The sequence below is a fragment of the Prochlorococcus marinus str. MIT 9302 genome (assembly GCF_000759975.1).
In the GTDB taxonomy this organism is placed as follows: domain Bacteria; phylum Cyanobacteriota; class Cyanobacteriia; order PCC-6307; family Cyanobiaceae; genus Prochlorococcus_A; species Prochlorococcus_A marinus_M.
This window is the reverse complement of record NZ_JNAM01000007.1, coordinates 1-57,671: the sequence shown is the minus strand read 5'-3', so window position 1 is coordinate 57,671 and position 57,671 is coordinate 1. Positions and strand designations below refer to the sequence as shown.

The 57,671-nt window shown below is 31.2% G+C and carries 60 protein-coding genes and 1 pseudogene (1 of these 61 running past the window's edge); 26 read left to right on the top strand and 35 right to left on the bottom strand.

Going from position 1 to position 57,671, the window contains the following annotated elements; all coding sequences use genetic code 11:
- A protein-coding gene (gene trpB / locus EU96_RS05025; RefSeq protein WP_032526538.1) for a tryptophan synthase subunit beta crosses the window boundary here: on the bottom strand, positions 1-1,074 show its 5' portion. 171 nt of this gene lie to the left of the window's left edge; only the first 1,074 of its 1,245 coding nucleotides appear in the window; it begins with the start codon at positions 1,072-1,074; its stop codon lies off the left edge, out of view.
- A 48-nt stretch (positions 1,075-1,122) separates the two neighbouring features.
- On the opposite strand from trpB, the gene EU96_RS05030 reads away from it, so the two are divergent.
- Both EU96_RS05030 and cysC read left to right on the top strand, forming a co-directional pair.
- On the top strand, positions 1,123-1,434 hold the full coding sequence (locus EU96_RS05030) for a translation initiation factor SUI1 (RefSeq protein ID WP_032526537.1): 312 nt from the start codon (positions 1,123-1,125) through the stop codon (positions 1,432-1,434).
- 42 nt (positions 1,435-1,476) lie between these two features.
- Positions 1,477-2,100 (top strand): adenylyl-sulfate kinase, encoded by a 624-nt coding sequence (gene cysC / locus EU96_RS05035; RefSeq protein WP_032526573.1) that lies wholly within the window; start codon positions 1,477-1,479, stop codon positions 2,098-2,100.
- Between the two features lie 15 nt (positions 2,101-2,115).
- Here cysC and purE read toward each other — a convergent pair whose 3' ends face one another.
- Positions 2,116-2,652, bottom strand: a complete 537-nt coding sequence (gene purE, locus EU96_RS05040; RefSeq protein ID WP_032526535.1) for a 5-(carboxyamino)imidazole ribonucleotide mutase — start codon at positions 2,650-2,652, stop codon at positions 2,116-2,118.
- A gap of 89 nt (positions 2,653-2,741) precedes the next feature.
- Between purE and bchM the strand changes: the two genes are divergently transcribed.
- Positions 2,742-3,443: a magnesium protoporphyrin IX methyltransferase gene (gene bchM / locus EU96_RS05045; protein ID WP_032526533.1), complete on the top strand. Its 702-nt coding sequence runs from the start codon at positions 2,742-2,744 to the stop codon at positions 3,441-3,443.
- 1 nt (position 3,444) lies between these two features.
- On the opposite strand, the gene EU96_RS05050 is transcribed toward bchM, so the two are convergent.
- A complete protein-coding gene (locus EU96_RS05050; RefSeq protein ID WP_032526531.1) occupies positions 3,445-4,173 on the bottom strand; it encodes a response regulator transcription factor in 729 nt (242 codons plus the stop codon).
- Between the two features lie 59 nt (positions 4,174-4,232).
- Here EU96_RS05050 and EU96_RS05055 point away from each other — a divergent pair, with 59 nt between their 5' ends.
- The gene (locus tag EU96_RS05055; protein WP_032526530.1) at positions 4,233-5,378 is read left to right on the top strand and encodes a cysteine desulfurase family protein; all 1,146 of its coding nucleotides are present in this window, start codon (positions 4,233-4,235) and stop codon (positions 5,376-5,378) included.
- Positions 5,379-5,392: 14 nt separating this feature from the next.
- Here the strand turns inward: EU96_RS05055 and rsmH are convergent, their stop codons facing one another.
- Complete coding sequence (rsmH, locus tag EU96_RS05060; protein ID WP_032526529.1) at positions 5,393-6,295, bottom strand: 16S rRNA (cytosine(1402)-N(4))-methyltransferase RsmH; 903 nt, start codon at positions 6,293-6,295, stop codon at positions 5,393-5,395.
- Positions 6,296-6,332: 37 nt separating this feature from the next.
- On the opposite strand from rsmH, the gene EU96_RS05065 reads away from it, so the two are divergent.
- Complete coding sequence (locus EU96_RS05065; RefSeq protein WP_032526528.1) at positions 6,333-7,520, top strand: NAD(P)H-quinone oxidoreductase subunit H; 1,188 nt, start codon at positions 6,333-6,335, stop codon at positions 7,518-7,520.
- Between the two features lie 9 nt (positions 7,521-7,529).
- Positions 7,530-7,982, top strand: a complete 453-nt coding sequence (locus EU96_RS05070; protein ID WP_032526527.1) for an acyl-CoA thioesterase — start codon at positions 7,530-7,532, stop codon at positions 7,980-7,982.
- 3 nt (positions 7,983-7,985) lie between these two features.
- Here the strand turns inward: EU96_RS05070 and EU96_RS05075 are convergent, their stop codons facing one another.
- The 3 genes from EU96_RS05075 to menA are packed head-to-tail and all read right to left on the bottom strand — an operon-like array spanning position 7,986 to position 11,064.
- The gene (locus EU96_RS05075) at positions 7,986-9,188 is read right to left on the bottom strand and encodes an AMP-binding protein (RefSeq protein ID WP_032526572.1); all 1,203 of its coding nucleotides are present in this window, start codon (positions 9,186-9,188) and stop codon (positions 7,986-7,988) included.
- Complete coding sequence (locus EU96_RS05080; protein ID WP_032526526.1) at positions 9,185-10,150, bottom strand: o-succinylbenzoate synthase; 966 nt, start codon at positions 10,148-10,150, stop codon at positions 9,185-9,187. The genes EU96_RS05075 and EU96_RS05080 overlap by 4 nt, the downstream gene beginning before the upstream one ends.
- Positions 10,147-11,064, bottom strand: a complete 918-nt coding sequence (gene menA / locus EU96_RS05085) for a 2-carboxy-1,4-naphthoquinone phytyltransferase (protein ID WP_032526525.1) — start codon at positions 11,062-11,064, stop codon at positions 10,147-10,149. The genes EU96_RS05080 and menA overlap by 4 nt, the downstream gene beginning before the upstream one ends.
- Positions 11,065-11,165: 101 nt before the next feature.
- Between menA and EU96_RS05090 the strand changes: the two genes are divergently transcribed.
- Positions 11,166-12,578 (top strand): chorismate-binding protein, encoded by a 1,413-nt coding sequence (locus tag EU96_RS05090; RefSeq protein WP_032526524.1) that lies wholly within the window; start codon positions 11,166-11,168, stop codon positions 12,576-12,578.
- Here the strand turns inward: EU96_RS05090 and gshB are convergent.
- Entirely contained in the window at positions 12,571-13,494 is a 924-nt protein-coding gene (gene gshB, locus EU96_RS05095) for a glutathione synthase (protein ID WP_032526523.1), read from the bottom strand. The genes EU96_RS05090 and gshB overlap by 8 nt on opposite strands.
- Before the next feature lie 5 nt (positions 13,495-13,499).
- Positions 13,500-13,754, bottom strand: a complete 255-nt coding sequence (gene grxC / locus EU96_RS05100) for a glutaredoxin 3 (protein WP_032526522.1) — start codon at positions 13,752-13,754, stop codon at positions 13,500-13,502.
- A gap of 76 nt (positions 13,755-13,830) precedes the next feature.
- Here grxC and prfB point away from each other — a divergent pair.
- The 6 genes from prfB (at position 13,831) to EU96_RS05130 (ending at position 17,456) form a co-directional block, all read left to right on the top strand.
- Positions 13,831-14,953, top strand: a protein-coding gene (gene prfB / locus EU96_RS05105) for a peptide chain release factor 2 (protein WP_158465668.1) whose coding sequence is annotated in 2 segments (ribosomal slippage) — positions 13,831-13,905 and positions 13,907-14,953 — 1,122 coding nt in all. Because the reading frame shifts where the segments join, the coding sequence is not laid out codon by codon here.
- 3 nt (positions 14,954-14,956) lie between these two features.
- Positions 14,957-15,139: a DUF3285 domain-containing protein gene (locus EU96_RS05110; RefSeq protein WP_002807789.1), complete on the top strand. Its 183-nt coding sequence runs from the start codon at positions 14,957-14,959 to the stop codon at positions 15,137-15,139.
- Between the two features lie 6 nt (positions 15,140-15,145).
- Positions 15,146-15,685 (top strand): rRNA maturation RNase YbeY, encoded by a 540-nt coding sequence (gene ybeY / locus EU96_RS05115; RefSeq protein WP_032526520.1) that lies wholly within the window; start codon positions 15,146-15,148, stop codon positions 15,683-15,685.
- A 6-nt stretch (positions 15,686-15,691) separates the two neighbouring features.
- Positions 15,692-16,111, top strand: a complete 420-nt coding sequence (locus tag EU96_RS05120) for a diacylglycerol kinase family protein (protein ID WP_032526519.1) — start codon at positions 15,692-15,694, stop codon at positions 16,109-16,111.
- Between the two features lie 2 nt (positions 16,112-16,113).
- A complete protein-coding gene (locus EU96_RS05125; protein WP_032526517.1) occupies positions 16,114-16,710 on the top strand; it encodes an anthranilate synthase component II in 597 nt (198 codons plus the stop codon).
- A gap of 20 nt (positions 16,711-16,730) precedes the next feature.
- Positions 16,731-17,456: an MBL fold metallo-hydrolase gene (locus tag EU96_RS05130; RefSeq protein WP_032526516.1), complete on the top strand. Its 726-nt coding sequence runs from the start codon at positions 16,731-16,733 to the stop codon at positions 17,454-17,456.
- Here the strand turns inward: EU96_RS05130 and EU96_RS05135 are convergent.
- The 4 genes from EU96_RS05135 to mnmE all read right to left on the bottom strand — a co-directional run bounded on the left by EU96_RS05135 (position 17,453) and on the right by mnmE (position 22,735).
- Positions 17,453-18,562, bottom strand: coding sequence for a pyridoxal phosphate-dependent aminotransferase (locus EU96_RS05135; RefSeq protein WP_032526515.1), 1,110 nt, complete (start codon positions 18,560-18,562; stop codon positions 17,453-17,455). The two genes, EU96_RS05130 and EU96_RS05135, sit on opposite strands and share 4 nt — an antisense overlap.
- A complete protein-coding gene (gene argS, locus EU96_RS05140; protein ID WP_032526514.1) occupies positions 18,562-20,376 on the bottom strand; it encodes an arginine--tRNA ligase in 1,815 nt (604 codons plus the stop codon). The genes EU96_RS05135 and argS overlap by 1 nt, the downstream gene beginning before the upstream one ends.
- A gap of 27 nt (positions 20,377-20,403) precedes the next feature.
- The gene (gene nadC / locus EU96_RS05145) at positions 20,404-21,270 is read right to left on the bottom strand and encodes a carboxylating nicotinate-nucleotide diphosphorylase (RefSeq protein WP_032526513.1); all 867 of its coding nucleotides are present in this window, start codon (positions 21,268-21,270) and stop codon (positions 20,404-20,406) included.
- A gap of 82 nt (positions 21,271-21,352) precedes the next feature.
- The gene (gene mnmE, locus EU96_RS05150; protein ID WP_032526512.1) at positions 21,353-22,735 is read right to left on the bottom strand and encodes a tRNA uridine-5-carboxymethylaminomethyl(34) synthesis GTPase MnmE; all 1,383 of its coding nucleotides are present in this window, start codon (positions 22,733-22,735) and stop codon (positions 21,353-21,355) included.
- A 66-nt stretch (positions 22,736-22,801) separates the two neighbouring features.
- On the opposite strand from mnmE, the gene EU96_RS05155 reads away from it, so the two are divergent.
- Positions 22,802-23,245: a DUF2062 domain-containing protein gene (locus EU96_RS05155; protein ID WP_032526511.1), complete on the top strand. Its 444-nt coding sequence runs from the start codon at positions 22,802-22,804 to the stop codon at positions 23,243-23,245.
- A gap of 18 nt (positions 23,246-23,263) precedes the next feature.
- Here the strand turns inward: EU96_RS05155 and EU96_RS05160 are convergent, their stop codons facing one another.
- A complete protein-coding gene (locus EU96_RS05160; RefSeq protein ID WP_032526510.1) occupies positions 23,264-25,573 on the bottom strand; it encodes a RelA/SpoT family protein in 2,310 nt (769 codons plus the stop codon).
- A 55-nt stretch (positions 25,574-25,628) separates the two neighbouring features.
- Here EU96_RS05160 and EU96_RS05165 point away from each other — a divergent pair, with 55 nt between their 5' ends.
- Positions 25,629-27,227 (top strand): ABC transporter ATP-binding protein, encoded by a 1,599-nt coding sequence (locus tag EU96_RS05165; protein WP_032526509.1) that lies wholly within the window; start codon positions 25,629-25,631, stop codon positions 27,225-27,227.
- Here EU96_RS05165 and EU96_RS05170 read toward each other — a convergent pair.
- Together EU96_RS05170 and ylqF are read right to left on the bottom strand one after the other, a co-directional pair.
- Positions 27,220-28,179 carry an RluA family pseudouridine synthase gene (locus EU96_RS05170; RefSeq protein WP_032526508.1) on the bottom strand — a complete coding sequence of 320 codons (960 nt, stop codon included), beginning with the start codon at positions 28,177-28,179 and terminating at the stop codon, positions 27,220-27,222. The genes EU96_RS05165 and EU96_RS05170 overlap by 8 nt on opposite strands.
- Positions 28,170-29,042 carry a ribosome biogenesis GTPase YlqF gene (gene ylqF / locus EU96_RS05175; RefSeq protein ID WP_032526507.1) on the bottom strand — a complete coding sequence of 291 codons (873 nt, stop codon included), beginning with the start codon at positions 29,040-29,042 and terminating at the stop codon, positions 28,170-28,172. Before ylqF ends, EU96_RS05170 begins: the two co-directional genes overlap by 10 nt.
- Positions 29,043-29,255: 213 nt before the next feature.
- On the opposite strand from ylqF, the gene EU96_RS05180 reads away from it, so the two are divergent.
- The gene (locus tag EU96_RS05180) at positions 29,256-30,464 is read left to right on the top strand and encodes a phosphoglycerate kinase (protein ID WP_032526506.1); all 1,209 of its coding nucleotides are present in this window, start codon (positions 29,256-29,258) and stop codon (positions 30,462-30,464) included.
- A gap of 1 nt (position 30,465) precedes the next feature.
- On the opposite strand, the gene EU96_RS05185 is transcribed toward EU96_RS05180, so the two are convergent.
- A complete protein-coding gene (locus EU96_RS05185) occupies positions 30,466-31,191 on the bottom strand; it encodes a hypothetical protein (RefSeq protein ID WP_032526504.1) in 726 nt (241 codons plus the stop codon).
- 41 nt (positions 31,192-31,232) lie between these two features.
- On the opposite strand from EU96_RS05185, the gene EU96_RS05190 reads away from it, so the two are divergent.
- Positions 31,233-32,324 carry a UDP-N-acetylglucosamine--N-acetylmuramyl-(pentapeptide) pyrophosphoryl-undecaprenol N-acetylglucosamine transferase gene (locus EU96_RS05190; RefSeq protein ID WP_032526503.1) on the top strand — a complete coding sequence of 364 codons (1,092 nt, stop codon included), beginning with the start codon at positions 31,233-31,235 and terminating at the stop codon, positions 32,322-32,324.
- Here the strand turns inward: EU96_RS05190 and EU96_RS05195 are convergent.
- From EU96_RS05195 to EU96_RS05240, 10 genes are all read right to left on the bottom strand, one after another.
- Entirely contained in the window at positions 32,303-33,427 is a 1,125-nt protein-coding gene (locus tag EU96_RS05195) for a pyridoxal phosphate-dependent aminotransferase (protein ID WP_032526502.1), read from the bottom strand. The two genes, EU96_RS05190 and EU96_RS05195, sit on opposite strands and share 22 nt — an antisense overlap.
- A gap of 10 nt (positions 33,428-33,437) precedes the next feature.
- On the bottom strand, positions 33,438-34,607 hold the full coding sequence (locus EU96_RS05200) for a quinone-dependent dihydroorotate dehydrogenase (protein ID WP_032526501.1): 1,170 nt from the start codon (positions 34,605-34,607) through the stop codon (positions 33,438-33,440).
- A 6-nt stretch (positions 34,608-34,613) separates the two neighbouring features.
- Positions 34,614-35,333, bottom strand: a complete 720-nt coding sequence (locus EU96_RS05205) for a ribonuclease H family protein (RefSeq protein WP_032526500.1) — start codon at positions 35,331-35,333, stop codon at positions 34,614-34,616.
- A 47-nt stretch (positions 35,334-35,380) separates the two neighbouring features.
- On the bottom strand, positions 35,381-35,776 hold the full coding sequence (rplL, locus tag EU96_RS05210) for a 50S ribosomal protein L7/L12 (protein WP_032526499.1): 396 nt from the start codon (positions 35,774-35,776) through the stop codon (positions 35,381-35,383).
- A gap of 28 nt (positions 35,777-35,804) precedes the next feature.
- Positions 35,805-36,332 carry a 50S ribosomal protein L10 gene (gene rplJ, locus EU96_RS05215; RefSeq protein WP_032526498.1) on the bottom strand — a complete coding sequence of 176 codons (528 nt, stop codon included), beginning with the start codon at positions 36,330-36,332 and terminating at the stop codon, positions 35,805-35,807.
- A gap of 191 nt (positions 36,333-36,523) precedes the next feature.
- On the bottom strand, positions 36,524-37,231 hold the full coding sequence (rplA, locus tag EU96_RS05220; RefSeq protein WP_032526496.1) for a 50S ribosomal protein L1: 708 nt from the start codon (positions 37,229-37,231) through the stop codon (positions 36,524-36,526).
- Between the two features lie 66 nt (positions 37,232-37,297).
- Entirely contained in the window at positions 37,298-37,723 is a 426-nt protein-coding gene (rplK, locus tag EU96_RS05225) for a 50S ribosomal protein L11 (RefSeq protein ID WP_002805232.1), read from the bottom strand.
- 67 nt (positions 37,724-37,790) lie between these two features.
- Positions 37,791-38,402, bottom strand: a complete 612-nt coding sequence (nusG, locus tag EU96_RS05230; protein WP_032526495.1) for a transcription termination/antitermination protein NusG — start codon at positions 38,400-38,402, stop codon at positions 37,791-37,793.
- A 52-nt stretch (positions 38,403-38,454) separates the two neighbouring features.
- Positions 38,455-38,697, bottom strand: a complete 243-nt coding sequence (gene secE / locus EU96_RS05235) for a preprotein translocase subunit SecE (protein WP_032526493.1) — start codon at positions 38,695-38,697, stop codon at positions 38,455-38,457.
- Between the two features lie 61 nt (positions 38,698-38,758).
- Entirely contained in the window at positions 38,759-41,515 is a 2,757-nt protein-coding gene (locus EU96_RS05240) for an ATP-dependent Clp protease ATP-binding subunit (protein ID WP_032526492.1), read from the bottom strand.
- A gap of 261 nt (positions 41,516-41,776) precedes the next feature.
- On the opposite strand from EU96_RS05240, the gene eno reads away from it, so the two are divergent.
- Positions 41,777-43,069, top strand: coding sequence for a phosphopyruvate hydratase (gene eno / locus EU96_RS05245; RefSeq protein ID WP_032526491.1), 1,293 nt, complete (start codon positions 41,777-41,779; stop codon positions 43,067-43,069).
- A 6-nt stretch (positions 43,070-43,075) separates the two neighbouring features.
- Here eno and EU96_RS05250 read toward each other — a convergent pair whose 3' ends face one another.
- The gene (locus EU96_RS05250; protein ID WP_032526490.1) at positions 43,076-44,743 is read right to left on the bottom strand and encodes an ABC1 kinase family protein; all 1,668 of its coding nucleotides are present in this window, start codon (positions 44,741-44,743) and stop codon (positions 43,076-43,078) included.
- Positions 44,740-45,057, bottom strand: a complete 318-nt coding sequence (locus EU96_RS05255; RefSeq protein WP_032526489.1) for a hypothetical protein — start codon at positions 45,055-45,057, stop codon at positions 44,740-44,742. The genes EU96_RS05250 and EU96_RS05255 overlap by 4 nt, the downstream gene beginning before the upstream one ends.
- A 253-nt stretch (positions 45,058-45,310) precedes the next feature.
- Here EU96_RS05255 and EU96_RS05260 point away from each other — a divergent pair, with 253 nt between their 5' ends.
- A complete protein-coding gene (locus EU96_RS05260) occupies positions 45,311-46,267 on the top strand; it encodes an NAD(P)/FAD-dependent oxidoreductase (protein WP_032526488.1) in 957 nt (318 codons plus the stop codon).
- A 23-nt stretch (positions 46,268-46,290) separates the two neighbouring features.
- Here the strand turns inward: EU96_RS05260 and EU96_RS05265 are convergent, their stop codons facing one another.
- The 3 genes from EU96_RS05265 to EU96_RS05275 are packed head-to-tail and all read right to left on the bottom strand — an operon-like array spanning position 46,291 to position 49,229.
- On the bottom strand, positions 46,291-46,572 hold the full coding sequence (locus tag EU96_RS05265; protein ID WP_025906060.1) for a P-II family nitrogen regulator: 282 nt from the start codon (positions 46,570-46,572) through the stop codon (positions 46,291-46,293).
- Between the two features lie 2 nt (positions 46,573-46,574).
- Positions 46,575-47,573, bottom strand: coding sequence for a sodium-dependent bicarbonate transport family permease (locus EU96_RS05270; protein WP_032526486.1), 999 nt, complete (start codon positions 47,571-47,573; stop codon positions 46,575-46,577).
- A gap of 6 nt (positions 47,574-47,579) precedes the next feature.
- Positions 47,580-49,229 (bottom strand): SulP family inorganic anion transporter, encoded by a 1,650-nt coding sequence (locus tag EU96_RS05275; protein ID WP_032526485.1) that lies wholly within the window; start codon positions 49,227-49,229, stop codon positions 47,580-47,582.
- 224 nt (positions 49,230-49,453) lie between these two features.
- Between EU96_RS05275 and hemB the strand changes: the two genes are divergently transcribed.
- From hemB to EU96_RS05295, 5 genes are all read left to right on the top strand, one after another.
- Entirely contained in the window at positions 49,454-50,455 is a 1,002-nt protein-coding gene (gene hemB, locus EU96_RS05280; protein ID WP_032526484.1) for a porphobilinogen synthase, read from the top strand.
- Between the two features lie 62 nt (positions 50,456-50,517).
- Positions 50,518-50,904: a VOC family protein gene (locus tag EU96_RS0109100; RefSeq protein WP_032526483.1), complete on the top strand. Its 387-nt coding sequence runs from the start codon at positions 50,518-50,520 to the stop codon at positions 50,902-50,904.
- A 14-nt stretch (positions 50,905-50,918) separates the two neighbouring features.
- Positions 50,919-53,330, top strand: coding sequence for an endonuclease MutS2 (locus EU96_RS05285; RefSeq protein ID WP_032526571.1), 2,412 nt, complete (start codon positions 50,919-50,921; stop codon positions 53,328-53,330).
- 40 nt (positions 53,331-53,370) lie between these two features.
- A complete protein-coding gene (cgtA, locus tag EU96_RS05290) occupies positions 53,371-54,354 on the top strand; it encodes an Obg family GTPase CgtA (RefSeq protein ID WP_032526482.1) in 984 nt (327 codons plus the stop codon).
- Between the two features lie 86 nt (positions 54,355-54,440).
- Positions 54,441-54,623, top strand: a complete 183-nt coding sequence (locus EU96_RS05295) for a hypothetical protein (protein WP_011375787.1) — start codon at positions 54,441-54,443, stop codon at positions 54,621-54,623.
- Between the two features lie 71 nt (positions 54,624-54,694).
- On the opposite strand, the gene EU96_RS05300 is transcribed toward EU96_RS05295, so the two are convergent.
- Positions 54,695-54,913 carry a CP12 domain-containing protein gene (locus EU96_RS05300; RefSeq protein WP_032526481.1) on the bottom strand — a complete coding sequence of 73 codons (219 nt, stop codon included), beginning with the start codon at positions 54,911-54,913 and terminating at the stop codon, positions 54,695-54,697.
- A 127-nt stretch (positions 54,914-55,040) separates the two neighbouring features.
- Positions 55,041-55,985, bottom strand: a complete 945-nt coding sequence (locus EU96_RS05305) for a glutathione S-transferase family protein (protein WP_032526570.1) — start codon at positions 55,983-55,985, stop codon at positions 55,041-55,043.
- 21 nt (positions 55,986-56,006) lie between these two features.
- Here EU96_RS05305 and EU96_RS05310 point away from each other — a divergent pair, with 21 nt between their 5' ends.
- Positions 56,007-56,912 (top strand): aspartoacylase, encoded by a 906-nt coding sequence (locus tag EU96_RS05310; RefSeq protein WP_032526480.1) that lies wholly within the window; start codon positions 56,007-56,009, stop codon positions 56,910-56,912.
- Between the two features lie 116 nt (positions 56,913-57,028).
- On the opposite strand, the gene EU96_RS10630 is transcribed toward EU96_RS05310, so the two are convergent.
- Entirely contained in the window at positions 57,029-57,157 is a 129-nt protein-coding gene (locus EU96_RS10630; protein WP_275040760.1) for a hypothetical protein, read from the bottom strand.
- 187 nt (positions 57,158-57,344) lie between these two features.
- On the opposite strand from EU96_RS10630, the pseudogene EU96_RS05315 reads away from it, so the two are divergent.
- Positions 57,345-57,656 (top strand): annotated as a pseudogene (locus EU96_RS05315) (photosystem II q(b) protein); the annotation flags it as partial.
- Positions 57,657-57,671: the final 15 nt, after the last annotated feature.

Here is a 57,671-nt window from a genome sequence, read left to right as displayed (position 1 = left end):
CAAAGCATCTAAAGCTTCTTGGTCTGTTACTGCTCCATATTCTGCTCTACCTATATCTTTTAAATAGCTATGTTCAGGACCTACTCCAGGGTAATCTAACCCTGCACTTATTGAGTGGGCTTCTTGTACTTGACCATTATCATCTTGTAAAAGAAGACTCATGGATCCATGCAAAATTCCAACTGACCCTTTAGTGATAGTTGCAGCATGCTTGTCAGAATCAACTCCGCTTCCAGCGGCTTCAACTCCAATTAATCTTACAGATTTTTCTTTAACGAAAGGATGGAAAAGGCCCATTGCATTTGATCCTCCACCTACACAAGCAAGTAGAATATCTGGTAAAGATCCAAATAATTCCAGGCATTGTTTTTTAGTTTCTTCTCCTATAACTGCATGAAAATCTCGCACAATCTTTGGGAAAGGGTGTGGACCAGCAACAGATCCTAAAATGTAGTGTGTGGTTTCGACATTAGAAACCCAATCTCTAATAGCTTCACTAGTGGCATCCTTAAGTGTTGCAGTTCCAGAATTTACAACTTTAACTTCAGCTCCTAGCAATTTCATTCTAAAGACGTTGAGAGATTGCCTTTTTATATCCTCAGCACCCATATAGATAATGCATTTCAAGCCAAATCTCGCACAAACAGTAGCCGTAGCAACTCCATGCTGACCTGCTCCAGTTTCTGCAATTATCCTTTTTTTTCCCATTCTTATTGCTAATAAAGCTTGTCCAAGAGCATTATTGATTTTATGAGCACCAGTATGATTTAAATCTTCTCTTTTAAGCCATATTCTTGGAGTTGCTTGTTTCGTTTTGTAATGTTCAGTAAGTCTTTTGGCTTCATAAAGTGGTGTTTCTCTTCCTACATAAGTTTTAAGTAGATGATTTAATTCTTTTACAAAAAGTTTATCTTTCCATGCATTTTCTGCAGCTGTTTCAAGCTCAAAAAGAGCGGGCATTAGCGTTTCAGGAACATATTGACCACCATACTTTCCAAACCTTCCATCTTTGGAGGGTTGATTTAAATCGTCATTTTTATAATTTTGATCTTGGCGAGAAAATGTACTTACCACTTTTTCTATAGAATAAGTATTAACTAACTATAGATTATATTGAAAATAATGGGAAAAATGAATTGGATCGAATTTGATAATCAAGAAAAAAAATCTGAAGAAACAGCTAAGGTTGATACTTTTAATAAAAGATCAAAAATCAATATTTCAAAACAAAAAAAAGGTAAAAAGGGCAAGACGATCACTTTAATTAGAGGTTTAGGAACTGAGGATGAAATCTTATTAAAAGAATTGCTTAAAAAAATGAAAATTTTTTGTGGGACCGGAGGTACATTAATTGATAGTAATATCCAGTTACAGGGTGATATGGTATTGAAATCAATTGAGTTTCTTCGTAAAGAGGGATTTCATAATTTATGAAGCAAGAGTTAGGATAGGTTTTTAATTTTGATGATTCAAACAATGAAAGAACAAGATCAAACAAATTCAACCAATATAAAGTGGCACAATTTAACTATTGATAGACAAAAATTAGAGAAAATGAGAGGTCATAAAGGAATGGTTATATGGTTTACAGGTTTATCAGGCTCTGGTAAAAGTACTTTGGCCAACGCTTTAAATGAAGTTTTACACTTAGATGGTTTTTCAACTTACGTGTTGGATGGAGACAATATTAGACACGGTTTATGTAAAGATCTTGGGTTTTCGGATGAAGATAGAGAAGAAAATATAAGAAGAATTGGAGAAGTTGCGAATTTATTTATGAATGCTGGGATAATAACTATTACTGCATTCGTTTCACCGTTTATTAGCGATAGAGATAAGGTGAGAAAAATTATTGGATCTAAGGATTTTATTGAAGTTTATTGTGCTGCAGATATCAAGGTTTGCGAAAATAGGGATACCAAAGGTCTTTATAAGAAAGCGCGTTTGGGTGAAATTAAGGATTTTACAGGAATTTCTAGTCCATATGAAGCTCCTCATAATCCTGAAATTGTGGTTGATACAGGTTCTTTAGATTTAAATGATTCAGTTGAAACAGTTATTAACTACCTTAAAAAAGAAAACTTTCTCAAAAAGGGCTAATAGAAAAATATTATTTCATTTATTTTGAAGATAATTTTCAACTCCAATAGTTGATAACTTACTATTTTTAGTTCTTACCTGTTTATGAAGATTTTCTCTGTATTTTTTTAAATCTTCCTTCATAGATTCATCAAATAAACTGATCATCTCTATTGCTAATAATCCAGCATTTTGACCTCCATTAATTGCAACTGTTGCAACTGGTATCCCTGCGGGCATTTGAACAATTGATAAAAGAGAGTCAATCCCATTAAGTGTCTTACTCTCTACTGGTACTCCAATTACAGGAATGCAAGTTAGGGATGCCATCATACCTGGAAGATGAGCAGCACCACCAGCACCGGCAATTATTACTTTTATGTTTTCTGATTCTGCATTTTTTGCATATTCCATCATTTCAATAGGTGTTCGATGCGCAGAAAGTATAAAAACTTCAGTTTTTATTCCAAATTCTCTTAAAATATCTACAGCAGGTTTCAATGTTTTTAGATCTGAATCACTACCCATTACGACAGCGATTTTATAAATATCTTGAGGGCTCAATTCTGACAAAATAACAAATCAATTCTTTCCCATAATGGCGTGCAATTAATTTGGCGCCAGTTAGTTAATATAAAAAGAATAAATTTTCATAGAATATTATGACGTCAAATAAGATTATCGAAAAAAGTGAAGTTAGGGAGTATTTTAATGGTACTGGCTTTGAAAGATGGAATAAAATTTATAGCAAATCTGATGAAATTAATACAGTTCAGAAAAATATTAGAAAAGGACATCAAAAGACTGTAGATGATGTAGTCTCATACATCAAAAATTATCCTGACCTAACAAAAAAAAGTTTTTGTGATGCAGGATGTGGTGTTGGAAGTCTATCTATACCTTTACTAAGACTTGGGATAAAAGAATTACAGGTAAGCGATATTTCTTCTGAAATGATTAAAGAAACAAAGAAACGCATAAATGATTTAGGTTTGCACCAAGGGAAAATTAAATATCAAGTCTGTGATCTTGAGCAATTAAAAGGATTATTTGATGTTGTAGTTTGTTTGGATGTATTTATTCATTATCCTCAACCGGTCGCTGAAGAAATGGTCCAACATTTATGCGATTTAAGCAAAGAAAAACTAATAGTTAGCTTTGCTCCTTATACTCCAGTTCTTGCTGTTCTGAAAAATATAGGTAAATTATTTCCTGGGCCAAGTAAAACTACAAGAGCTTATACATTAAAAGAAAACGGAATTATTAAAGCTGCTAAAGAAAAAGGATTTAACGTGGTTAAAACTAAATTAAATCAAGCTCCTTTTTATTTTTCAAAACTAATTGAATTCGAAAAAATCAAATAATTTATTTTACTAAATGATTTTCAAGTGCATAACGAACTAATTCGGTTCGGCTAGATGTACCTGTCTTTATAAAAAGTCTACTTACATATTTTTCTACATTTCTAATAGATGTTTCTAGCCGTCTTGCAATTTCCTTATTCATCAGTCCTTCTGCTACAAGTTGAAGGACACTTGCTTCTCTTGGAGTAAAACTAGGAAGATTTTTTTTATTTTCTGAATTAGTGGGATTTTGGTCTGTGAGCATAGATTTTATTTCAGTAATTTGTTTCGCCATTTTGCTTACATCAATATCTGCGAATCGAGCTGCCTCTTTTAGTAAACGTTCTTGTCTGTTGATTACATTTTTAACTCTCGCAGCTAATTCATCGGGGTCGAAAGGTTTGGCAATATAATCATCAACTCCTGCAAGATAACCTTCTGTTCTGTCTAGGGTCATTCCTTTTGCAGTTAAAAAAATAACTGGAGTTCCTCCTAATTTTTCATCCTCTCTAATTTTTTCTAATAAATCATACCCGTTAGCTCGGGGCATCATAATATCGCTAATTATCAAATCGGGAAAAACTGTTTGAGCTTTTTCCCAGCCATCCTCACCATCAACTGCAATAAATATTTCAAAGCCTTCATCTTCTAGAAATGTTTTAACAGCTGTTCTTAAACCAGGCTCATCATCAACTAATAAAATTCTTGATTTTCTTCCTTGTTCATTATTTATTTGATTAATTTCATTCATTTTTTAAATTCTTAAATTTGATTTTCTAGTACTAAAGAGAATTTTATATACTAAATATAATGCTATCAACTCTTATACTACTAGATTATCAATCTTCGACGCCTTGCTCTAAAGATGTTGTTGATTCTATGAAACCCTTTTGGAGTGAGATATTTTCTAATCCTGCAAGCAAATCTAATTTGGCCGGTATTAACGCAAGCGCTATATTGGAAGCCTCAAGAGAAAAAATAGAAAAAAATTTATTTCTTAAGAATAAAAAACTTATTTTTACAAGTGGTGCAACAGAATCTAATAACTTAGCATTATTAGGTTTTGCTAGAAATTACTATAAAAAAACAGGAAATTATGGACATATTATTACCTTGAAAACGGAGCATAAAGCTGTTTTAGAGCCCCTCAACCAACTAAAAAAAGAAGGATTTATGGTTACAGAAATTAATCCTGATAACGATGGCTTAATTTCAGAAGAACAATTCAAAAAAAATATAAGAGAAGATACATTTATGGTAAGTGTCATGTTGGCAAATAACGAAATAGGCGTTATTCAGCCTATAGAGAATATTTCAAAGATATGTAAATCGAGAGGAATAACCTTTCACTCTGATTTCGCACAATGTTTAGGTTATATCGAGTTAGACAATCTTTTATCAGATGTAGATATGATTACGATAAGTTCTCACAAAATATATGGTCCTAAAGGAATCGGACTTCTTTTGATTGATGAAGAAATTAATCTTGAGCCTTTAATTGTTGGAGGAGGTCAGGAATATGGTTTCAGGTCTGGTACATTACCTCTTCCTTTAGTAGTTGGCTTCGCTAAAGCAATAGAGATAGCGGTTTTTAATCAAAAAAATAATGCTGAGAAATTGCTTTTGTATAGAAATAACCTTTTAGAGGGTTTGTTAGAAAATAATTCTGGTTTATTAATTAATGGCTCTATAGAAAAAAGATTACCTCATAATTTAAATTTGACTGTATTGGATGTAAACGGAGCAAAGTTTCATAAACTTTTAAAATCTAAAATAATTTGTTCTAGTGGATCTGCATGCAGTAATGGTGAACCATCTCATGTTTTACTAGCCTTAGGTAGATCCTTTAAAGAAGCAGAATCTTCAATAAGGTTAAGTATTGGATTAAGCACTAATTCAAAAGATATAAAACAAGCAATTCATATTCTTACAAATACGATTAAAACATTACGATAGAAATTATTGGCTCTTTAATTTAATTGAGCAATTCTTAATTTTCCACTTCTAGCTCTTTTATTTAATTCGACTTCTTGTTCGGAAGGGGTTATTGGCTTTTTTGTAAGGTTTTTTAGTCTTTGATCATACTTAAAAGAATTTTTAACTAACCTATCCTCCAGGGAATGAAAACTAATAATAGAAATAATACCGCCCGGCAAAAGCCATTCAGGGACAACTTGCAAAAATTTTTCTAGTACTTCAATTTCTTTATTAACGGCAATTCTTAGTGCTTGAAATGTTCTTGTCGCTGGGTGTATTTTTTTATATCTTTGTTTTGGTGGGAAGCAGCCCGCAATAGAATAAGCTAACTCTTTTGTCCCAGAATATTTCCCATTTTCCTTCAAATCCATTTTTATTTTCCTAGCAATCTTTCTTGATAATCTCTCATCTCCATATTTATAAATTAGGTTCGCTAGATCTTTTTCATTTAAATCCTCAATTAATTTTTCTGCATTAACCTCAAGAAAAGGATTCATGCGCATATCAAGTGGACCATCTTTTTGGAAACTAAATCCTCTTTTAGGGTTATCTATTTGGTTACTATTTACTCCAAGATCTGCAATCACAAAAGAAACTTTTTCTTTTGGTACAAAATCTGCAAAATTTGAAGCCTTTATATCAATCCTATTTTTAAATTCATCAAGTTTTTTTGATGCTGATTTTCTTGCAAATGGATCTTGATCAAGACCAATTATTTTTAAATCCGAATATTTTCTCAATAACTGATAAGAGTGCCCGCCTCCGCCTAAAGTTGCGTCTATCCCTTTAAGTTGGTTGTTTTGTATTAATGGGTAATGCTCTAATGAGGCTATCATTTCATTTGTCATAACTGATTGATGATTGAAAAAAGATGAATCAGATAGGTCAGTTTGCATAACTTTCGACTAAGATTTAATTAGAAGTAGATTTTTAATGGCTCAGCTAGAGACTAGAACAGAACCAATGGTGGTCAATTTCGGCCCTCATCATCCATCAATGCATGGGGTTTTAAGGTTAGTTGTAACCCTTGATGGTGAGAATGTTATTGATTGTGAGCCCGTAATTGGATATTTGCATAGAGGAATGGAAAAGATAGCTGAAAATAGGACAAATGTTATGTACGTCCCTTATGTAAGCAGAATGGATTATGCAGCAGGAATGTTTTATGAAGCTATTGTAGTAAATGCTCCTGAAAGATTAGCTAACATTAAAGTTCCTAAAAGAGCTAGTTACATCAGAGTTCTCATGTTGGAACTTAATCGTATTGCTAATCATCTTTTATGGCTTGGCCCCTTTTTAGCAGATGTAGGAGCCCAAACTCCATTTTTCTACATTTTTAGAGAAAGGGAAATGATTTATGATCTTTGGGAAGCTGCTACTGGACAAAGGCTAATAAATAATAATTTTTTTCGGATAGGCGGTGTTGCTTGTGATCTCCCTTATGGATGGTTAGAAAAATGTATAGACTTTTGCAATTGGTTCGGTCCTAAGATAGATGAATACGAAAAATTAATCACCAATAATCCTATCTTTAGAAAAAGAATTGAAGGTCTTGGAACAATACAAAGAGATCAGGCAATTAATTGGTCTTTGTCTGGCCCAATGCTTAGGGCTTCTGGAGTTTCATGGGATTTAAGGAAAGTCGATAGTTATGAATGTTATGAAGATTTTGATTGGCAGATTGCTTCAGAAAAAGAAGGAGATTGTTATGCGAGATATCGAGTAAGAGTTGAAGAGATGAGACAATCACTAAATATCATTCGCCAAGCCTGTGAAATGATTCCAGGAGGTCCAACAGAAAATTTAGAAGCTCAAAGAATGGCGACTGAAGATAAGAAGAGTGAAATATTTGGTATGGACTATCAATATGTAGCTAAGAAGGTTGCTCCAACTTTTAAAATTCCCAATGGCGAATTGTATACAAGATTAGAGTCTGGGAAAGGAGAAATAGGTGTATTTATTCAAGGAAATAATGAAGTTACCCCATGGAGATTTAAAATAAGAGCAGCTGATTTAAATAATCTTCAAATATTGCCCCATATTCTTAAAGGTGCCAAAATTGCGGATATTATGGCAATCCTTGGTTCAATAGATGTCATTATGGGATCTGTTGATAGATAAGTTCTTTAAATGAAACCCTCCGATTGGTTAATATTGAAGAAGAAAGTACGATTTGGTGATTGTGATTCTGCAGGTGTAATTCATTTTCATAACTTATTAAAATGGTCACATGAAGCTTGGGAAGAGAGTATTGAAATTTATGGCATTCCTTATCAAGATATTTTTCCAGATTTTTCTATACGTAAAAGTAAAATTATATTTCCCATAATCAATTGTGAAGCGAACTTTCTTGCGCCTATAAAAATTGGAGATTTCTTAAAAGTACAAATTGCTCCTCATAAAATTAATACTCATTTGTTCCAAGTAAATAGCTTTTTTATAAAAAATGAAAATAAAGTAGCAGAAGGGAAAATAATACATTGTTCTTTAGATGTTGATTCAAGAAATAAAATAGAACTTCCCGATCAGTTAGAAAGATGGATAGAGGCTTCAAATGTAAGTACAAATTTAAAAGAATGCTAATTATTATTTTTTAAATTTATAGTTTATTTTTTCTGCACAGGTATTTTTGTTTTTAACAATCCACTTTTCAGGTTTTTCATGTTTAGGCCAACTTTGAGAAAATTTTTTTAATAAATTTAATGAATTTTCAATATTTTTATTATTTGTAAGTTCTATAAATTCAACTATTATTTTAATTTTATTTCCCCATAATTTGTCAGGTATTTTTGAAATATTGAATTTATTAATTGGGATATTTTCTTTCATAATGAAATTATTTAATCGAGATTTAATTACCTCTGGGAAAACGATTTCTCCTCCTGAATTAAAAGCGTTATCACTTCTTCCAAGAAAGTTTAAATATAAAGAATTATTGATTTGATTAATTTCTCCTAAATCTCCTGTTTGCCACCACCCATTTTTATTTCTGAAATTTTCAGTTTTTAAAGAGTTTGTTATTTCGATTCCAATTCTAGCTGATTTTATTTCGATGAATCCTTGTTCATTAATTCTTATTTTTGTATCAGGTAGTATTTCTCCAACATTCTCAAAACCCATTAAGAATTCTTTTGGTTTTAAACTCGTTATCATTGCTGCTGTTTCAGTTGAGCCGTAACAAGGTGCTAATTTTATTTTTTCTTCTCTACATTGTTCTGCAGTTTCGCCTGAAATAGAAGCTCCACCTAACCAAATTAGATCAAAAATTTTTAGCCAACTAATACCATCTTTTTGAGCTAAAAGTCTTTGTAATTGGGTAGGTACTAAGGATGTAATCAGGTGTTTTTTGTTTTTTTTAGATTTAATTGTAAAAAGTAAAAGTTCTCGAGTTTTTTTTATTAAATTTGGAGAAATATTAATACAATCACATCCCCAAGTTTGACTTCTAAAAATTGGCATTAAGCCACTTATATGGTTCAGGGGTAAAGTATTTAAAATTAAGCAGTTTTGCAATTCAAAGCCTTGTTCTATTAGCCATTGTCCTGATGTAAATGCAGATAATTTAAGATTATCTAAATGGTGAAAACATTTTCTTGGTTTTCCAGAACTACCACTACTGTTTAATATAATTGCTGGCCCATTTTCAGTAATTGAATCTAATACATCTTCATCTTCATAAAATTTGTTTTTTACATAAATAATTTTATTCTCTCTAATTTTTTCAATAATTTTCTCTACAGATTGAGTTTCATTATTCTCAACTTCAATAGTATGAATTTTATTTTTCATAGTTGATCCCATATCTTTTTTGCTTCATTTAAAAAGAGAAACGAATTAGGGAATTTATTCATTGCTAAACCAGGAACTTTTGGAGTTGGTCCTTGTAATTGTAGAGACGATAAATGATAAAGCCATCTCTTCCCTATTCCAGTTTCAAATGAAGTACTTATAGATATTAAAGCTTTTTTATTTTCTAATTCTCTTAAAAGCTTAACTGGATTATTTTCTTGAGAAGGCCTTCGAATTTGCCAACCCTTCCACTCATCAATCAAAGTTGGAAATTTTAAAAGTGATTCGTCTAAGGCTATTGGGATTTTTTTGTTGAGTTCTTTCATTCCATCAATATCATCAACACAGAGAGGTTGTTCTAACCAATCTATATTTTTGTTATCTTTCAAAATATCAGCCCATCTATTAGCTATCTTTCTAACCCAAGAACCATTAGCATCTATTCTTAACTTAATATTATTACCTATTTGGCTTAAAATTTCTTCTAAATTTGCTTCTTCCACATGGTTATCTCTTAATGCTACTTTCCATTTTATGGTTACTGATTTTCCAATATTAGATTGTCTTTTTTTAATTTCATTTAGCTCTGAAATTACATGTTCAGAATTTAACAGTATGGCTGTTTTATCAATTTCATCAAAGGCATAGTTTTCTTTAAAAATTATTTTTCCATTTATCTCAGCTAATGCAGAATTTATTGCAGATTGAATGCATGGGTGAAAAATATTTATTTGCTCAGATAAATTAAATACTTCTACATTCTCAGGGATCATATTTAGTTGTTTTGCACATTTTTTTAAGTCTTCTTCTAGAAGTGGTGAAACTTCTCCAAATCCAATTTTTTTATCATTACTTGTTAATTTAATTATCCAACCCAGTTTTGTAATATAAGTGGTTTTAGAATTTTCTACTTTTGTGGATAACTTAAAGCTATAAGATTTTTTTTTAAATATTAAGTTCATTTATTAAGCAAGTAATTAAATATTAATCCTGTGATTAAGCCAACTCCATTAAGAGTTTGAAATTTTATTGCGACGAATTTGGAATTTTTTATTGCAGAAGGTTTTTTATAAGAAGATTTTAATAAATTTATAAGTCTTATTGCTTGAGGAAAACTAATCAAATAAAGGATACACAACACTGGAATAAATCCAGTAACTATAGTTAAAAGTTGAAAAATATATATTGTAAAAATTATCCAAGGCACAAATTGAGAACCTTTTTTTGCTCCTAGGCGAACTAAAGGTGAATTTTTCCCATGCTTTTTATCTTCTGAAATTTGATGAAAATGAGAACAAAATAATACAAGAGTTGTTGCTAATGAAGGTCCTGAACCAAGTAATAAAGAAACTTTCCAGGGAATATCTTCGAAGTAAATATTAGAAGGATTTAACGCAATTAAGACTGCAGAGTAGGCAAAAGGTCCAAATGCAAGCCAGCATAATGGTTCTCCTAAGCCTTGATAGCCAAATCTAAAAGGAGGTCCTTGATATAAATATCCCAAGAAGCAGCAAGATGCCACCAAAATCAAAATGTTTATACTTGTTGATACTGAAATAATTGAAATTATTAATAAACCAATAACTAAAGATGTATATGCAATAAATGAAATTATTTTTTTATTTTTTATAAGATTTACAATTGAATGGAATTTAAATTCATCGATTCCTGTTTCTGCGTCGAATAAATCATTAGTTAGGTTTTCCCAAAGTAATATAAAAATTGCAGCTAAAGTAAATGCAATCAAATTATAAATTTTTACCTTTTCATATTGATTGAGTATATAAGCCCCTGTTATTAAAACCGGAAGTATGGCAACAGAATAAAGAGGCCATTTTATCGCTTGTTTCCATAATTTTTTTTTATCTTCATCCATTTTTATTTAACTCACAAAATTCGATCATTATTAAATGTAGTTTATAAATTGAGTTACATTTTTTACTTTATTGCATGATTTTTAGTTATTTTCAATAAGTAATGAAAAATGATTTAAACTTAACAGATTTTTTAAAAGATGTATTTTCCTCTTTCGATAAGAAAGTTGAGAATTCTGGATTAGTAAGTATTTGTGTTGAGATTCCTTGTATTGATTTATTACAAGTATATGAATTGTTTATAAATAAATATTCGTTTTCTTCATTTTGGGAAGAATCTAATGGTATTTCATATATTGCTTTTGAGAAATGTAAATATGTTACTTTGGATGGTCCAAAAAGATTTGAAGTGGCAAAAGAGTTTAATTCTGAGAATTTTAAAAATTTAATTAACTTAACTAATGAATCACATAATTCTGCACTTTCAAAAATAATTTATTTATTTTCTTTTTCTGAAAACTTGAATAATAAGAATTTATCTTCTGATGTCCCTAGTTTGGAAGTTATCTTACCAAAAATATTAATTATTAAAAGTAATAAGAATTGCTGGTTAAGAATCAATGGTCATGTTGAAGGTAAATCATCATTAAGAACATTAATTGAAGAAATATGGACAATTAGAAATCAAGTTATTAATTCTGGCTCAGAATTAATAAAATCATCTGGTTTAAAAACTAGTTTTGATTTACCTATTATTGATGATTTCTTACACTCCTTAGAAACTTCTAATACAAGTTTGAAAAAAGTAGTAAATAGAGGAATTCAATTAGTAGAAAAAGGTATTCTGGAAAAGATAGTTTTAGCGAATAGGATTAAAATAAAATTTAGAAATAAATTAGATTTAGTAGAAATTTTAAAAAGATTAAAAAAGAATCATCCAAATACATGCAGATATGTTTGGAAAAGAAATAGTAAGGATATTTTGTTTGGAGCATCTCCAGAAAAATTATTTTCTTTTACTAAACCTAATTTAACTTTGGAGGCTCTTGCTGGAACTATCTCTACTAATTCAAATTACAAGAAACTCCTAAAAAGTACTAAAGACTTAAAGGAACATAATTACGTAACACAGTATTTGATTAAATGTTTAGAAGTTTCAAAAATAAAAAACTTTGAAAAAAGTGATATTAAGGTAAATTCATTTGGAGATATTTCTCATTTGCAAACACTCATTTTCTCTAAAGTTGAAAATATATGTCCTTTTGAATTGCTTAAAAACTTACATCCATCTCCGGCTGTTTGTGGTTACCCAAAAAATGCAGCATTGGATTGGATAAACACTCTTGAGTCTTTTCCTAGAGGAAATTATGCTTCTCCAATGGGTTGGGTTGATTCATCAGGAAATGCTTCATTTCTTTTAGCAATAAGAGGAGCTAGGTATATTGAAGAAAATATTGAATTTACTGCCGGTTCAGGTATAGTTTCAGGCTCCGTTTTAGAGAAAGAAATAGATGAGATTAAATTAAAATTTGAATCTATAGTAAAACAAATATTTTTCGCTAAAAATCCTAGATAATTTCCACTAATTTTTCAATAACTTCCTCTGAAACATTCTTATTGGATAAATTTTCTATTTCTCTTAAACCTGTTGGACTGGTTACATTAATCTCGCTAAGCATTCCATTTATTACATCAATACCTACAAAAAATAAACCTTCATCTTTGAAGTGTTGAGATAATTCTGAGCAGATACTTTTTTCTTTTTCTGTTAATAATGTTGGTTCAGCCTTTCCTCCCATTGCTAAATTACTCCTAAAATCACCTCCTTGAGGAATCCTATTTATTGATCCAATTGCTTCACCGTTTACGATAATTATTCTTTTATCACCCTCTATGACTTCAGGAATAAATTTTTGCATCATAACGGGTAATTCTTCTTGAGAAGTGATTAATTCAATGATTGATTTAATACCTGGAGAATTTTTATTTATTCTTATAACACCTTGACCCCCTTTTCCTCCAAGAGGTTTTATGACTACTTCATTATTTATATTTGCAAAATTAATAAGATCTTTTACCTTACTCGCAACTATTGTAGGTGCCATTAAGTGGCTGTATCTCAAAGCACCTAGCTTTTCATTCCATGCTCTTAACGATGAGGGTTTGTTGATTACTTTGACTCCTTTTCTTTCGGCAACTTCTAAAAGATGGGTTGCATATAAATAAGCCTCATTTACAGGAGGATCTTTTCTCATCCAAATGCAATTAAATTCGGCGAGAGGTATGCAATCATTATCTTTGAAAGAAATCCAAGGATTTACTTCAACTTTTACGGAAGATGCCCATACTTCATCACCTCTAGCTTCAAGGTCCTGAGGAGTACAACTCCATATTTCAATATTTTTTTTTGATGATGCTTGCATTAAAGCAGCAGTTGAATCTTTTAAGGGGTTTATATTTTTTATTGGATCTATCACGAATAGAAATTTCATAAGATCTAGTTTAATAATGCGTCTAATTGATTTTCATTTTCTAATTCGTAGAGATCATCGCAGCCTCCGATACCCTCATTATCTATAAATATTTGTGGTAATGTTCTTCTACCATCAGCTCTTTCAATCATCAATGCTCTGGCATCTTCGTCGCCATCTATTTTATATTCTGTAAAATTTATATTTTTTTTCTTGAGTAGTGATTTTGCTCGAATACAGAATGGGCAATATTGCCAAGTATAAATTTCAACTTTGGACATTTTTTTAAAATAATACTTAGTTTATACTATTAAACAAAAGTGCTTGTTAGATTATAAATAACGATTAAATTCTATTTTGATAGATATTACAGATTTCAAAAAAGATCTTTCGGAACTAACAGAGCGCCTGGGTAATGCTCAGGATTGTCTTTGACGTTCCAAGATTAAGAGCGAAAAGGAGAGAGTTAGAGCAAATTTCTGCTCAGCCTGAATTTTGGGAGAATCAAGAAGAAGCGAAAAAACAAATGTTAATCCTTGATGATGTTAAGGCACAACTTGAATTGTTGGATAAATGGAAAACTTTTATTTCTGATGCTAATGCCTCTCTTGAGCTTTATTCTTTAGAACCAGAAGAGGAAATGATTTTGGAATCCAAGCAGGGCTTAAAGAAATTAAGAGAGAATTTAGATAAATGGGAATTTGAAAGATTGTTATGTGGTGAATACGATAAGGAAGGAGCAGTAGTTTCTATTAACGCAGGTGCTGGTGGAACAGATGCTCAGGATTGGGTAGAGATCTTATTGAGAATGTATTCAAGATGGGCCGATAATAATCAAATGAGTTTAATTATCAATGAATTATCTCAAGGAGAAGAAGCAGGTATCAAAAGTGTAACTTTTGAAATTGAGGGAAAATATGCTTACGGATATTTACAACATGAAAAAGGAACTCATAGATTAGTCAGAATTTCTCCTTTCAATGCTAATGGTAAAAGACAAACCAGCTTCGCTGGGGTGGAGGTCATGCCAAAATTAGATGACAATATATCACTTGATATACCTGAAAAAGATTTGGAAATTACAACAAGTAGATCCGGTGGGGCTGGAGGACAAAATGTTAATAAAGTAGAAACAGCGGTGAGAATTGTTCATTTGCCTTCAGGGATTTCAGTAAGATGTACACAAGAAAGATCTCAATTACAAAATAAAGAAAAAGCTATGTTACTTCTTAAGTCTAAACTACTAGTGATTGCTAAAGAACAACGAGCTGCAGAAGTCGCTGATATTAAAGGTGATATTGTGGAAGCTGCATGGGGCAATCAAATAAGAAATTATGTTTTCCATCCCTATCAAATGGTAAAAGATCTCAGAACTATGCAGGAGACTAACGACTTAGATAGTGTTTTAGATGGTGGACTTGAACCATTTATTCATGAATTATTACGCATTAATATTTCTTCTAACGAATCTATTGAATAACTTATGAAAAATAAAAACGAAAATATAGAAAAAAAAGTTGCTCCCCCAAGCTTTATAAAGCTTGCTATGCGAAATATGGTAAGGAAGGGTTCAAAAAGTATTTCTCATTTTTCAATAACCTTTCTAGTTTTAATTGGGATATTAATACTTGTAGCCACAATAGGTAAGCCTAATATTCCTGTATAAGAATTTATGACAGAAAAAATTATTTCTGAAATAAATTTAGATTTGGTTTTTAAATGTAATCAATTTTCTCAAGTTTCAAATAAGTTAAAAGATTCTAAAAATAAGCTTATTTTTGAATCTAATTTTTGGGAGAAAGTTTTTTTATCTTGGATAAAAATAATATTAAATAAAGACGATTATAAATTGCCAAATTTCATTTTTGAAAAAAAATCTTTTTCATTAGGCTTACAGATAATATCTAATCAAGAAATTGCTTTTATGAACCAGAAGTGGATGCAAAAAAATGGCCCAACTGATGTTCTATCTTTCCCAATCATTTCTGATGAATCTCCAAATAATTTAGATAATATAGAGTTAGGAGATATATTTATATCATTAGAGATCGCACTTGAGCAATCTTATGAATGTAATCATTCAATCTATAAAGAAATGCTCTGGTTGGCTAGTCATGGATTTTTACATCTTTTGGGATGGGAACATAATAATGATCTTGATTTAGAAAATATGTTAAATTTTCAGGAATATTTAATTAAAAAATTAGATTAAGAATCTATGGATCAAAAAATAAACTCTCTAAAAAATAGAACAGAATCTTATAAAACTTCTAGTAATGTATTAAAAAGTTTTAAGTATGCTTTTAGTGGAATTAGTTACGTATTAAAAACTTCAAGAAATTTTAAAATTCAATTAATTTTTGCAGTTTCAATTTTAATGATTGGTTTTTTACTGCAAATTAGTCAGATTAATTATGTAATTTTGATTACCACAATTATGTCTGTTTTAATATTAGAAATATTAAACACATCTATTGAATCAATAGTTGATTTAGTAGTGAAAAAAGAATTTAGTAGTTTGGCTAAAATTTCAAAAGATACTTCTGCAGGAGCTGTTTTATTAGCTTCCATTAATTCTGTTATTATTGCTGTATATATTTTTGTTCCTAAAATTAAGTTTTTATTTGAATCTATATAAATATGTTTCTTGTTATTGATAATTACGATAGTTTTACATATAACCTTGTTCAATATTTAGGAGAACTTTCTGTTGAGCATGAAATAACTAGAGAATTAATAGTTAAAAGAAATGATCAAATTACTCTAGATGAAATTATCAAACTAAATCCTGGTGGCATCTTATTATCTCCAGGTCCTGGTAATCCAGATCAATCTGGAATTTGTCTACCAATACTAAAAAAATTATCTAAAAATATTCCTACATTAGGAGTTTGTTTAGGGCATCAAGCTTTGGCCCAAGCTTTTGGAGGTAAGGTTATAGTTGGGAAAGAACTTATGCATGGTAAGACATCCAAAATATTTCATAATCAAAAAGGTTTGTTTAAAGATATCGAGACTCCATTTGTGGCGACCAGATATCATAGTCTTATAGTTGATTCAAGTTCATTACCAAATTGTTTCGATATAACTGCGACTTTAGAAGACTCAACTATTATGGCTATTTCTCACAAAGAATATAAGCATTTGCATGGAGTACAGTTTCATCCTGAAAGTGTATTGACACAATTTGGTCATAAATTAATTAGTAATTTTCTAAAAATGGCTGAACAAAAGTAAAATATAAAAAAATTAATAATATGATTTCTCAAATTAAAAACATTTTCTTTTTTATATTATTTAGCTCTTTTTTACCTACCTCATTATTGGCAAGGGATTTAGTAATAAAAAGTCTGGGACATAGTAGTTTCTTAATTAATAGTGCTGAAAAATCGATTCTTATAAATCCCTTTAAAGCAATAGGTTGTGCAAGCAATTTAAAAGAGCCAAAAGAAGTCACCGCAGATTTTATTTTGGCTAGTTCTAGGCTTGCAGATGAAGGATATAATCCTAATAATCAATTAATGTTTGTTGATCCAGGAATCTACCAATTTGAGGATATTTTATTAAATGGAATTTCCGTACCACATGACAGAGTAGATGGAAGAAGATTTGGGATGGCAACTGTTTGGAGTTGGGAGCAGAATGATCTTAAAATTGTTCATATGGGAGGCGCTGCCGGTGATATTGATATCAATAGTCAAATTATTTTGTCTCGCCCAGATATCTTATTTATTTCAATTGGAGGAGGAATAAAATCTTATGATGGACAAGAGGCTTCAAGAATAGTTAAGCTTCTAAAACCTAATGTAGTTATTCCTGTTCACTTTGCTCGTGGCAAAAAAATTAACAAAGAATGTGATTTCTCAAATGCTGATTTGTTTATAGAAAATATGAAAAATTTTAAAGTAAAATATGTTGGAAAAGATTTTCAAATAAAACCTAAAAGAATCGATCAAAATACAATTTATATTTTTGGTAATTAATTTATTAAATCTAAGAACTTGTAATTTTCCCAGAAAAAAATCATTTGTTCTTTAGTTCCAATACTAACCCTTATTGACTTACCAATATCTTTTTTGTTTTCCATACTTCTGATAAGAATACCTTTTTCTCTCATCTGTTGTATTAAAATTTTCGTATCTTTTTTTGGCCAAATTAAGAAGTAATTACCACCACTAAAATGAGTTCTAATTTTTGTTGATTTAAATTTATTTAAAATCCATTCCCTTGCTTTTTTTACTTCTAAAACATAATTTTCAATATATGATTTGTCTTTAAGTGCTGCTAATGCTGCCGTTATAGCAAAGCTATTTACATCATATGGTCCTGTAACTTTATTAATGTAATTAATTAAATTTTTATTGCCAAAAGTAAAACCTATTCTTAAACCAGCTAAACCAGCTGTTTTTGAGAGAGATTGGATTATTAGTATATTGTTATTCTTTTCAAAATCTATCGATTCAAGAAGACTATCTCCATTAAATTTTTCATATAGTTCATCAACAATTATCAATGCATCTTTTTTGATATTTGCTAAGTTAATTATCTCTTTAGCACTTAAAACTGTCCCTGTCGGATTATTTGGATTACAAATAAATATTAACTTTGGATTATACTTTAAAATTTTTTCACTAAATTCTTTGGTGGGAAATAGAAAATTTTCTCCAATGTAAGAACAAGTTATTTTCTTCATTCCTCGCATTTCTGAACAAGGAGAATAGTAGCCAAAAGTTGGATTCGTGGTTAGAAATATTTGATCTTTTTCTCCAAAGGAATTGAAGATTGCATTTATTGCTGCATCTGCTCCATTGAAAATTCCTATTTCATCATTATCAAATTTTCTTGAATCAAGATATTTATCACATAAAAAATTTTTTAATAAATTATATTCTGGATAAATTGCAATCTCATTTAATTTTATCGCTTGTAATGCATCTAAAACCTTAGGACTTGGACCTAGAGTATTTTCATTAAAGTCTAAGCGGAGTAAATTTCTTCTATTTTCTAAAGGTGCAGAGTAAGACTGCATATTTATTATTTCTTCTCTTGGTCTTGGGAAAAGATTATTTAATTGATCAAAATCATTCATTACATTCTTTCTAAAGTTTCAATTCCTAGAAGCTCTAAGCTTAATTTTAGTGTTTTTGCAGTTAGATCACATAAATTCAGTCTAGAAATTTTTATATATTTTTCTTCTTTGAGTATTGGAACTTGATCATAGAACCTATTAAAAGTCTGACATAGCTCAAAAAGATAATTGCATAATCTATTTGGCATTAAGTCTTTTTCAATAGATATTATGACTTCATCGAACCTAAGTAATTTTCTTATAAGTTTCCATTCAGATTTATGATCATAATTTATGTATTGAAAATCTTTAGAGTCATAAACAAAATCATTTTTTCTTTTAATTCCTGCAATTCTTACAAGTGTATATAACAAATATGGAGCAGTATTTCCATTAAGGGAAAGCATTTTATCAAAACTAAATTGATAATTAGTAATCCTATTTTGGCTTAAATCTGCATACTTAACAGCTCCTAATCCAATAATTCTTGAAGTATTTGCAATAAAATCTTCTGTCTCATAACGATTTTCATCTTCTAATCTTTTTAATAAATCTTCTTTTGCTCTTCTAACTGCTTCTTTTAATAAATCTTTTAAACGTATTGTTTCACCTTCCCTTGTCTTTAGTTTTTTGCCATCAATTCCTTGAACTAAACCAAAAGGGACATGGTCTACTTGGCAATTGTCTGGGATCCATTTTGCTTTTTTTGCAACTTGAAAAACTCCAGCAAAATGATTTGCTTGTCCATGATCAGTTACATAAATAATTCTCGAAGCATCATCCCCATTAGGAGTTTTATTGAATCTATATCTTATAGCAGCAAGATCTGTGGTTGCATAATTAAAACCTCCATCTTTTTTTTGAATAATTAGCGGTAAAGGTTTGCCTTCTTTATTAGTCATCCCATCTAAAAATACACATTTTGCTCCTTGATCTTCTACTAATATTTTTTTAAAATTCAAATCCTCAATAACTCCTTTTAAGAAGGGATTATAAAAAGATTCACCTCTTTCTTTTATTTTTATTTTTAAATTTTTATAGATTTCATCAAATTCTTTTCTAGATTGATCACATAATAATTTCCAAGCTTTAATCGATTTAATATCTCCACTTTGTAACTTAACTACTTCCTCTCTAGATCTTTTTTGGAATTCAGATTCATTATCAAATCTTTTCTTTGATTCTTTATAAAATTCAACTAAATCACTTATCTTAATTTTGCCTATCTCTTCTAAATCATTTGAATATAAATCTTTGAGCTGAGTAATAAGCATTCCAAATTGCGTTCCCCAATCGCCAACATGATTTAGTCTTAATACTTGATAACCTCTTAACTCAAAAATTCTGGATATTGAATCTCCTATTATTGTTGATCTTAAATGTCCTACATGCATTTCTTTAGCAATATTAGGACTAGAAAAATCTACAATGACTTTATTTGATAAGCAACTATCTAAATCTTTTTTAATTTTAGGTACTCCACCCCTTTGGCATTGAATATTTGATTTAATTTCATTTATTAGAACTTCATCTTTTAATTTTATATTTATAAATCCAGGTCCAGCTATTTCTAGACTCTTACATAATTTTGCTATGCTTTTATTTTTATTTAAAAGGTTAATAAAATCATTAGAAATATCTCTTGGGTTCTTTTTATATATTTTAGATAAACTTAAACAAACATTACATTGATAATCACCAAATTCCTCTTTTGTTGATTGTGTAATTAAATTTTTTCTAAGAATTTCGAATTCTCCTTTTTTATCATTTTTTTCAAGACTATCTAAAAGAGATTGTTCAAATTGTTTTGTTAATTCTTTAAAAATGATTAGCATTAATTATTCAATTATTTATCTATATAATTAATTAATATAACGCATACTCAAATCAATCCAATTACTTTTGGTGATTGAAGAACTTGTTGAAATCAAATCAATACCTTTTATTAGATATTTACTAATTTCTTCAGGGTTAATTCCAGAAACTTCTATTATCAAATTTTTATTGACTTCTTTTTTTAAGCTATTCATTGATAAATTTCTTAATTCTTGAACGTTTTTTTTGATTATTTCAGGGCTAAGTTCATCTAATAAGACACTATCTGCTCCTGCTAATACTGCTTCTTTTGCCTGTTCGATATTCTCAGCTTCAATTATTATATGAGTTGTAAAAGGCGAATTTAGTCGAATTTTTTTTACTGCATTTTTAAGATTATCTGTCCATGCAATGTGATTTTCTTTTATCATAGCTGCGTCGTATAATCCCATTCTATGATTCACTCCACCTCCGCATTTGAATGCATATTTTTCAAATATTCTTAAGCCAGGAGTAGTTTTCCTAGTATCTGCTATTTTTATATTTGTACCTTCTAACTTATTTACAAGATTCTTTGTATATGTTGATATTCCAGATAAATGCATTGCAATATTTAAGCCTATTCTTTCACTAGCTAGCAAACTTTTTGAAGGTCCATATATTTCCAGTAGTTTTTGATCTTTAACAAATATATCTCCATCAGAGATATTAAAGTTTGCACTGATTTTTAAATCAATTTTTTTAAAAATTTCTTTTATGATTCCGACACCACAAAATACACCACCTTCTTTTGCAATCCAATATGCATTACCATTCTCTTCTGTAATAGAAGGACTTGTAAGATCTCCCCTTCCTATATCTTCATCGATCCAATTATCAATGATCTTACTTATTATTGGAGTATTTAAATCCACTAAACTAAAAAAATAATTAATTAATAAAATTCAACTCAAGTTAGAGAATTAACTATATATCACTATGTAATTTAACTCAAATTTATTTACCAATACAAAACTTAGAAAAAATATTATCTAGAAGTTCCTCTGTTAATTCTTGGCCAGTAATTTTAGATAAGTTTTGTATTCCATCTCTGAGTTCTATTGATAACAAATCAAATGGCAATTTATTTTTAATTATTTCATCAGTATCATTTAAATTAGATAGGCAAGCAGACAAATTTGTTAGATGTCTTTCGTTTAAAAATATATTGATATTTTCTACTTGTTTTAATCCGCATTTTTTTATGATTTCGTCGATTAATAATCTTTCACCATCATTATTCTTAATGCTCATAAGAATTTTGTTTTTTAACTCATTTGAATTAATATTTTTGCAATCAATTAAATCTTTTTTATTGCCCAAAATAGTAATTAATTTTTCTTTGGGGATTTCTTGTATTATTTTTTTGTCTTCTTCATTAAATCCTTCTTCAAGACTATAAATATAAATTATAAAATCTGACTCTTTAATTTTCCCAAAACTTTTTTTAATTCCAATACTTTCAATTTGTTCATGAGTTTCTCTTATGCCAGCAGTATCAATTATTTTCATTGGAATATCATTAATAGTTAAATTAACTTCAATAACATCTCTAGTTGTTCCAGGAATATTAGTTACGATTGCTTTTTCTTTTTTTGCAAGCAAATTAAGTAAAGAGCTTTTACCAACATTTGTTTTGCCTATAAGCGCAATGGATATTCCATTGTGAATATATGAATTTCTTTTTGCATTTTCTATTAGTAATTCTATTTTTTCTTTTACTTTTTTAATGTTCTTTAGATATTTGGTGTAATCAAAATCTGTGAAGTCTTCTTCAAAATCAACTCTCGCTTCTATTTCGCAAAGTTGATTTATAAGTTCATTTTTAATATCATCAATTTTTTTCTTTATTTCTCCTTGAACCCCGCTAAAAGCTAACTCTGCTGATCTGTTATTGCTTGCATTAATTAATTGATTAATCGACTCGGCTTGAGTAAGGTCTATTTTTCCATTAAGAAAAGCTCGTTGACTAAATTCTCCTGGGTTTGCAAGTCTAACTCTAGAATTACTAGATAATAATATCTTTAAAACCTTATTTACTAGGATAATTCCTCCATGGCAATGAAGTTCAACTACATCCTCTCCTGTGAAGCTATTTGGTGATTTCATCACTAAAATTAAAACCTCATCTATAAATTTATTTTGTTTATTTTCCTGAATAAAACCATGAAAAACTCTATGTGATTCCCATGCATATTTAGATTTAGTTTGAACAATCTTTTTGCAAGAATTTATTGAGTCTTGCCCTGATACTCTGATTACCGCAACTCCTCCTTTCCCTATACTTATAGCTGAAGCAATTGCGGCTATTGTATCTTCTGTAGTAACTATCGAATCCATTTCTCGCTTTGTTATGGATAATTAAGTAAGATTATCAAGAATTTAATTTTGAAATTTTCTTTCTGAATGAGATTTAAAAGAGATATTACGTATAAGAAAATTCTATCATTATTTAGTAATCAGAATGGAACTCCTTTCTTCAATGCTAAAGGTTTAGCAATAGGGGTATTTAGTGGCTGCTTTCCTTTTTTTGGGTTTCAGACTTTAATAGGGGTATTTTTTGCGAAAATAGCTAAGGGAAATATTGTTCTAGCTGCAATTGGTACTTGGATCAGCAACCCTTTTACTTATATTCCACTTTATTACTTTAACTATAAAGTTGGTTCGATTTTTTTCAATAATTCTTCTAATAACATTATTGAAGAAAGTTTAGTTATTGATGAATTATGGAAACAAGGTAGAATTTTTTCCCTAAAATTACTCTTAGGTTCATCATGTGTAGGTATTTTATTAGCTTTGATTTGTGGCAGTATTGTTTTCTTTATCTACAAGATAAAAAGTAAAAGATAGATTGATCTGATTGTAAAATTAACTTTGTCCAACTCTGGCAATATCTAAAACATCTGCCATTGATTTAATTTGTTCAATTGTTTTGTGAAGTTGATTATAGCTTTCAAGCCCTACACAAAGATTTATAATAGCTGGTTTACCATAAGCAGTTTTAACATTGGCATCGCTGACGTTTATACCTTTATCAGATAACCGCATAAGAATATCTTTAAGTACTCCAACTCTATCAATTACCTCTATTCTTAGCTGAATTGGAAACTTATTATCGCCAGTTTTATTATCTTGATTCCAACCAACAGGTAATCTTCTCTCTATTGGAATTGGTATTACATTTTCACAATCTTCTCTATGTATGGTTATCCCATGGTTGCCTAGCGACACAGTTCCGATAATTTCCTCACCTGGAAGTGGGGTACAGCATTTACCTATTCTGTAATCAAGACCTTCTATCCCGGAAATTGGTGATTTTGCTGCAGCATTAGATGTATTAGTGGATAAATTACTATTACTTTTAAGAGATTTTACTATTTCAGAGTCAGAATCATTTTTTACATCTTCTGTCTGTAATTTTATTTCTTCTCTTAGTCTGTTTAATACTTGATGCAAAGTTAAACCACCAAAACCAAGAGATGCAAGAAGGTCTTCAGTAGTTTTTAAATTACATCGATTTGCAACTTTTTTCATGGCTTCACTAGAAAGTAATGCTTCAAAACCGTTTCGACCTACTTCTTTTTCAAGTAAATCTCTACCTCTTTTAATCGTTTCATCACGATGGCTTTTCTTATACCATTGGCGGATTCTATTTTTAGCAGTTGGCGTAACAACAAAGTTCAGCCAATCCAAGCTTGGAGTAGCATTATTACTTGTCAAAATTTCTATGAAGTCACCATTTTGAAGTGCTGTAGATAATGGAGAAAGCTTTTCATTAATTCTTATTCCATTACAGTGATTTCCAACTTCAGAATGAATTCTGTAGGCGAAATCTATCGCGGTAGATCCTTTCCTTAAACCAACAACATCTCCTTTTGGAGTGATCACAAATACTTCTTCATCAAATAAATCTTCTTTAATTGAAGCTAAATAATCATTATGATCCCCTTCATTACCTTCTTGTTGCCATTCTACTAATTGTCTTAGCCAATTAAATCTCTCGGCATTACTTTTGGCAGGAGAACCACCTTCTTTGTATTGCCAATGAGCGGCAATACCATATTCAGCAATTTGATGCATGGAAGTAGTTCTAATTTGAATTTCAATAGGTCGGTGTCTTCCAATCACAGAAGTGTGTAAGGACTGGTACCCATTGGGTTTTGGTAATCCTATATAGTCTTTAAATCTACCTGGAATTGGTTTGAAAGTATCATGAACGACTGCTAAAGCTCGATAACAACTATCTGAATTGTCCACGATAATTCTTAGGGCAGCAACATCATAAATCTCGTGAAAATGCTTTTGTTGTCTTTCCATTTTGCTCCAGATGCCATAAAGATGTTTTGGCCTTCCTGTTATTTCAAAATTTTTCAAACCTGCTGAAACCAAGTTTTCCTTCATAAGATTTAAAGTTACTTTTAATCTTTTTTCTCTATCACTTCTTTTAACAGCGATTTGATCTTTAAGATCTTGATATTCTTTAGGCTCTAGGAATTTAAAAGCTAAATCTTCTAATTCCCATTTAAATCTGTTTATTCCTAGTCGATTAGCTAATGGTGCATAAATCTCTCTTGTTTCTCTCGCTATTCTTAGTTTTTTCTCATCATTTAGCCATTCAATTGTTCTCATATTATGAAGTCGATCTGCAAGTTTTACTAAGACAACTCTAATATCGCTGGCCATAGCCAAAAACATTTTCCTAAGATTTTCAGCTTGTGCTTCAGTCCTGTTGTTAAAGTGAATCCCTCCTAATTTTGTTACTCCTTCTACAAGTATTTTTACTTCTAATCCAAAATTTGTTTCTATTTCGGATAAATCAATGCCAGTATCTTCAACAACATCATGTAAAAGGCCTGCAGCAATAACAGATGAGCTCGCACCTATTTCTTTGAGGAGATTTGCAACAGCAACCGGGTGGACAATGTATGGCTCGCCACTCGCGCGGAATTGTCCATCATGAGCTTTATTAGCAAGTTTAAAAGCCTTTACTATAAGGTTTTGATTCTCATCATTTTCTTTATTTGATTTTTCAAAATTATGAATATCTTTAAAAAGCCAATCGGGAAGTTTTATTTGATAATTCAAAGATTCACTTTCATATTTTTTATTTTCAGGCAAAATAGTTTTGGAAACTTCAATTTCGTTTTTTTCTTTTGAATTTGCAGCGGCCTCGGACATTTTATATTGCTTTAGATGTATTTTATTTAGGTCTAGAAAAATTTGCTATAAAATCATGGAAATAAAAAAAGAAAAAATTCTTGTAGTTAAAAATCTTACTGTTAAATATGGTTTAAAACAGCAACCTATTATTAAAAATTTTAATTTGGAAATAGATAGGGGAGATCATTTGGCCATAATAGGACCTTCTGGATGTGGAAAGACCACTTTTGCAAAAACATTAGTAAATATATTGCCTGAAAAGGCCACTTCTAAAGGGTATTTATCGATTTCTAGTGTAGACCCTAGGAAAATAAATAACAAAGATGCACAATTATTTAGAAGAAAGAATTTTGGATTTATTTATCAAGATTCTATGAAAAAACTTAATCCGCTAATGAGAGTTGGGGATCATTTATATGAATTATTTAAAACGCATTATCAAACTAAATCATCTGTACTTATTAAAAAATTAGTAAAAGAAGTTTTTCAAAAAGTAGGAATTGAAGAAAGTAGACTTGATTCTTTCCCACATCAATTTAGTGGTGGAATGAGACAGAGAGTTTCTATAGCAATGGCACTTGCTTTGAAACCTAAACTATTAATAGCTGATGAACCTACAACAAGCTTAGATACCAAAACAAGTTTTGAAATTATGCAAGAAATAATTCATCTATGTAATGAATTTGCTACTACTTTGATTTTAATTAGTCACGATATAAATCTTGCAGCAAAGTGGTGTAAAAAAGTTGCAATAATTGAAAAGGGATCGATTGTTGAAAAAGGGAATATATTAGATATTTTTCAATCACCAAAATCAGATATCGGGAAAAAGTTAGTAAATGCTTCAAAAATAGTATTAGAACCAAATACTAAAAATAATGCTCGAGATGAGGTCGTTCTAGAGGTAAATAACCTAAGGCATTGGTATAAATTAAATTCTTCAATTTTCATTAATAAATGGAATAAGGCTTTAAATGAAGTTAGTTTCAAGTTATATGAGAATGAGACTCTTGGAATAGTTGGTTCTTCAGGGAGCGGTAAAAGTACATTATGTAGGGCTTTAATTGGACTTCTTAAAGTAAGAGGTGGTGAAATCAAAATTTATGATAAAAATCATGCATCGAAAAAAAATAAATCTTTTAAAAAGAACAATAATATACAAATTATTTTTCAAGATCCTTTTTCAAGTTTGAATCCGAAAATGACAATTAAAAATATTTTGGAAGATATATTTTTTATTCAAAAAATTGCAGATAAAAGAAAAATCGAGAAAGAAATAAAACTAATGTTAAGAAATTTAAATCTCCCCTTAAATAATGATTTTTTTAATTCCTATCCTAGCCAATTATCTGGTGGTCAATTGCAAAGAATTTCATTAGCCAGAGCACTATTGTTGAAACCAAAAATTTTGATTTGTGATGAGAGCGTAAATATGTTAGATGCTTCAGTAAAAATAGAGATTCTTGAATTGCTTAGAGTCTTGCAAGAAAAAATGAATTTAACGATTATCTTTATTACTCATGATTTAGGCATTGCTAAAAGATTTTGTGATAGGTTGCTAGTTATGAATCACGGAAAGATAGTTGATGAAGGAGAAAGTTCTACAATATTCACTAAAACTCAAAACACTTATACAAAATCACTTCTAAATTCCTCTTTAAATCTTATTTAACTTTAAGAACACTTATTAATTTTTGAAAATCTAATGGTAATTCTGATACAAATATCATTTCTTTACCATTGATTGGATGTATAAGTCCAAGCTTAATGGCATGTAAAGCTTGGCCATCTAATTTACATGGTAGTTTTTTACATCTTCCATATAACGGATCACCAACAATTGGATGATTAATGTGAGCGCAATGAACTCTTATTTGATGCGTTCGCCCCGTATCTAGTTTGAAACTCATTAATGAGTAATTGCCAAATCTTTCTTCTAATTTCCAATAGGTACAGGCATACCTTCCTGAAGTGTCTTCAACTACTTTATATTTCAATCTATTTAATTTATCTCTGCCAATGTTGCCAACTATTTGACCTTCTTCAGAATTAGGTGCTCCATGAATTACTGCAATATATTCGCGTGATGCAATTTTTTCTTTAATTTGTTTCTGGAGATTTACTAATGCCTCTTGGCTTTTTGCAACCACCATACATCCGGAGGTATCTTTATCTAATCTGTGAACAATCCCAGGTCTTAGTTTCCCATTAATTCCAGGTAGATCTTTACAGTGAAAAAGTAATCCATTCACTAAAGTTCCAGATTTGTGTCCAGGGGCTGGATGAACAATTAGTCCTGATTGTTTATTGATTACTATGATGTGCTCGTCTTCAAAAAGGATATTTAAATCCATTTTTTCAGGTTTCAAATAAATAAGAGGTTCTGGAGGTGGCATCCATATTTGAACATTGTCTCCATTTTTTAATGGGGTCTTTGCTTTCGCGGTCTTATAGTTTACAAGTACTAAACCTGAATTTATAAAATGTTGAATTCTTGCTCTACTTTGTTCTGGCCTTTTACTTACTAACCATCTGTCTAGCCTCATAGGAAGAGGTAGCTCATAAATAATTTCTATAAGCTCACCTTCTCCAATGCCGAAAGAATTTTGATTATTTAATTCCATATTGGGACTTCTAAAGCAATTTTACCCAGCATTTGATTTCTATAATCTTCCAATAATTTATGAGACATTCTCCTTTTATCGCCTGAGGTATGTTTTGAAGCTGCTTCGTCGATCCAAGCAGAAGGACTCTTAAAGCCTTTTGCAATATCAACTCCATATCTATTTGATATTTGTTTAACTGAGATACTCGCATTCTTATCTTTGTTGAGAGTGGATAAAATTTTGATAAATCCAATTGCGACACTCTCTATTTCATAAGCAGCTTCACCAATATCGTCACATAGTGCAAGATTAAGTGCTGATTTTTGATCTTCTAAATTTGGCGGTATAACACCAGGAGCATCTAGCATATCTATACCACTATCTAATTTTATCCATCTTAAATTACGAGTCACGCCTGCTTTCCTAGCGCTATCTACAACTCTTTTTTTTGCAATTCTATTAATTAATGCTGACTTTCCTACGTTTGGAAAACCAAGTGTAAGGGCTCTAATTGGCCTAATTCGCATTCCTCTAGAAAGTCTTCTTTCGTCGATTGACGACCTAGAATCTTTGGCTGACTTACAAATTTCTTTAATACCTATTCCTCTTTTAGCATCACACCAAAGAGGATATTGATCTTTAGCATTAAACCATTTATTCCAACTATTTATTGTATTAGGGGAGATCATATCTGATCTGTTAATAACTAAAATATGTTTTTTATTATTTATCCATTTATTTAAGTGTGGATGTCCTGTTGACAAAGGAATTCGTGCATCTCTAACTTCTATAACTAAATCTACTTTATTGATAACTTCAGATAATTTCTTTTCTGCTTTTGCGATATGGCCTGGGTACCATTGAATTTTGGGTATGTCCACTTCAATAAATCAAATAAAATTTTGTATTCCTTTTAGTTTTTATAAGTTTCAAAAGTATTTACTTCTAAAGTTTAGTATAAATTTAATGACTAAAAAATTTTTATAATCGTTAATTCTTAAAATTTATTAAGGCATAGGTAACAGTAAATACTTTTTAACCCAATAAGCCAAAATTAACGTTAGGGTCTTAAGATTAAAAATTAAGCTTGTTTAATGTCAAAATTATCTCTTTCCAGTCTTGATAAGACAAATTTAGAAGGAAAAAAAGTTCTTGTAAGAGTAGATTTTAATGTTCCATTAAATGAAGATGGTCAAATAACCGACGATACGCGTATTCGTGCAGCGATCCCAACTATTGAATATCTTATTAATCATTCTGCAAAAGTTATTTTAGCTGCTCATTTTGGTAGACCAAAGGGTCAGGTAAATGAAAAAATGAGATTAACTCCAGTAGCAGCAAGATTAAGTCAGTTGTTGGGGCAAAACGTTGCTCTTACTAACAGTTGTATTGGTGATGAAGCAGTTGCACAATCAAATAGCTTGTCTAATGGAGATGTTCTTCTACTTGAAAATGTTCGTTTTTTTGGTGAAGAGGAAAAGAACGACCTTGAGTTTGCTAAAAAATTAGCATCTCATGCAGATATGTATGTAAATGATGCTTTCGGTGCTGCTCATAGAGCTCATGCTTCAACTCAGGGTGTTACTAATTATTTAAGTCCTTCAGTAGCTGGATTCCTTTTAGAAAAAGAATTGAAATACTTACAAGGAGCAATAGATTCTCCAAAGCGTCCATTGGCAGCAATAGTTGGAGGATCAAAGGTTAGTAGCAAAATAGGAGTACTTGATTCTTTACTAGATAAGTGTGACAAAATCATGATTGGTGGAGGTATGATCTTTACTTTTTATAAAGCTAGAGGTTTAGATGTCGGAAAGAGCCTTGTAGAAGAAGATAAATTAGAACTTGCTAAAGATTTAGAAGCAAAAGCAAAAGCAAAAGGAGTAGAGTTATTATTACCCACTGATGTCGTTTTAGCTGATGAATTTTCTCCGGACGCCAATAGTAAAATATCTCAAATTGATTCAATTAGTGGCAATTGGATGGGTCTCGATATTGGTCCAAATTCCATTAAAGTTTTTCAGAATGCTCTTGCAGAATGTAAGACAATTATTTGGAATGGTCCAATGGGAGTTTTTGAATTTGATAAATTTGCAGACGGTACAAATGCAATAGCTACGACTCTTGCGGACTTAAGTGCTTTTGCTGAAGTTTGTACAATAATTGGTGGTGGAGATTCAGTCGCAGCAGTAGAGAAAGCAGGATTAGCTGAGAAAATGTCTCATATATCTACTGGAGGTGGCGCAAGTTTGGAACTTTTAGAAGGTAAAACCTTACCAGGTGTAGCTGCGTTAAACGAAGCTTAGGCTATATTTCATCAACAATATCAATGCTTTTTGTGAAAGTAATCATTCCCTCAGGGTGAGCTATGATTCCTGACCAAATTTGTATCCCTGGTTTTGAAGGAGCTCTTGTTATTTTAAAAATCCCCCCAGATGCTAATGGCTCCAATAATATTTCTTGTTCAAAAAATGAATTTACTTGATGAGGTTTTATTGCTCCAGCAATAATCACTTCTTCAAGTGGCTTATTTAGAATAATATCGATATCATATTTTGAACCAGTAAGAACTTTATCAGGGATTTTAAAACTAATGTCTATCTTCTTTTCATCATTTCTTATTGTTGTGAATAAATTTTTAATGATACCTTCATCAATTTGTCCATTTAAAATTGAAAAAATATAATCGAACTCGGATTCTAGTATATGAATCTCTCCATTAACTATTTTTTCACCTGAAACTTTTATTCTTAAAATTTCTTTTTTTGGAATATTTGATTTTAATCTTTTGATTTTCCATTTGCTATCAGGGAAATCATTAACAATTTTTGAAAACTGTTTTAGTATATTTTGGTTTTCATCATTTCTAAAATTTTTTCTAATAAACTCTAAATCTCGCTTATTTAAAGAGTTTTCTAGATTTCTTATGAAATCAACTTTTGAAGTTTGCGTTATTGCTGAATAGGGAATAATGAGATAAATAAATAAGTAGAGAGGAACTCCTATATTTTTGAATAAGTTTAAATTAAACATATTTATCATTTATTATTTTTATTCTACTAATTTCAGGTTTTATGTCTAAAAAAAATAATTTATTAGTTGCAGCAAGTGGAACAGGAGGCCATATTTTCCCGGCTTTAGCAGTTTCTAAAGAAGTAGAAGATGAATGGAATATTCATTGGTTGGGGGTTCACCAAAGACTTGATGCAAATTTTATTCCCAAAAAATATAATTTGAGGACTTTGAATATAAAGACACCAAGAAAAAATATTTTTTTGTTTTATCAATATATAGAAATTTTAATGTCAACTTTCCAAATAATTAGAATCTTAAAAGAAAAAAAAATTAACTTGGTTTTTACGACTGGAGGTTATATATCTGCCCCTACTATTGTTGCTTCAAAACTTCTCAGGATACCTGTCATTATTCATGAATCAAATTTAATTCCAGGAATGGTCACGAAATATTTTGGTTTTTTGTGTAACTATGTTCTTTTAGGATTTAAGAAAACAAATTCTTATTTAAGAAATTGTAAAACTATTTTCACTGGTACTCCTTTGAGACAGCAATTCTATAAATCTAATCCCTTGCCAGAATGGGTTCCAAAAGGAAAAGGACCTCTTTTGATTGTTATGGGAGGTAGTCAAGGAGCAAAAGCTATAAATCAACTTCTTTACGACTCTATGGAATTTTTAATGAAAAAAAAGTTTCGAATAGTTCATATTATTGGCGAATATAATCAACATTCCTTTAACTTAAAAAAATCCAAAAATTATGTTCAAAAGAAATTTACTAATGAAATAGCAGCTTTAATTCAAAACTGTGATCTTGTAATATCGAGATCTGGTGCAGGAACAATAAATGAATTAATAGAGACTGAAAAACCTTCAATTTTAATTCCCTTTCCTTATTCTAAAAATAATCACCAAGAGAAAAATGCACTGATTCTTGCCGAAACTGGAGGCTCAGTTTTAATGAATCAAAATAAAATTTCAAAAGAAGTTTTTGAACAAACTCTAGAAAGAATTTTTAAAATAAAATCAAAAAACGGAAAAAATTACTATCAAATATTAGATCTTATGAAGAAGAATATGGAAAACAATAATAAAATCAAATCTAAAATTGAGATTAAAAAATTTTTTAATTATTTTTTAAAGGAATTTTGAATTTCTTTACATAAAATATTGTTATTTTTACTATTTTGTAAACTTATTCTTGCCCATTTTTCGTCAAGAAATCTAAATGAAGTACATTCTCTAAGCAATATCCCTTTATTTTCTAAGTATTTTATATTGGGCGACAAGGATGTTTTACTTTCTATTAAAAAAAAGTTGGTTGAAGAGTTATGAACTTTAAGGTTTTTTATCTTTGATAATTTTTCATATACTTTCTCTCTTTCAATATTTATCCAGCGGTGAATCTGTCTTGTCCATTGTTCATAGAATTTCTTATTACTTAGTAAGTCAATTCCAGCTTTAATTGCAAAGGAATTTAAAGGCCAAGGATCTCTATTGATTTTCCATTGCTTAAGTTTTTTTGATGAGCCAATAACGTAACCTAATCTAAGTCCAGGAATATTGAAGATTTTGGTCAAGCTTCTTAAGACTAATAAATTATTATACTTTTGGGTTAATGGTATTAAAGATTCTTTTTCTCCATTGGGTGTTATCGATAAGAAAGCCTCATCACAGATCACTAATTTATATTTTTTTACTATTTCCTCTAATGAATTTTTCTCCCACAATTGGCCGGTTGGGTTATGTGGATTTGTTATCCAAATAACATCACCTTTAGGATGAAGGGGAAATGATTGAGGAAAAATATTATTCCAGTTTTTTGGTAATTGGTAATGAATTAAATTACTATTCCAACAATTTAAAGATCTTTCATAATCAACAAAGGATGGAGAAGGAATACAGCTTATTCCAAATCTCGATGCTTCATAGCCTGCCCAGGTTATTAGCTCAGACGCTCCATTCCCAGGCAAGATATTGTCTGGATTTATCCCATGAAATTTACCGATTATTTCTTTCAAATCACTCAAGTTTCTATCAGGGTAATATCTAAATCCAAGATTCTTAATTTCTGCATTTAATGAATCTATTAAGATTTGAGGTGGATCAAAGGGTACTAATGAGGCACTTGCATCAATGATTTCAGAGGGTAATAAATTTAATTTTTTTGCATTTGCATATACATTTCCTCCATGCTTTAAGTTTGATATTTGCATGGCTAATGTTGAGTAATCATTAGGTTCTGATTTGTTCATTATTCATTTTTTATTTAACCCATTTTAAATCTGATCCAATGGCCTCTTTAATATTAGATAATTGATGGTTATTGAGTTGCTTTATAATTCCTTCAAGTATATTGGGTACTAATTGTGGTCCCTTATATATCCATCCCGTATACAGTTGAATTAATGATGCTCCAGAACAAATTCTTTCCCAAGCTGACTCAGGACTATCGATTCCACCAACGCCAATTAAAATAATATTTTTATCAATTTTATGAATATGTTTTATTATTTGATTTGCTTTGTTTTGTAGAGGCCTTCCACTTAATCCTCCATTCTCTTCAGAAAGTAATAATCCGGTTTGCCTGATCTTCCTATTTTCAAGACCTAATCTATCAATGCTGGTGTTAGTAGCAATTATTCCATTGATGTTTTCCTCGATTATTAATTGGCAAATATCTTCAATATCTTTAAAGCTTAAATCTGGCGCAATTTTTACAAATAACGGTGGGCAATTAGGTAAGTTTTTAATTTCTTTAAGAAGTTCTTTTAGAAGAGTTGGATCTTGCAACTTTCTTAGTCCTTCAGTATTTGGAGAACTTACGTTTATTGCTGCGTAATCACAATATGGAATTAATAATTTTAGAGAAGTTAAATAATCATCTTTTGCTTGAGATAAACTTGTGATTTTAGACTTACCGAAATTTATCCCTAAACAAATATTCTCCCTGTTTTTTTTGAACTCAATACCTTGCTCAAGAAAATTTTTAACCAGATTTTCAGCACCATTGTTATTGAAACCCATCCTATTTAATGCTGCTTCTTCTTCTGCTAATCTAAATAACCTTGGTTTTGGATTGCCATTTTGAGCAAATTTAGTTACTGTACCAAGTTCAGCAAATCCAAAACCAAAATCTTTCCATATATTTGCAGCATTTCCATTTTTGTCAAAACCCGCAGCTAAACCAATTGGATTACAAAAATTTATTCCACATATGTTCTGACTTAACCTTTTATCAATTATAGAAAATTCTTCATTTAGATTTTTTAGGATTGATGAAACTACAGGCCAATTATATTTTCTTGAACTAAATGACAGAAGGCCAAGAGATAAATTAGTTAAATATTCTGCATCTATTCCAGAGTCTTTTTTGAGTATAGGGGTCATAAAGTTTTTATAAAGATTTTTAAATACCCTCTTCTGTTCATTCATAAAAAATTAGGATTCTTTTTTTTCTATTATCCAATATTTTTTTTCTTTAGGAATCAATCTCCAATTACGCCATTCAAAAAGTAAATATTGTTTTATCTTTACATAATTTTCTTTACCTAATAAATTACTTAGTTCTAGTGAACTTAAAAAGTACTGTTTGTCTGCAAATTTTTGAATTAATTCATTTCTTGAAAATAATTCCTGAATTTCTGAAGGTGCATTTTTTTTAAAAAAGTCTACTGAAGATTCAGATTCTTTTAAGTTGCTTATTATAGATATACCTTTACTATAGTTTGTCGCGATTTTATCAACTCTATCATTTTGTTTGTCCCCACTATGGCCCTTCACATATTCCATTGCAAGGCCATTAATTCTTAATTGATCAATTTTTTGCCATAAATCAAGATTTTGAACTGATTTTCCTGCGCTTGTTTTCCATCCATTTCTCTTCCAATTAATAATCCATTTTGTATAACCTTCTATGACATATTTACTATCAGTTCTTAATTTAAAGTTCTCTTTTAATTTATAGGTTTTTAATTTCTCAAGTGTTTTTATAGCCGCAGTGAGTTCCATTCTATTATTAGTGGTATTTTGCTCGGAACCACCTATTTCTAATTCACTTTTGTCGTCAAAAATTATTAGACCACCCCAACCACCTGGACCTGGATTACCACTGCAAGCTCCATCAGTTGCAGCTTCAATTGCAATACTATCACTATTCATAATTTTTGAAGCCGATATTAAGTGTATCGGCTTGAAAAAATCTTCTCTTACTTAAGTGTAACTTTACCGCCAGCTTCTTCAATCTCTTTCTTTAAAGATTCAGCATCTGCTTTCGCAATTCCTTCTTTTACTGTTTTTGGTGCAGATTCAACAAGTGCTTTTGCATCCCCAAGACCTAGACCAGTTGCATTTCTTACAACCTTAAGGACTTTGATTTTTGCAGCTGCATCAAAGCTTTCGAGAACTACATCAAATTCAGTTTTTTCTTCAGCAGCGCCACTATCTCCGTCACCGCCAGCTGCTCCTGGAGCTGCCATTACTACACCTGCAGAAGCTGCAGCAGACACACCAAAAGCCTCTTCAATTTGTTTTACAAGCTCAGATGCTTCTAAAAGTGATAGAGATTTTAATGATTCAAGAATTTCTTCAGTTTTTGCGGACATTTTCTTAAAATTTAATTAGGGTTTGAATTTAAGATTCTGATTTTTCAGAATGTTGTTTAAGTGATCTAGCAAGTCCAGAAGGCACTTCATTTATAGAGATCGCAATTTTTGTTGCTACGCCATTAAGAGCGCCAGCAATTTTTGCCATCAATACTTCTTTAGATGGAAGACTTGCAATTTCTTTTATTTCAGAATCGCTAAGAAGTCTGCCTTCAAATAAAGCTCCTTTGGTTTCGGATTTTTTGGTGTCTTTTTGAAAAGATTGGATCGCTTTTACAGCACCACCAACATCTTCTTTAATTAAGACAAAAGCATTTGTTCCGGAAAGTAAAGATTCAAGATCGTTCCAATTACTATCTCCATCAATAGCTTTACGCATTAATGAATTTTTAGTAATTTTGCAGATACCGTTAGTTGTTTGCAATCTAGATCGCAAATCTGACATCTCTTTGATAGTTAAACCTTTATAGTCAAGAACTACAGCCATTTCCGAGTCGTTTAATAGAGATTTAATCTCAGTAACGATTTGTTGCTTATTCTCTAGTGTTCGGCCCATTGTTGTTTTTTGGATCGTAATTTAGGGAGAGCAGGAAATGCGGCAAAGTCCTTTTTAAAAGAGGCCGCTTTTATTAGATCCAAAAAGAAATAATTAAGACGAGTCCTCGGTAGGAATTAAAAATTTAGAATAACTAAATAAACCTACTTTCTTTGGCCGTATTATTGCAATTTAAATTATACTACAAAGGGTTAACCTTCAGGTTGGTAATCTTGTACAGCATTTATGTCTAATTGAACTGAAGGCCCCATAGTTGAAGTTACATAAAAAGTTTTCCAATACTTTCCCTTAGCTCCACTTGGTTTATTTTTATCAATTGATTCTTGTAAGGTTTTTAAGTTGTCAAATAGAGCTTCTTTTGTGAAACTTGCTTTTCCAAAGCGGACATGAACGATACCCGCCTTATCTGCTCTAAATTCGAGCTTACCAGCTTTGAATTCTTTTATTGCATTAGCAATATCATTAGTTACTGTCCCAGCTTTAGGATTAGGCATTAAACCTCTAGGTCCTAAAACTCTTCCTAATTTTGCAACCTTTGGCATCATATCTGGAGTTGCAATAAGTAGATCGAAGTCCATATTTCCTTTGTTGATGCTTTCCACAAGATCTTCTTCGCCAAATAAATCTGCACCAGCAGCCTTAGCTTTCGATACATTCTCACCGCTTGTAATTACTGCAATTTTGATGCTTTGGCCAGTACCATGTGGTAATGCAACAGTTGTCCTTAATTGTTGATCAGTATATTTTGGATCAATACCTAAACGTATATGTGCTTCAATAGTTTCATCAAATTTTGCATTAGCATTTTCCTTGATAATACTAAGAGCTTCAAGTGGTGCGTAAATGCGATCTTCTATCTTTGTTGATAGAGCCGCCATTCTTTTGGATAGTTTTTTCATAATTATATTGGGTGCAAACGGTTATTAACTAACCTCCCCTAAATAGTGAGCAATTTTGTCTTGAACTCAATCAGTGATAGAGACGCCCATATTACGAGCAGTACCCTCAATTACTTTCATTGCTGATTCAACACTAGAACAGTTTAGATCAGGAAGCTTAGTTTTGGCTATTTCTTCTAATTGAGCTTTACTTATATTCCCAACAGAGCCTTTTGCTGATTCACCTGATCCTTTCTCTATACCAGCTGCTTTTGTTATTAAGACAGAAGCAGGAGGTGTTTTTGTGATAAAAGTAAAGCTTCTATCTTCAAAAACAGAAATCTCTACTGGAATTACAAAACCTGCTTTATCTTGTGTCCTTGCGTTGTATTCTTTACAAAATGCCATGATATTGACACCATGTTGTCCTAAAGCTGGTCCTACAGGAGGAGCAGGATTTGCTTTGCCTGCTTGTAGAGCAAGCTTGATAACTGCAACAATTTTTTTTGCCATTAGATTTGAAAATTTAAGCTGAAGTAGAAAATCATAATTTTACTCGATAAACAAGAACAATTAGAAATTAATTTTGTTTATTGATTTGTGAGAATTCTAATTCTACAGGAGTCTCGCGCCCAAATATTGAGAGTAATGCTTTTAATTTATTTCTTTCCCCGGAAACTTCTATAACTTCTCCCTGGAAATCTTTGAATGGACCACTAGTTACTATAATTCTATCTTTTTCTTCAATATCTAACTTGATTACAGCTTTTTTCTCTGATGCGCGCTTAAAGATTCTATTAACTTCTTGTCTGGATAATGGTCGAGGTTTGATATGACCTCGCGATCTTCCGCTGCTTCTACCGTCTTCAGCACCGACAAAGTTAATTACATTTGGAGTACTTTTTACAGCCATCATTGTATCTTCATCCAAAATCATTCTTACGAGTACATAACCTGGGAAAACTTTTTCTTTAGTAGTTTGTCTGCTTCCATCTTTTTTTAATTTAATTCCAGGAGTTTGGGGAATTTCAATTTCAATGATTCGATTATTAACACCTAAAGTTACTGATCTCTGCTCAAGAGTCGCTTTTACTTTTTTCTCACAGCTTGATGCTACTTGAACTGCATACCATCTTGCGATGCTTGTATTTGCTTTTGAAGAAGCAAGGCTTGTAGTTAATTCATTACTCATTTTTTTCTGGAAGCTTAATTAAAATCTTTATAAATGGATATTCAGGGATAATTCAACCAAAAATTTGCGAGGCTGCCCATCCATAGAATCTGCTGACAGATGCAATTGCTGCTGCAGAAAAGGATACCATAATTATAACCGCTACTGATTCGCTAAAAAGTTGTTGTTTGTTTGGCCACACGACAAGTTTAAGCTCATCGTAGGTAGATCTAAAAAAATTATTCTTTTTTTTAGGCTCTTCAATATCAGGAGAATCCTTTTTTAGAGGTTCTTTATTAGTAGTAGGACTTGTCACAAAATGTTTTTGAAATTAAGCTTTATGCTTTAATTTTTATTTTAGCTTATTGATTTACTCCTCAGCTAGGTTTGAAAACGATCTCATCTTTTTTAGCTGGGTTAAGTTTAATTGTGATATTTTTTTTGTTTCTAAAGTTATCCTCTAAAAGTTTTGCAGCTAAGGGATTTTCTATTTGTCTTCTAAGTTCCCTGTTAAGTGGCCTAGCACCATATTCAGGTTCGTAGGAATCATTTGCAATTTTATTGATAACTTTTTTGTCTATAGTAATATTTATTTTCTGTTCAAGTAGCAGGTTTTTTAAATCTTCTGTTTGCAAAAGTATTATTTTTTGAAGTTCATCAATAGATAATGGATCAAACTTTACTAATTCGTCAATTCTATTCAAAAATTCAGGTCTAAAAATTGAAGACAATGTATTACTAATAGAATCATCTAGAGTTTGTTGATCTTTTTCTAACTTTCCCTCACTTTTAGAAATCTTTTGTGAATACTCCAGTATAGATTTACCAGCTAGGTTACTTGTCATAATGATGACGGTATTTTTGAAATCTACAGTCCTTCCTTGAGAGTCTGTTAATCTTCCTTCATCTAAGACTTGTAAAAGGATATTAAATACTTCTGTATGTGCTTTTTCTATCTCATCAAGAAGTATTACTGAATAGGGTTTACGTCTTACAGCTTCAGTTAATTGACCTCCCTCTTCATAACCAACATAACCAGGAGGAGCTCCCAAAAGTCTTGCTACGGCATTTTTCTCCATATATTCACTCATGTCTAATCTTAAAAGTGCGTCTTCTTCATCAAATAAAGCTGATGCAAGAGATTTTGCTAATTCTGTTTTGCCAACACCTGTAGGACCCATAAATAAAAAAGATCCAATAGGTCTTTTAGGGCTTTTCATGCCAACGCGAGCTCTTCTGATTGCAGCAGAAACAGATTCTATAGCTTTTTCTTGTCCAATAACTTTTTCACTTAGTTCTCTTTCTAGATTGACTAATTTCTTACGTTCATTTGAAACTACTTTAGAAATCGGAATACCTGTGATTTTTGAGATAACATCAGCAATATCATCAGGTTCAACTTGATATTTAAAAGGGAAATTTCTATTTTTCTTTATTTTATTAAAATTCTCTTCAACTTTTTGTATGTCATTTTCTATTTCACTTAAATCTTCTTCGAGCTTTTCTAAATAATCCAGATCGTTTTCAATTTCGCGATTTGATTTATCTTTAATTTGTTTGGTTAGCTTATCTTCTTCTTTCATCAAAATAGATAATTGCTCCATTTCTTCACGCAAATTGTTCCAATTGTCCAAAAGAAGGTTCAATTTTGCCTCTGATTGGTTTCTCATATTCAATAGTTTTTCTTGAGCTTCGATATTTTCTCCTTGCAAATTATTCAGTTTTTCATCAATAGTATGAAGTTTGTTTTCTTGTTGGAGAATTATTTGAGGCTTATTATTAGACTCGATTTTTAACTGTGCAGCTGCTTCATCAATTAAATCTATTGCTTTATCAGGAAGACATTTATCGCTGATGTATCTGTCGGCCAATTTTGCAGAATAGTTTACAGCCTCTTCAGAAATTTTTATGCCATGATGTGATTCATATTTCTTTTTGATACCTTGCAGTATTTTTGCGCTTAATTCTACTGAAGGTTCATTAACAACTATCTTTTGAAAGCAATTATTCAATGCCTGATCTTTTTCAATAGTTTCACGAAATTTCTCAGGTGTTGTTGTACCGATACATCTAAGTTCTCCTTCAGCTAGTAACGGTTTTAAGATATTACTAATGTCGGTAGAAGATCTGTCAGAACTTAATATTGAGTGAATTTCATCAATAAATAGAATCATTCCTTGGCTTGGATTATTTAGTTCCTGCATTATTAAGCTTAGTCGTTCCTCTAGTTGGCCTCTAAATTTTGTCCCAGAAACTAAAGCACCTAAGTCAAGTGAAATAATTTTTAAGTCTTTTAAAGAATCAGGAACTTTTTTGTCTACAATTAATTGCGCAAGTAATTTTGCAATTGAGGTTTTACCAACTCCAGGATTGCCGATAAGTATAGGATTATTTTTGTTTCTTCTGCAGAGTACCCTCATTAAATTATTGATCTCATTTTCTCGTCCTAAAACCGGATCCAGTAAGCCTTTTTTAGCTGATTCTGTTAAATCTTTTCCATAAATTGAAAGAGCATTTTCATCTTTTCCAACTTGTTTTTTGGTTTCAATTTGAATTTCACTTTTGGGTAATGGAACAATAGCTTTTTCAAATTTTTCTTCTTTAACTAAAGTCTTTTTGTTTGATTCAAAATTAGATTGATTATTTATCTCAATTTCGTTCTTATAATCATAAGAATCTTTTGATTGATTAATATTCGGGAAAAACTTTAATTCTTCCTCTAATTTTTCCATTGAAAGATTGCCTTCTTCAAAAACATAATTACCAATTCTTAAATCTCTTCCAAGAGCAATTAGTAAATGCGGAATTTCTATTAATCTCGATCCCCATTGAATTTTAATCTGATTTGCGTTATCTAATAAAATTTCTAAATCTTCTCCGATAGTAAAAATATCTGACTCATTTGTCGGTGTCTCTTCTAAAAAATCTTCTGTTATATCTAAAACTGTATCTTGGTCGATTGATAATTTTTCAATGAAAGCAAAGAATTCACTTGATGAGAACAATGTATGAATTATGTGTTCTATATTAAATTCGCTATGATCCCATTTTTTTGCGGTTTCTTCCCCTAATAGAAGAAGATTCCAACTTATATCGCTAAAAAGTTCAGGACTGGATGTAAGAGTTTCTCTCATAAACTATAAAAACTATAGTTGATTATTAATTAATATTCTAAATAGGTTCTGCATTAATAATCATCCAATAATTTTTAAATTGTAAGATGAAATTTAAAATTATGTTTATTAAAGGGGTTATGCGGTCTTTGGAATTAAAAAAATTCTTAATTTTAATCTAAGTTGTTCTGAAATAAATATTATATTTGGTTTACATATATATTTCAGATATTAGCCAAATAGTTCAGCTATTAATAGGATTTAAATAGTAATAATTAAATTGTGAAAGAAACTATTGATTTTCTTATTGATACTATTGAAGCAAGGCAAGTCCTTGATTCAAGAGGTAATCCTACTGTAGAGGCAGAAGTATTTTTGGAATGTGGAGCAAGTGGTACAGCAATTGTTCCCAGCGGAGCCAGCACTGGTGCTCATGAGGCACATGAATTAAGGGATGGTGGTTCAAAATATATGGGGAAAGGTGTTTTAAATGCTGTTAATAAAATTCATGAAACGATATCCCCAGCTTTATGTGGTTTGTCAGCTTTAGATCAAACTGCAGTAGATGACTTAATGATTCAAATTGATGGAACTCCTAATAAGTCAAATCTTGGAGCAAATTCAATACTTGCTGTAAGTCTTGCAACTGCCAGAGCATCAGCAAATGCTTTAGACATTCCCCTATATAGGTATCTTGGAGATCCATTATCCAATCTTCTTCCAGTTCCATTGATGAATGTAATAAATGGTGGTGCACATGCACCAAATAGTCTTGATTTTCAGGAATTCATGCTTGTCCCACATGGAGTTAATAATTTCAGTGAATCATTAAGAATGGGTACTGAAATTTTCCACTCATTAAAATCATTACTTGATCAAAAAGGTCTATCTACTGCTGTAGGCGATGAGGGTGGATTTGCCCCTAATTTGTCATCGAGCGAAGAAGCAGGGGACTTATTATTAGAAGCAATTCAAAAAGCCGGATTTACGCCTGGTGAGCAGGTGTCTCTAGCTTTAGATGCTGCCAGTACTGAATTTTATAGTGATGGTATTTATAAATATGAAGGGAAAAGTTTAAATAGTTCTGAAATGATTTCATATCTTTCAAGATTAGTTTCTAATTATCCAATAGTTTCAATAGAGGACGGTTTAGCAGAGGATGATTGGGAGGGTTGGTCAGAATTAAATAAAGAATTAGGAAATAAAGTTCAGCTTGTAGGTGATGATTTATTCGTTACTAATACAGAAAGGTTAAGGAAAGGGATTATGGAAAAATCTGCTAATTCAATTCTTATAAAGGTTAATCAAATTGGAACATTAACTGAAACTTTGGAAGCTATTGAATTAGCTAAAACCTCTGGTTTCACAAGTGTTATAAGTCATAGAAGTGGTGAGACAGAAGATACAACAATTGCTGATTTATCTGTCGCTACAAGATCTGGTCAAATCAAGACCGGCTCGTTAAGTAGAAGTGAGAGGATTGCAAAATATAATAGGCTCTTAAAAATTGAAGAGGAATTGGGAAATCAAGCAAGATTTGCTGGCGCTTTAGGTTTAGGTCCCAAAAATATATAATTTTTTCTAACGTTTAAGTTTTTCTAAACGTGAGCCTCTACTCATACTTAATTGGCATTTTATCCAATCAATACTTATTGGGAGTGCAAAAAATAATGGTAATAAAGCAAAATTATTTTGTTTATTAGTTACAAGTAAAGCAGATGCAATTGATAGGCTTCCTATAAGAATTGAATGGCCTAATGTTTTTTGAGCAGTAAACATTTTTTTGAATTGTCTATCAGACTCTCCCATCCTTATTTGTAACTGTAAATCGCCCTGCTCTAATCTTTCTAAACTTTCATCTATTCTTTTGGGTATTCCTACAGCTTTGGATCCTAGTTCACCTACTTGTCTTCCAAATTGGTTAATTAAATCGTTAGGAGTTTGATTATTAGAAGTCATAAGTTCTATTAAATAAGGCTTTGTAACTGATACAAGGTTAAACCCTGGATCAAGCATTCTACCAACCCCTTCAAAAGTTGATAAAGCTCTCATTACAAAGATTAAATCCACAGGCAGTTGAAATGGTGTTTCATAAACAAGTTCGTATAAATCTCCAGATAATTTTTCAATAATATTTGGACTAAATGGTGGAGTTAAGGCTTCTTTAAGCATCAATCTAACTAATCTTCTGACTGGCCCGATATCAATATCTTTTGAAATTAGACCAGCTTGTTGTAATTGACTTACAAGTGATGAGGCGTCTCTTAAAGCAGCAGCCTTTACCATTGCACCTAATCTGCTTTGAAGGTTATTTGAGATGTTCCCCATCATTCCAAAATCATAGAAAATTAATTTACCTTTATTTGACACTGCTAGATTCCCTGGATGAGGATCTGCATGAAAAAAACCATAATTCACTAATTGTTTTAGGTAGCTGATGGCACCTACTTCTGCAATTCTTGGTAAATCAATTTCTTGGGATTTTAATTTTTCTAAATCGCTTATTTTTGTTCCTTCTAGATAACTTAAACAAAGCACTTTTTCACTACTCATATGCCAAATTACTTCAGGAACTTCAACATTTTTATCATCAAGAAATTGCTGTCTAAATCTTGCTGCATATTGTGCTTCACAATTAAAATCAAGTTCCTTCATAAGAACTTTCCTACATTCTTTAGCAATCGCAACCCAGTTTCTTCCGCGACTCCAATTTTTATTTTTCTGCAACAATCCTGCTATTTGCTGCATTATGCCCAAATCAATAATAAATAATTCTTTTAAATTGGGTCTTTGAACTTTAAATACTACTTTCTTACCATCTTTTAAAGCCCCCTTATGAACCTGAGCTAGTGATGCTGATCCAACCGGATCACATATTATTTGATCTATTTCATTAAACTTTGAACCTAGTTCTTCTCGGATAGTTTCTTCAACTTGCTTAAATGAAAAATTAGGAACTTGATCCTGCAATTTAGATAATTCCTGTATCCAGGTATTAGGAATTAAATCAGGTCTTGCAGATAATAATTGTCCAATTTTAATAAATGCTGAACCAAGCTTAATTAATTGATTAGTAAACCACTTAGCTCTTTTAATTTGGATTCTACTTTTTTTATTGCTCTTAGTTTGGAAAATTGTAAATCTAAGATTATCTAGCCACAAAATTATTAAAAGCGAAATCAGGGTTATCCATATAAGAAAGCCCCTCTTTAATTTTTTTAAAAGATCATAAAGAATGTGATAACTCATTTAATTTGATTATTGATTTTTTTATTAAATAGATCAATTTGTTTATTAATAATTTCAATTTCATTTAAAGCTATTTTTATTTTGGAATTTTGATAAGTATTGGTGGGTTCATTTTCTTGAATATTGTCTGCTTTTTCCATTCTTGAGGCTTCCTCCATTATGGATTCTTTTAAACTATCGAATTCTTTTTTCAGGATTTCTGGAGCATCCTGAGCAATATTTGTTGCTTCTTCAATTTTTTCAACCACTATCTCGTTTAATTTTTCGGTTACTTTTTTAATAGCAGCTTTTAAAAGGTAATCAGAGTTGGTCATGAAAAATATAATGTTTCTGTGGCAATTAATTTACCCGATATGATTTAATAATAGATCAATACAGAACATTTCACGTAACAGATAATTTTGACAATAAATTTTTTTTATTTTTCCTATGTAAGTTTGTTTCTATATTATGCTTTTTTCTTTTTTTTCTTTTAAGTTATATCTATATAAAGGTTAGGAATTAACATTAAAGATATCTTCTAACCAAAAACTCATCTAATTAACTATTAAAAGGAGTTTTATTAAATTGGAAATCATTGAGTCAGATGTAGTTATTATCGGAGGAGGTCCGGCAGGTTGTACTTGCGCACTTTATACATCTCGTTCAAACTTAAAGACTGTAATTTTAGATAAAAATCCATCTGTTGGCGCCTTAGCCATAACTCATCAGATAGCTAATTATCCAGGTGTTCCTGTTGATATAAGTGGTGAGAAATTACTTACTCTAATGAGAGAACAGGCTGTGCAATATGGTACAGACTATAGAAGAGCACAAGTGTTTGGAATAGATACTAGTGGAGAATGGAAAACGGTTTATACACCTGAAGGAACCTTCAAGGCTAAAGCACTTGTTCTTGCAAGTGGAGCTATGGGTAGGCCTGCATCATTTAAGGGAGAAGCTGATTTTCTTGGTAAAGGAGTGAGTTATTGTGCTACGTGTGATGGCGCTTTTTACAAAAATAGAGAAGTTGCTGTTGTTGGAGTGAACAAGGAGGCAATTGAAGAGGCAACTGTTCTTACTAAGTTTGCTTCTACTGTCCATTGGATTACATCAAGTGATCCTAAATCAGATAATGAAGAAGCTATGGAATTGATGGATAATTCAAATATAAAACATTGGAGTAGAACAAGATTATTGGAAATATTAGGTGATGATATGGGTGTGAACCGAGTTGTTGTAAAAAACAAGCAAGAGGAAAATCCTATTAATTTAGATTTAGATGGAGTCTTTGTCTATATGAGTGGTTCAAAGCCAATTACTGATTTTTTAGGGGATCAAATTGCGTTAAAAGAAGACGGAGGAGTTATTGTGGATGACTTTATGTCTACAAACTCTGATGGAGTGTGGGCTATTGGGGATATAAGAAATACACCATTTAAGCAAGCCGTTGTTGCAGCTTCTGATGGATGTATTGCCGCAATGTCAATTGATAGATATTTAAATAGTAGAAAAAATATAAGAGTTGATTGGATTCATTCGTAAAAACTAAATATTACTTATCTCAATTAGAGGGGGGTTGCTTCAGAAATATAAGCGACTCCTCCGTAATAACTTAAATCATCCCTAATGTTATCTCTCATTTTATCTATTAATTCCTGCTCACAAAACACAATTACATGAGCATTTGATCCTAACCCTGTAAATTCCATATCCTCAGTAACAACTCTTTCAGGTCCCCTGCCTGTGGCGTGTTTCATAACTGTATATCCAGGGACATTAGCTTTTTCTAATGTTTTAATGATTGCATCTAGTTCTCTTTCACTAAATATTAAGTCTAATCTTTTCATTTTTATAAAGGAGAAATTGGGATAATGGTATTTACTAAACTCATATATATTGGAATACCAAGAACTATATTGAATGGGAAAGTTAGACCTAGAGTTGTTGAAATGTAATAACTAGATTTAGCTTCTGGAACTGTCATCCTCATAGCTGCTGGAACTGCTAAATATGAGGCGCTTGCACATAAAACCACAAATAAAAGTGCATTGCCAGGGTCTAAAGATAAAAATCTCGCAACGAAAACACCTATTAATGCATTAAATAGAGGCATGAAAATTGCAAAGCCAATTAAAAATGAACCTGCATTTTTCAGTCTCGGCAATCTTTGAGCTGCGACTATTCCCATATCTAACAAGAAGAAGCATTCTGCTCCATAGAATAATTGTCCAGTAAATGGCTCCATTTTTGTAATCCCTGAAGGATTACTAGAAGCAGTTAGAAATCCTACAATTAAGCTTGAAAGCAATAAATACACTGATCCATTTAAAAGTGATTCATGTAATATTGCGTTTAGATGCATTTTTCTTGATTTTGGTCTATTTTGGGGAGCTGCAAATTTCACAAGTAATAACCCAACAATTATTGCAGGAGATTCCATTAAAGCTAAGGCTCCAACCATAAACCCATCAAAAGCTATTTTTTGACTTTCTAAAAAACTTTCTGCGGAGATAAATGTAACAGCACTAATTGAACCGTATGCTGCTGCTATTGCTGCTGAATTAAAGACATCAAACTTAAATCTTAGAATTAAAAATCCAATTAGCGGGATTAATAGTGACATTAGTATTGCAGCACTTAAGGTCGGCAATACTTGATCAGTAAACCCACTTTTCTGTATCTCTATACCTCCTTTAAAACCAATAGCTAATAGTAGATATAAGGAAAAGAGTTTAGGTAATGGAGCTGGTATTTCTAAATCAGATTTAAATAGTACTGATATTGCTCCAATCAAAAAGAAAAGAACTGGGGGTGCTAATACATTTTGCAGAATTGGATTTATTTCCATAAATTACTAAGTGAGTTCATTTAGAGCAGTTTCTAACGCTTCTTTTCTAGTTTCAATGATGCCTTCAACTCCAAACTTAGCTAATCTTTCCTTTACTTTTTCATTAGCCCCAGCAACAAATGCTTTTCTAGAGTTATTTTTTGCTTCTTGCATCATATCCTCTATAGCAAGGGTTGCTGTTACCCCAAGTCTTGGGACATCAGTTATGTCTAATATCAGAATTTTGTAATTTCTTACAAGATTCATCCTGTCAGAGATGCCTTTTGCTGCACCAAAACTCAGTGGCCCTTTGAGTCTAAATAGCATTACTTCTCCAGAACATCTATCAAGTAGAGCTTTTTCATCCGCGGGTAATGTATTTTGACCTTGATTATTACCTGTTAATGAAGGATTATCCTCTTCCATACCTTCTAGTTGAGTTTCAGTAATTGAATCAATAGTGAGCATGTTCGCAATAAATACACCAACTAATACTGCCCATATTAAATCCCAAAAAACCGTCATTAGTAGTACTCCATACATAACAACTGAAGTTTTTAGAGATAGTTTATGAGCCCTGAGCAAGAATCCCCAGTCAATAATATCCAATCCAACCTTGATAAGAATACCGGCTAAAAGAGCTGTAGGTATTTTTTCTGCTAATGGTCCTGCACCAACTAAAACTATTAACAAAACTATTGAGTGAACCATTCCAGATAAAGGAGTAGATCCGCCAGATTTTACATTTATAACAGTTCTCATTGTTGCGCCTGCACCAGGTAAGCCTGAAAAAAGACCTGCCACAGCATTTCCTATCCCCTGTCCAATAAGTTCTCTATCAGAATTGTGCTTTGTTTGAGAAATATTGTCTGCGACTAAGGATGTCAGTAAAGAATCAATTGCGCCAAGTACGGCTAATACAAGACCTGCCTTGAAAATAATAGGAAAATACTGGTTGAAACTAGGAAAATCTAAAGATGGAACTCCTCTAGGGATTTCTCCAATTCTGTCTATTGTTCCGCCAAAAAACATTGATATTGGAGTTACTATTAATAATGCTAAAAGTGGAGAAGGAACCCACTGAGTTATTTTTCTAGGTGTTAGAAATACTATCCCTAAAGTCATGATTGCCACTCCAATTGCAGCACCATTTGGTTGGAAATTTGAAAAAACAGTAGTTAAAGAGTCGACTACCCCTCCTCTTGTGCTTATTCCAAGTAATGGCCCAATTTGAAGTGCAATGATTATGACTCCAATACCAGACATGAATCCTGATACAACAGAATATGGTACTAAAGTAATGTATTTACCTAGTTTTAGAATTCCGAATAATATTTGAAGTACCCCCCCAATTACCACTGCTGCCATTACTAAAGGTAAAATTTGTTTTGCAGATAGATCTGTTGGAACTCCTACTGCTGCTAAACCTGCCACTACACCAGCAACAGTGACACTCATAGGACCGGTAGGCCCACTAACTTGAGCAGGCGTTCCGCCAAATAAAGCTGCTAAAAAACCAACTACAACTGCCCCATATAGTCCATAAATTGCCCCACCAGGGCCTAACGCAGCGTTACCAAAAGCAAGAGCAAGTGGCAAAGCTACAACTGCCGCAGTGATTCCTCCAAGAATATCGCCTCTAATATTGTTTAGATGAAATCCATTAATTATTTTCAAAGATACTCTCCTTAAATAAATTCATTAACTCAAAGATTTTATCTCTTTATGTAGTAAATTTGTAAAAAATTAAGTTTCTAAAGAAAATTTTTGTAACTTTTTCCATTCTCTATTCAGAGTAATTAAGTTAATTTTCCTGAACAAAAGGAGACTCTGATTGATTTATATGCGATGTAAGCGATTAATGTATTAGATAAATATTTTTCAACTTAAATAATATTCAAATGAATTCGATTATTCGTCCAAGAAGATTAAGAAGGACTGAGGCAATTAGAGAGATGGTTAGGGAAAACCATTTAATTCCTTCGGACTTTATATATCCATTATTTATTCATGAAAAAGATTTTAAAGAAGAAATTTCGGCAATGCCAGGAACTTTTAGATGGGATATGAATGGCTTAATAAAGGAGGTCACTAGGGCATGGGAATTGGGAATAAGATGTATTGTTCTTTTCCCAAAAATAAACGATAGCTTAAAGACTGAAGATGGAGCAGAGTGTTTTAACGAAGACGGTTTAATTCCTAAAGCTATTCGAATATTAAAAAAAGAGATTCCAGAAATGGCAATAATGACAGATGTTGCCTTAGACCCATACTCGTGCGATGGACATGATGGATTAGTTGATGAAACTGGAAAAATATTGAATGATGAAACAATTGAAATTTTAAAAAAACAAGCTTTAACACAAGCTAGAGCTGGAGCAGATTTTATTGGCCCTAGTGACATGATGGATGGGAGAGTTGGAGCAATTAGGACTGCTCTTGATAGTCAAGGATTTAGTGATGTAGGTATTATTAGTTATACAGCAAAATATTCATCTGCTTATTATGGTCCTTTTAGAACTGCTTTAGATTCAGCTCCAAGAGAAAATAGTAAGAAAATAATTCCCGATAATAAGTCTACATATCAAATGGACCCTTCCAATTCAAAAGAGGCTTTAATTGAATCTGCACTGGATCAGTATGAAGGAGCTGATATTTTGATGGTAAAACCAGGAATTTCATATTTGGATATTGTTTATAGACTAAGCACTTTTTCAAATAAGCCGATAGCTGCATACAACGTTAGTGGGGAGTATTCCATGGTAAAGTCTGCTGCTATGAAGAACTGGATTAATGAAAAAGATATTGTTTTAGAAACGTTACTTAGTTTTAAAAGAGCAGGAGCAAAATTAATACTCACTTATCATGCTTGTGATGCCTCTCAATGGTTGCAGGATACTTAAAAACTCATTATTAACAAAAATTTGGTTTATTCTAAGATTAATATTAAATTAATCACTTTGTTTTGAAGTTTTCACAAAGAGTAAATAGGATTGGTCACATCGCACTTAGAGTAGAGAATCTCGAAAGGGCCAAATCCTTTTATATTAAATTGGGGATGAATTTGGTTTGGGATGATAAAGATTGGTCTTATTTGGAAGCTGGTAAATGTAAAGATGGACTTGCGTTGTTAGGCCCGAGCTATAAAGCTGCAGGGCCGCACTTTGCTTTTCATTTTGAAGATAAAGAGGAAGTGGTCAATATTCAAAATGATTTAAAAAAATCTGGTATAAAAGTTGGTCCTTTACATGAACATAGAGATGGAACAGCATCTTTTTACATGAAAGATACTGAAGGAAATTGGCTCGAGATGCTTTATGTTCCCCCTGAAGGGATTCAATCGAATATTTGATTCTTTTTTTTTGTATGCAAGAGAAAAGTCAATCGAAAAAATCATATTCAGAGAACAATATAGAAAATGAATCTATAAGTCTTTTAGAGTGGAATACATTAAAAACCCATTTATCCTCATTTGCCTCTACAGAGATGGGTAAAAGAGCAATTTTAAGTTTTGAAATCCCATCAGAATACGAAGTTGCTAAAAGACTTTTGCATGAAACAGTTGAAATAACTGAGCTAGAAAATAATTTAGATAAATCGATTAGTTTTTCTGGCGTTTTTGATATTAGTAGAAATATTGAAATATGTTCAAAGGGAGGTGTGATTTTATCATCTGACTTATTAGAAATAGCTAAAACAATAAATGCGGCAAGAAATTTAAAAAAAATCTTATTAGATTTTGAACAAAGGCCATTTATTTCATCATTTACAAAAAATTTAATTGACCATAATAATATCGAAACGATTTTAAAAAATGGTATCGAATCTAATGGGAGGATTTCTGATAAGGCTAGCGATAAATTATCTATTCTCAGAAAAGAATTATTATCTAAGAAACTTGAAAGAAAAATATTAGTTAATAAATTTATTCAAAATAATTTAGCTTATTTGCAAGATACTATTATTGGAGATCGATATGGCAGACCAGTTGTAGCAATAAAAGTTAATTATGTAGATAAATTTAACGGCATAATTCATGATTCTTCATCTTCAGGAAATACAGTATATTTTGAACCTGATAGTGTAGTAACTAAAGGTAATAAGATTGCTTCTTTAGAGGCTAGGGTCACAGCAGAAGAATTTAAATTACTTCAGAAATGGTCTCAAGTTATTAGTGATAATTCAGAAAATCTTATTGCAATGGCATCGATTTTATTAAGATTAGAAAATGCTCTGACACGTTCAAGATATTCGAAATGGATTGGAGGAAAAACTCCTATTTTTGAAAAAAATCCTATTGTTTCCTTAATTGGGTTTTCTCATCCTTTATTGATTTGGGAAAATAAGAAAAAAGCAGCTCCTCCACCAGTGGCTGTTGATTTTCACATAAATAGAAATATTAAGGTTGTAGCTATTACAGGTCCAAATACTGGAGGGAAAACAGCGGCTTTGAAAGGTTTGGGTTTGTCGTTATTAATGGCTAGAGCAGGATTATTGATCCCCTCAACTAACAATGCAATTATCCCTTTTTGTCCAAATATATATGTCGATATAGGAGATAATCAATCATTAGAAGAAAATTTATCTACCTTCAGTGGGCATATATCTCGGATAAAACAGATCTTAGAATCACTTGAAAATAAGAGAGGATTATCAATTGTTTTGTTAGATGAGATTGGATCTGGTACAGATCCTCTTGAAGGAAGCGCTCTTGCAATTGCTTTGTTAAAAGAATTTGCAAATAAATCTGATATCACTTTAGCGACTACGCATTATGGAGATATTAAGGCATTAAAATACAATGACTCCAGATTCGAAAACGTTTCAGTTGCCTTTGATGAGGATTCTTTGAAGCCAAAATATATACTCAACTGGGGCATCCCAGGGAGAAGTAATGCTTTGTCAATTTCGAAGCGAATAGGTCTGGATGAAAGCATTCTAATTGAAGCTGCAAATTATCTAAAGCCAAAAGAAGTTGATAACATTAACCGTATTATTAAGGGACTGGAGGAAGAGAGATTAAAACAACAAAATTCTGCAGAAGAAGCGGCAGAACTTATTGCTAGAACTGAAATATTACATGATGAATTAAAGAAAAATTATGAATTTCAAAAAATAAATGCTGAAAAAATTCAGGAAATTGAAAGGTATAAATTATCCAAACATATTTTATCCGCTAAAAAGGAGGTAATAGATTTGATTAAGAAATTAAGAGATCAAAATGTTAATGGAGAGGATACTAGAATTATTGGAAAAAGATTAAAAGAAATTGAGAGAGAACATTTAACTCAAAAAAAAGTTGAAAAGTTAATATCATGGGATCCAAAGATAGGTGATTTTATAAAAATTAAAAGTCTAAATAGTACGGGACAAATTATAGATTTAGATAAAAAAGGTGGTTTTTACGAAGTTAAATGTGGTTCATTCAGAAGCACATTAACTGTAAATGACTTTGAAGGTATCAATGGGGAAAAGCCTAATTTCAAGAAGTCAAAAATTGAGGTTAAATCTTCAAGAGAAGATTTTTCTTTTTCTAAAATTAGAACGAGTAAAAATACAATTGACGTAAGAGGACTAAGAGTTCATGAAGCCGAAATAATTATTGAGGAGAAAATGAGAAAATTTCATGGCCCGATATGGATTGTTCATGGAATTGGAACTGGAAAATTAAAAAAAGGATTAATAGAATGGTTAAAAGGTTTAAACTATGTTGATAAGATTGAAGATGCTGCCAACAATGAAGGTGGAGCTGGTTGCAGTATTGCGTGGATAAAATAAAATTTAAAATATTTAGAAAACCATTAAAAAAGTGTGTTAAGTGCAATTTATTGATCAAGCAACCATTATTCTTAAAGCTGGAAAAGGTGGCAATGGAATAGTTTCATTTAGAAGAGAAAAATTTGTTCCTGCTGGAGGACCTTCGGGGGGAAATGGTGGTAGAGGGGGTTCAATAATATTGGAAGCAGATAATAATCTTCAAACATTATTAGATTTTAAATTCCAAAGAGAGATAATTGCTAAAGATGGATTCAAAGGAGGTCCTAATAAAAGATCTGGTGCTTTTGGCGAAGATACAATCCTGAAAGTTCCTTGTGGTACGGAAATAAGGGATATTAAAACTGGCATTATTTTAGGAGACTTAACTAAAGATAAGCAGAGCTTAACTATTGCAATAGGAGGAAGAGGCGGACATGGTAATGCTTACTATTTAAGTAATCAAAATAGAGCGCCAGAATCTTTCACTGAAGGTAAAGATGGTGAGATATGGGAGGTGCAATTAGAACTTAAACTCCTTGCTGAGGTTGGGATTATAGGTCTTCCAAACGCAGGAAAAAGCACTTTAATTTCCGTTTTATCATCTGCCCGTCCAAAAATCGCAAACTATCCTTTCACAACCTTAATACCCAACTTAGGTGTAGTGAGAAAAGCAGATGGGAATGGATGCCTTTTTGCCGATATACCTGGATTAATATCAGGCGCAGCTGATGGAGTAGGCTTAGGACATGATTTTTTAAGGCATATTCAAAGAACAAAGATACTTGTTCATTTAATTGATTCAATTGCAGAAAATCCTATTCATGATTTTGAGATAATTGAGCAGGAATTAAAAAAATATGGGAAAGGCCTTTTAGATAAAGAGAGGATAATAGTATTAAATAAAATGGAACTTGTAGATGATGATTATTTGAAAATAATCACAAAAAAGTTAGAAGATTTATCTAACAAAAAAGTTTTAGTTATTTCTTCATCTTTAAAAAAAGGTTTATCATCACTACTTTCTGAAGTATGGAATAGAATCTAAATTAAATTAAAATTTTTTTTGCAAATTAATACACTTGATTTAATAATGAAAATTAGCCATAAATAAGATACTTCTTTAAACACAATATGAATTTCTACAGTTGCTTTGATCAACAAGGAAAAATAATAGCCAGATGTCAAACCATTCAAGATATTGAGGTTCTGAAGAAAATGGGAAGACCAATTGTTGAAGTTAAGGAAATGAAAAATGAGGAGTCAGTGGTATGTTCGCTAACAGGCAGTCCATCCGACTTCAATAGAGATTACTAATAAGAATTTAAGAAATAAAAAAAGGGCTTTAAAGCCCTTTTTTTATGCATTATCTATTTCAAAGAGAAAAATCAATCATCATAAACTAGACATTCTGGTTCATCTGGGTTGGCATCGCAGAATAATTCCAGAGCATTTGGATCATGTTTATCTTCGGGATGATGATCCTTATATTCTTCGAGTTCTTTTAGTTCTTCAGTTAGATGTCTGACCTTTGGAAGATTGCCCTCTGCTTTAGCAGATTCGATTTCCGATTGATCTTTTTCGATGTGTTCGTCAATGGATTTCATTTTAAGCTTTTCGTACTTTAGTAGACATATATAACATAGTTAATTTCTAATGAAATTGCATTATCTATGAACAAAATAAGTGTTCATTACAACATCATTTTTTTATCATAATTGTTTTATGTATTTTTTAAGACTTTAATCTCATTATTTCCTTTAGCGATGGTAATAATGGGATTAATTGATTTGGGTTTAAAGGGAATAAAGCTTTGTAGTAATCTTTTTTCCATTCATTTTCGAAGCAAGTATTATATACATTAGATAATCTGAAAAATTTTAATCTCCATTCAATGATTTTCTCGAAATTTGATAGTTCTTGTTCAGTACATTTAAAAAGTTTGCTATATATCAATTCCCATCTTATGAGTGTTGGAAAAAGGTAAATATCTGCATAAGTTAACTCTTCTCCCAATACCCAACCCCCTTTATTATGGATCATCCTATCTTCAATCTCTTTTAAAGCTGCGAAAAGATCTTTACTTGCCTTTTCGTACGCTGACTGGGTTCTGGCGAATCCGCATCTATATACTCCATCATTAATGCTGTTATGAATTAAATCTAAAAACTTTTTATTACAGTCTTTTATATTTAATTCCTGAGATTTTGATTCACTTTTTATTGAATTAAGTATTCTTATTATTTCCCAACTTTCATTAGACAAAATATTTACGTCATCTTTTACACATCTAATTAAAAGAGGTAATGTAGCTCTGAAAATTATTTTTTTATTAGCTTTTTTGTAAAGGTCAGAAAGTCTTATACATCCATTAATCTTTGTATTGAAAATCCATTCGCCATGTTCAACATCTGCTTTTAAAAAAATAACTGTAACTTTTTTAGATAAATGTTTTATTTCGTGTACGAGTAAAGTTCTTTGACACCATGGACAAGAATGCCCTACCAATAAATAAATTTGTCCATTTTCATTACTAAAATCGTATTTACTATCGATTGTTATTCCTGTAGGCCTTTTATAATTACCTTGTATATCTGATGGTGCGAAACCATTCATTAATTGTGTCCAAAACCAAAACCAGAATTTTTTGGAGGCCTTAATTAGGTATTTATTTTGCATAAATTTTATTTTTAAAGAAAAATGACTATTCAAAGAATACTTATAGTTTCAGGAACTCATGGGAATGAAATTAATCCTATTTGGGCTGTTAAGCAATTTAATAGAGAGGAGAATAGTTTAAAACATTTTATTGAGTATGAGTACACCATAGGTAATCCTATCGCCTATGAAAAAGGCTGTAGATATATAGATGCAGATTTAAATAGATCTTTTAAAAAAAGTAAAAATTATGATCAACACAAGAATAGTTTTTATGAAATTAATAGAGCCAATTTTTTAGTCGATCAATTTGGAATTAATGGATCTAAACCCTGTCAAATTGCGATTGATTTGCATACTACTACTGCAAATATGGGAACTAGTATTGTTATGTATGGGAGGAGATCCAAAGATTTTTGTTTGGCTGCATTACTGCAGAATAAATTTGGATTGCCTATCTACTTACATGAAAAAGATAAAGCTCAAACAGGCTTTCTTGTAGAAGCTTGGCCATGTGGTTTAGTTATTGAAATAGGAGCTGTCGCACAAAATTTTTATGATCCAAAAATCATAGATAGATTTTTAATAATAATTAGCTCTTTAAGGGAGGAGATAGATAAATTGAAAAACAACCTTATTGAACTACCAAAGGAATTGGTTGTTCACGTTCATCAAGGGAGTATAGATTATCCAAGAGATGAAAAAGGAGATATTGATGGTCTAATTCATCCTGAGAGAATAAATCAAGATTGGAAAATGATTAAAAAAGGAGATCCGTTATTTCTAGATAGCCATGGGATTATTCATAAATATGATGGAGATCAATTGATTTGGCCTGTTTTTATTGGCGAAGTTGCTTATAAAGAAAAAAAAATCGCGATGAGTTACACAAACAAGGAAGTTATTTCTTCCACAAATCAATGGATTCAAGATTTTGAAAGTCTTTAAATTAAAAAACTTGAACAATAAATTGCTGATGTCTAATAAGTGTTTTTTATTTAATAGATAAGTTTAATTAATATTTAAAGCTTTTATTTTTTTTCTAACTTTTAAAACTTCTAATCCTAAATTCTTTCGCTCCAATAAATAACAGCTCCAAAAGCCTCTAATTGCAGTCTTCTATGCTTAGCCTCTTTTAGGGAAACAACTTCTTTCCATCTTTTCCCATTAAGAAGCCATTCAATTATTACCAAGTTACATCCTCAATAACAAAGAAAATATTAAGACATCGAGGTTCTATTCATCTATATTTCAAAAAATAAGTTTACTTACAGAAAAATAATTTACACATTTTTAGCGATTTTGGTCTAAGATTCTATTGCGGAATATATTTTCCGTTTTATTTAAACGTCTCACTTTAGAGACATACTTTACGAACTCATGACAACTATTCAGCAGCAGCGTTCTTCGCTGTTAAAAGGCTGGCCACAGTTTTGTGAGTGGGTAACATCAACTAACAACAGAATTTATGTTGGTTGGTTCGGCGTCTTAATGATCCCATGCCTACTTGCAGCAGCGGCTTGCTTCATCGTTGCATTCATCGCAGCACCTCCAGTAGATATCGACGGAATTAGAGAGCCAGTTGCTGGTTCATTCCTATATGGAAACAACATCATCTCAGGTGCAGTTGTTCCTTCATCTAACGCTATTGGTCTACACTTCTACCCAATTTGGGAAGCAGCTACTGTAGATTAGTGGTTATACAAC

Excerpts from the sequence above, each read along its gene's own strand:
- EU96_RS05170 (WP_032526508.1), bottom strand. The coding sequence starts at position 28,179 with ATGGAATTAAATAATCAAAATTCTTTCGGCATTGGAGAAGGTGAGCTT.
- EU96_RS05185 (WP_032526504.1), bottom strand. The coding sequence starts at position 31,191 with ATGTTTAATTTAAACTTATTCAAAAATATAGGAGTTCCTCTCTACTTA.
- EU96_RS05300 (WP_032526481.1), bottom strand. The coding sequence starts at position 54,913 with ATGAAATCCATTGACGAACACATCGAAAAAGATCAATCGGAAATCGAA.
- EU96_RS05080 (WP_032526526.1), bottom strand. The coding sequence starts at position 10,150 with ATGAACTTAATATTTAAAAAAAAATCTTATAGCTTTAAGTTATCCACA.
- EU96_RS05065 (WP_032526528.1), top strand. The coding sequence starts at position 6,333 with ATGGCTCAGCTAGAGACTAGAACAGAACCAATGGTGGTCAATTTCGGC.
- EU96_RS05070 (WP_032526527.1), top strand. The coding sequence starts at position 7,530 with ATGAAACCCTCCGATTGGTTAATATTGAAGAAGAAAGTACGATTTGGT.
- rplA (WP_032526496.1), bottom strand. The coding sequence starts at position 37,231 with ATGAAAAAACTATCCAAAAGAATGGCGGCTCTATCAACAAAGATAGAA.
- gshB (WP_032526523.1), bottom strand. The coding sequence starts at position 13,494 with ATGAAATTTCTATTCGTGATAGATCCAATAAAAAATATAAACCCCTTA.
- EU96_RS05130 (WP_032526516.1), top strand. The coding sequence starts at position 16,731 with ATGATTTCTCAAATTAAAAACATTTTCTTTTTTATATTATTTAGCTCT.
- EU96_RS05155 (WP_032526511.1), top strand. The coding sequence starts at position 22,802 with ATGAGATTTAAAAGAGATATTACGTATAAGAAAATTCTATCATTATTT.
- rsmH (WP_032526529.1), bottom strand. The coding sequence starts at position 6,295 with ATGCAAACTGACCTATCTGATTCATCTTTTTTCAATCATCAATCAGTT.
- argS (WP_032526514.1), bottom strand. The coding sequence starts at position 20,376 with ATGCTAATCATTTTTAAAGAATTAACAAAACAATTTGAACAATCTCTT.
- EU96_RS05310 (WP_032526480.1), top strand. The coding sequence starts at position 56,007 with ATGACTATTCAAAGAATACTTATAGTTTCAGGAACTCATGGGAATGAA.
- EU96_RS05075 (WP_032526572.1), bottom strand. The coding sequence starts at position 9,188 with ATGAAAAATAAAATTCATACTATTGAAGTTGAGAATAATGAAACTCAA.
- EU96_RS05110 (WP_002807789.1), top strand. The coding sequence starts at position 14,957 with ATGAAAAATAAAAACGAAAATATAGAAAAAAAAGTTGCTCCCCCAAGC.
- EU96_RS05120 (WP_032526519.1), top strand. The coding sequence starts at position 15,692 with ATGGATCAAAAAATAAACTCTCTAAAAAATAGAACAGAATCTTATAAA.
- EU96_RS05090 (WP_032526524.1), top strand. The coding sequence starts at position 11,166 with ATGAAAAATGATTTAAACTTAACAGATTTTTTAAAAGATGTATTTTCC.
- EU96_RS05255 (WP_032526489.1), bottom strand. The coding sequence starts at position 45,057 with ATGACCAACTCTGATTACCTTTTAAAAGCTGCTATTAAAAAAGTAACC.
- ybeY (WP_032526520.1), top strand. The coding sequence starts at position 15,146 with ATGACAGAAAAAATTATTTCTGAAATAAATTTAGATTTGGTTTTTAAA.
- EU96_RS05030 (WP_032526537.1), top strand. The coding sequence starts at position 1,123 with ATGGGAAAAATGAATTGGATCGAATTTGATAATCAAGAAAAAAAATCT.
- EU96_RS05305 (WP_032526570.1), bottom strand. The coding sequence starts at position 55,985 with ATGCAAAATAAATACCTAATTAAGGCCTCCAAAAAATTCTGGTTTTGG.
- hemB (WP_032526484.1), top strand. The coding sequence starts at position 49,454 with ATGAATTCGATTATTCGTCCAAGAAGATTAAGAAGGACTGAGGCAATT.
- EU96_RS05190 (WP_032526503.1), top strand. The coding sequence starts at position 31,233 with ATGTCTAAAAAAAATAATTTATTAGTTGCAGCAAGTGGAACAGGAGGC.
- EU96_RS05195 (WP_032526502.1), bottom strand. The coding sequence starts at position 33,427 with ATGAACAAATCAGAACCTAATGATTACTCAACATTAGCCATGCAAATA.
- EU96_RS05135 (WP_032526515.1), bottom strand. The coding sequence starts at position 18,562 with ATGAATGATTTTGATCAATTAAATAATCTTTTCCCAAGACCAAGAGAA.
- menA (WP_032526525.1), bottom strand. The coding sequence starts at position 11,064 with ATGGATGAAGATAAAAAAAAATTATGGAAACAAGCGATAAAATGGCCT.
- rplK (WP_002805232.1), bottom strand. The coding sequence starts at position 37,723 with ATGGCAAAAAAAATTGTTGCAGTTATCAAGCTTGCTCTACAAGCAGGC.
- EU96_RS05055 (WP_032526530.1), top strand. The coding sequence starts at position 4,233 with ATGCTATCAACTCTTATACTACTAGATTATCAATCTTCGACGCCTTGC.
- EU96_RS05285 (WP_032526571.1), top strand. The coding sequence starts at position 50,919 with ATGCAAGAGAAAAGTCAATCGAAAAAATCATATTCAGAGAACAATATA.
- cysC (WP_032526573.1), top strand. The coding sequence starts at position 1,477 with ATGAAAGAACAAGATCAAACAAATTCAACCAATATAAAGTGGCACAAT.
- EU96_RS05205 (WP_032526500.1), bottom strand. The coding sequence starts at position 35,333 with ATGAATAGTGATAGTATTGCAATTGAAGCTGCAACTGATGGAGCTTGC.
- EU96_RS05240 (WP_032526492.1), bottom strand. The coding sequence starts at position 41,515 with ATGAGAGAAACTCTTACATCCAGTCCTGAACTTTTTAGCGATATAAGT.
- EU96_RS05270 (WP_032526486.1), bottom strand. The coding sequence starts at position 47,573 with ATGGAAATAAATCCAATTCTGCAAAATGTATTAGCACCCCCAGTTCTT.
- EU96_RS05050 (WP_032526531.1), bottom strand. The coding sequence starts at position 4,173 with ATGAATGAAATTAATCAAATAAATAATGAACAAGGAAGAAAATCAAGA.
- rplJ (WP_032526498.1), bottom strand. The coding sequence starts at position 36,332 with ATGGGCCGAACACTAGAGAATAAGCAACAAATCGTTACTGAGATTAAA.
- rplL (WP_032526499.1), bottom strand. The coding sequence starts at position 35,776 with ATGTCCGCAAAAACTGAAGAAATTCTTGAATCATTAAAATCTCTATCA.
- EU96_RS05125 (WP_032526517.1), top strand. The coding sequence starts at position 16,114 with ATGTTTCTTGTTATTGATAATTACGATAGTTTTACATATAACCTTGTT.
- grxC (WP_032526522.1), bottom strand. The coding sequence starts at position 13,754 with ATGTCCAAAGTTGAAATTTATACTTGGCAATATTGCCCATTCTGTATT.
- EU96_RS05165 (WP_032526509.1), top strand. The coding sequence starts at position 25,629 with ATGGAAATAAAAAAAGAAAAAATTCTTGTAGTTAAAAATCTTACTGTT.
- EU96_RS05200 (WP_032526501.1), bottom strand. The coding sequence starts at position 34,607 with ATGAATGAACAGAAGAGGGTATTTAAAAATCTTTATAAAAACTTTATG.
- EU96_RS05250 (WP_032526490.1), bottom strand. The coding sequence starts at position 44,743 with ATGAGTTATCACATTCTTTATGATCTTTTAAAAAAATTAAAGAGGGGC.
- bchM (WP_032526533.1), top strand. The coding sequence starts at position 2,742 with ATGACGTCAAATAAGATTATCGAAAAAAGTGAAGTTAGGGAGTATTTT.
- EU96_RS05265 (WP_025906060.1), bottom strand. The coding sequence starts at position 46,572 with ATGAAAAGATTAGACTTAATATTTAGTGAAAGAGAACTAGATGCAATC.
- EU96_RS05295 (WP_011375787.1), top strand. The coding sequence starts at position 54,441 with ATGAATTTCTACAGTTGCTTTGATCAACAAGGAAAAATAATAGCCAGA.
- EU96_RS05160 (WP_032526510.1), bottom strand. The coding sequence starts at position 25,573 with ATGTCCGAGGCCGCTGCAAATTCAAAAGAAAAAAACGAAATTGAAGTT.
- nusG (WP_032526495.1), bottom strand. The coding sequence starts at position 38,402 with ATGAGTAATGAATTAACTACAAGCCTTGCTTCTTCAAAAGCAAATACA.
- mnmE (WP_032526512.1), bottom strand. The coding sequence starts at position 22,735 with ATGGATTCGATAGTTACTACAGAAGATACAATAGCCGCAATTGCTTCA.
- EU96_RS05180 (WP_032526506.1), top strand. The coding sequence starts at position 29,256 with ATGTCAAAATTATCTCTTTCCAGTCTTGATAAGACAAATTTAGAAGGA.